We start from the raw sequence: 57,671 nt of genomic DNA, 5'->3' as shown, positions 1-57,671 counted from the left end.
TGGTAAAACGTATCGAACTTAAAAAAGGATCCATATGCGGATCCTCTTTTTATAGTAATGGATTGATTAATAGAGGAAACTTTAGATTAGTCACACTTCTAGGTAATCCAAGATCCCTTCTGCGGCTTTACGGCCCTCATCGATAGCGGTTACTACCAAGTCAGATCCTCGAACCGCATCGCCACCTGCAAAGATCTTGCTGTTGGTGGTTTGGTATTGAAACTCTTGTTTACCGGGAGCCTTGATACGACCCCACTGATCGAGTTCCACACCGAAGGGTTCTAGCCATTCCATCGCATGAGGTTGGAAACCAAATGCCATGATCACAGCATCGGCTTCAAGAACATGTTCACTGCCTTCGACAGGCTCTGGGCGACGACGGCCTGCTTCATCAGGTTCACCCAAAGCGGTTTTCACGAATTTAACGCCAACCACATGACCAGCGCTGTTAAGCTCTAAGCCAATAGGTTGGAGGTTGAACTTGAACTTCACACCCTCTTCACGCGCATTCTTCACCTCACGGCGAGAGCCCGGCATATTCGCTTCATCTCGGCGATAAGCACAAACAACATTAGCTGCATGCTGACGAATCGAAGTTCGGACACAGTCCATCGCGGTATCACCACCACCGAGCACAACCACTTTTTTGCCTTTCATGTCGATGAATGGTGTTGGGTTATCCAGTTCCATGACCTTGTAGGTATTGGAAACAAGGAATGGCAGTGCATCATAAACGCCCGGTGCGTCTTCGTTATCTAAGCCAGCACGCATGTTTTTATAGGTACCGACACCTAAGAAGACAGCATCGTAGTCATCGACCAGTTGTTGTAGTTGAACGTCTTTACCGACTTCGGTATTCATCTTAAATTCGATACCCATACCACTAAAGATACGGCGACGGTTTTCCATGATGCCTTTCTCTAGTTTGAACGATGGGATACCAAACGTGAGCAGGCCACCGATCTCCGGATAGCGGTCAAATACTACGGCCTTCACACCGTTTCGAACTAAGATATCAGCAGCAGCAAGACCTGCGGGGCCTGCACCGATGATTGCGACCTTTTTATCAGTCCATTCGACATGCGACATGTCTGGCTTCCAACCCATCTCAAACGCTTTGTCATTGATATATTTTTCAATGTTGCCGATGGTTACTGCGCCGAAATCGTCGTTGAGGGTACAAGAGCCTTCACACAAACGGTCTTGAGGACAAACTCGTCCGCAAACCTCAGGCAAGCTGTTGGTTTGGTGGGAAAGTTCAGCCGCTTCGATAATGCGCCCTTCATTGGCAAGCTTGAGCCATTGAGGGATGTAGTTGTGGACTGGGCACTTCCATTCACAGTAAGGATTACCACAGTCTAAACAGCGGTCAGCTTGCGCCTTAGCTTGTTGTTTAGTGAAAGGTTCGTAGATCTCTACAAACTCAATCTTACGAATTTTGATTGGTTTCTTCGCTGGATCTACGCGATTCACATCAATAAATTGGTATACATTCTGGCTCATTATTGGCTCCTTCCAATTATTGCGCTTGAACACGAAGTTCAGCAGAGCTGCGGCTTTGATGACCGAGCAAGGTATTAAGGTCCGCCGTCTTCGGCTTCACTAGGTAGAACTTCGGAATCCATTCATCAAAGTTCGCCAGAATAGCTTCAGCGTGTACTGAGCCAGTCTCTTCTAAGTGCTCTGCAATTAAGCCACGCAGATGTTCTTGGTGGATAAATAAGTCAGACAGAGAAAGTGCCTCGACCGACTCGTTATTTACTCGACCTTGGAAGTCTTCGTTCTTATCCATGACATAAGCGAAGCCACCTGTCATACCCGCACCGAAGTTGACGCCAGTTGCGCCAAGAATGGCAACAATACCGCCGGTCATGTATTCACAGGCGTTGTCACCAGCGCCTTCAATCACAGCGACGGTACCTGAGTTACGCACGCCAAATCGCTCGCCGGCAGTTCCTGCTGCAAATAGCTTGCCTCCGGTTGCACCATACAAACAGGTGTTACCGATGATGGTCGCTTCGTTACAAACAAATGCAGTGCCTTGGTGAGGCTTGATAACCACTTTGCCGCCAGCCATACCTTTGCCAACATAGTCATTGGCATCGCCCGTTAGGTATAACTCGACGCCACCGGCGTTCCAAACCGCAAAAGATTGGCCTGCTGTACCATCGAGGTACAACTTAATTGGTGAGCCCGCCATCCCTTGGTTACCGTAGCGTTTCGCGATTTCGCCAGAGATACGAGCGCCAACCGAGCGATCGGTGTTGATTACGTTGTAGTAAAGGCTGGTGGATTGACGTTTCTCAATCGCATCAATGGCATCATCAAGGATCTGCTGGTTGAGCTGAGCCTTATCAAATGGTGCGTTTGGCTCGGTCCAAAACAGAGGGTGACCTTCTGGAGATACCGGAGCTTCGAGTATTGAAGAGAGATCGAGCTTGTTCTGTTTCGCGGTGAGGCCTTGAACGGCTTCAAGTAAGTCAGTACGACCAATCAGGTCCGTGAGTTTTTCTACGCCGAGTTCTGCAAGGTATTGGCGAACTTCATCGGCTAGGCCTGTAAAGTAGTTCACCACCATGTCTGGCAGGCCTTTGAAGTATTCGCGGCGTAGTGTTTCATCTTGAGTCGCAACACCCGTCGCACAGTTGTTTAGGTGACAAATTCGTAAGAACTTACAACCCATAGCGACCATTGGCGCGGTACCAAAACCAAAGCTTTCTGCACCGAGAATCGCACCTTTAATCACATCAAGGCCAGTTTTTAAACCACCATCGACTTGCAGGCGGATCTTATGACGAAGCCCGTTAGCAACCAGTGCTTGTTGAGTTTCTGCTAAGCCAAGCTCCCAAGGGCAACCTGCGTATTTTACCGAGGTTAGAGGGCTTGCCGCGGTACCGCCATCGTAGCCAGAAATGGTGATCAGATCGGCATAGGCTTTCGCTACACCAGTTGCAATCGTGCCTACACCCGGTTCCGATACTAACTTTACTGAAACCAAGGCTTTAGGGTTCACTTGTTTAAGGTCGAAAATCAGCTGCGCTAGATCCTCGATAGAATAAATATCGTGATGTGGAGGAGGGGAGATCAGTGTCACCCCTTGAACTGAATATCTCAGCTTAGCGATTTCTGCGGTAACTTTATGGCCGGGCAGTTGACCACCTTCTCCAGGCTTCGCACCTTGCGCGACCTTGATCTGCAAAACATCCGCATTGGTTAAGTAATGTGGCGTCACACCAAAACGACCGGAAGCTATCTGCTTGATACGAGAGTTACGGTCAGTACCAAAGCGTCGAGGGTCTTCACCACCTTCACCAGAGTTTGAGTAACCACCCAAGCGGTTCATCGCCATTGCTAATGCTTCATGCGCTTCTGGGCTCAAAGCACCGATCGACATTGCCGCAGAGTCGAAGCGTTTAAACAGATCGCTGTTAGGCTCGACTTGCTCTAGTGGTAGAGGCTGATCGGCTTTTTTGAGGCTCATTAAGTCGCGTAACATCGCAGCTGGACGAGCATTTACTTGCTTAGCAAAAGAGAGATAATCCGATGTCTCACCTGTTTTTACTGCAGTTTGCAGAGTGCCAACCACATCAGGGTTATAGGCGTGATATTCGCCGCCGTGTACGTATTTGAGTAAACCACCGTGCTCGATTGGCTTACGCTTAGTCCAGGCTTTACGCGATAAGTTATAGATATCTTGTTGGAAATCGCTAAAGCTTGCGCCTTGGATTCGAGTGGTAACTCCGCGGAAACAGAGCTCAACAACATCGGAATGAAGGCCAACGGCTTCGAAAAGCTGTGAACAGCGATAAGAGGCAATGGTTGAAATTCCCATCTTCGACATGATCTTGTACAGACCTTTGTTGATGCCGTTTTGGTAATTTTGCATTGCGGCACGATAATCTTTATCTAAAGAGCCATCATCCAACATTTTACCTAACGCTTCATAAGCGAGGTATGGGTAAACCGCGGTTGCACCGAAGCCAAGCAGCACAGCAAATTGGTGTGGGTCGCGCGCAGTTGCTGTCTCAACAACGATGTTGGCATCACAACGCAGGTTGGTATCAGCAAGCCTTGTTTGCACCGCACCAACCAACATGGCTGCAGGGATCGGTAGTTTTCCTTTCTCTAAACCTTTGTCCGACAGCACAACTAAAACCGCACCTTCGCTGACTTCTTGTTCGGCGCTATCACATACTGCTTTGATTGCTTGTTCTAGATCTTGGTTATTCGGGTCGTAGTGCATGCTGAGAATGACATGACGATAATGTTTTTGACTCAACTGCAGAAGCTGCTGCATGTCTGAGTAAAGCAGTACTGGTGAATCAAACGTGACACGATAGGCGTGACCGTCTGTTTCAAAGAACACGTTCATCTCTTTCCCAATACTGGTCGCCAAAGACATCACGTGTTTTTCACGCAATGGATCAATCGGTGGGTTGGTGACTTGTGCAAACTTTTGACGGAAGTAATCAGTGACCAAGCGTTCTTTTGAAGAGAGCACAGCCATTGGCGTGTCGTCGCCCATTGAGCCTACTGCTTCTTGCCCCATATCACCAAGCACACGCAGCACTTGGTCGGACTCTTCGTTGCTCATCGCAAACTGTTTTTGGTAGGTCTTGAGCGTGTCATCGTCAAAGCTGCGCTTACCGACTTGCTCATCGGGCAGATCGGAAAACGGTGTGAGTTTGTGAACGTTCTTTTCCATCCACTCTTTATAAGGATGGCGACCTTTAAGGTCATTGTCGATCTCGTTAGATTGCCACAATTTACCGCGGCGCGTATCTATGACGAGCAATTCACCTGGGCCGACACGCCCTTTCTCTGCCACTTCATCTGGCGCGTAGTTCCAGATACCGACCTCAGATGCCAAGGTGATCAGGTTGTCTTTGGTGATGACATAACGCGCAGGACGCAGGCCATTTCTATCGAGGTTACACGCAGCGTAACGACCATCAGAAAGTACGATACCTGCAGGGCCATCCCACGGTTCCATGTGCTTGGAGTTGAAGTCGTAGAATGCACGTAGATCTGGGTCCATATCTGGGTGGTTTTGCCAAGCGGGCGGCACAAGCATGCGCATCGCTCGGAACACATCCATACCACCGGCAAGGAACAGGTCGAGCATGTTATCTAGGCTTGATGAATCTGAGCCTGTCTCATTCACAAAGGGTGCGGCGGTTTGTAAATCTGGCAGCAATGGCGAAGAGAATTTATAGGCACGAGCCTTAGCCCATTGTCGGTTACCTTCAATGGTATTGATCTCACCATTGTGCGCTAAATAGCGGAATGGTTGAGCCAGTGGCCAACGTGGCTGAGTATTGGTTGAGAAACGCTGGTGGAACAGACATATCGCCGATTCCATGCGTAAGTCTGCAAGATCGAGGTAAAATCGCGGAAGATCGGCTGGCATACACAGACCTTTGTAGACCATTACTTGTGTTGAAAGGCTACAAATATAGAAATCTTTGTCTTCGGTGATCTGCTTTTCAATTCTGCGACGAGCAATATATAGGCGGCGTTCGATGTCACGCTCACGCCAGCCTGCAGGTGCTGAGATAAAGACTTGTTGAATGTTTGGAACAGAATCTTTTGCGATTGGCCCCAAAACGTCGGTGTTAGTCGGCACGACACGCCAACCTGCAACCGTTAAGGTCTCTTGAGCGAGCTCTTTATTGACGATGTCTTGCGCGGATTGCGCTTTGATTGGATCTTGGCTGAAGAAAATCATGCCGACAGCGTATTGCTTGCCGAGCTTGAAGTTATTCTCTTCAGCAATAATTCTGAGATAAGAGTCAGGCTTCTGTAGTAATAAGCCACAGCCATCCCCGGTTTTACCATCCGCAGCGATACCACCACGGTGTGTCATGCGATCGAGGGCTGAAATAGCAGTTCTTACCAACTTATGACTAGGTTGGCCTTCCATTTGCGCTATTAAACCAAATCCACAGTTGTCTTTTTCAAGACTAGGATCATATAGAGCCATTACAATTCTCCCTTTTGCTTCTCTGTCATCCAGACAGTAAATGACTAACTATTCATATACTTGTTGTTTTTTATAAACTGATAGTTTGCTTTAGCCAGTTAAAACGTTATTGGTTGTGTTAACAAAACCGATTGATTTTATTTTCATCAGCTTTACAACGTATAGCTAATTGTGTTTAAGGTCAAGTTCATGGTTAATTATCATGCATAAACGCGATTAGCCACTTAATAATCTAAAATAGTCGATGGATATCAATGAGATATATAAAGTGAATGTTAACGAGATTTAACATATACAACAGGATAATTTTGAAAACGACAAATGCCAGATAGAAAAAAGGCTAGCATCGAGTGCTAGCCAAATATAAAAGTTAGGAAGGGTATTGCTTTTCCTCTAGGCTAACGTAATTGACGTTAGCCCGAGAAATATTATGCGGAAAGCATGAGTGAATCAGCTTTCGCTTCTAAGTTTGAGTTACCCATTAAGAAGTCATCAATGGCAATTGCACATTCACGACCTTCATTAATACAACGTACAACTAGAGATTGACCAGTACGCATATCACCAGCAGCGAAAACGCCTTTCTGGTTCGTTGCAAAACCTTCAGAAGCGACGTTACCGCGCTCGTCCAGTTTAATGTCTAGTTGAGCAAGCACGCCGGTTGGCTCCGGGTGTAAGAAGCCCATTGCTAGGAATGCCATGTCACAAGGAATAACACGTTCAGAGTTCGCGACTTCATCAAAGCCTGGACGCTCACCTGGTTTCGCATCTTGCCAAACGATGTCAGCAATACGTAGACCCGTCACTTGACCTTGCTCGTTACCGATGAACTCTTTGGTTAAGATGTTCCAGTGACGTTCACAACCTTCTTCGTGAGAAGTGGTGGTTTTCATGATCATTGGGTATTGAGGCCAAGGCATGTTTGCAGGGCGCTTCTCTGGTGGGATCGGCATGATCTCAACCTGAGTAATGCTCGCTGCCTTATGACGGTTTGATGTGCCCACACAGTCAGAACCAGTATCACCACCACCGATAACCACAACGTGCTTATCTTTAGCGTGAATCTCTTCTGTTTTAAGATCTAGGTTGTTAGCACGGCGGTTGTTTTGACCAAGGAATTCCATGGCAAAGTGAACGCCTTTCAACTCACGACCAGGGATTGGCAAGTCACGTGGAACCGTAGAACCACCCGTTAGCAATACCACATCAAACTCTTGGCGTAGCTGCTGAGCGTTAACATCAACACCGATGTGTTGGTTAACTTTAAACTCAACGCCCGCTTCAGCCATTAGGTTGATCTTACGATCAATCACGTCCATACCCAGTTTGAAATCTGGGATACCGAAGCGAAGTAGACCACCGACTTTCTCGTCACGTTCAAATACCGTTACCGAGTGACCAGCGCTGTTTAGCTGCTCAGCTGCGGCTAGGCCAGCAGGACCTGAACCGATAACTGCGACAGTTTTACCTGTGCGAGAGCGTGGTGTTTTAGGTTTTGCGTACCCTTCACGGTACGCAGTTTCGACAATCGTTTTCTCGATATTACAGATAGTGATTGGGTCTTGGTTGATACCAAGAACACAGGCACTTTCACAAGGAGCAGGACAAACACGACCGGTAAACTCAGGGAAGTTGTTGGTAGAGCTTAGGATGTTCCAAGCCTCTTCCCAGCTGTCACGGTAAACCGCATCATTGAATTCTGGGATGATGTTACCAATCGGACAACCGCTGTGACAGAAAGGTACGCCACAGTCCATACAACGAGATGCTTGAGTATTGATCTTGTCACCAAACTCTTCGTTAAGTACGAACTCTTTGTTGTCTTCGATACGAACCGATGGGTCGAGCTTCTTTGGAAGCTCGCGACCGTGTTCTAAAAATCCAGTAGGCTTACCCATTATACTGCCTCCACTTCTTCCGTTTGTGCCTGTTGTGCTTCAGCTTTACGCTTCTCAAGAACTGCTTTGTAGTCGCGTGGCATAACTTTAATCAGTGATGCAATACTTGCTTCAAAGTTGTCTAGGAAAGACTGAGCAACTTCACTTCCTGTGAATTCAACGTGCTTGGTTAGCATATCTAGTAGAAGATCTTTATCTTCTTGTTCAATTGGATCTAGGTCTACAAGTTCTGGGTTAAGCTTGGTTTCGAAGTCACCAGCTTTGTCCCAAACATAAGCGACACCGCCACTCATACCCGCAGCAAAGTTACGACCTGTTGAGCCAAGGATAACGGCAACACCGCCAGTCATGTATTCACAACCGTGGTCACCAACGCCCTCAACAACAACCTTCGCACCTGAGTTACGAACACAGAAACGTTCACCAGCCATACCGCGAATGAAAGATTCACCTGAGGTTGCACCGTAGAAACATACGTTACCAACCACGATGTTATCTTCAGCAACGATAGAAGACTTCGCATCTGGGTACAGTACCAAAGTACCGCCAGACAGACCTTTACCCCAGTAATCGTTCGCGTCGCCTTCTACTTCGAACTTAACGCCTTTCGCAAGGAACGCACCGAAAGATTGGCCAGCACTACCGTGGAACTTAACGTTCATTGGCTGTGGTAAACCTTGGTCTTTGTAAACCTTCGAGATTTCGTTCGACAGCATGGTACCCGCAGAGCGGTCTGTGTTGATGATAGGGAAGGTCGCATTCACGGTTTCACCTTTCTCAAGCGCTGGAATTGCCGCTTGAATCAACTTGCGGTCTAGAACGTCTTCTAGGTTGTGGTTTTGTTGTGTCTGGTTGTAGATACCATCTTCTTCACGAGCCTGCTCAATGTGCAGTACAGGTGTTAGATCTAGGTTCTTGTACTTCCAGTGGCCGATGTCGTCACGAACTTTAAGTTTGTGCGATTGACCTACCATCTCATCGATAGAGCGGAAGCCAAGTTCAGCCATTACTTCACGCAGACCTTCAGCCATGTATTGGAAGAAAGTCACTACGTCTTCTACGCGGCCGTCGAAACGCTCACGCAGAGTTTTGTTTTGTGTTGCGATACCAACAGGACAGGTATTCTTGTGACACTTACGCATCATGATACAGCCTTCAACAACCAATGCTGCTGTTGCTACGCCCCATTCTTCCGCGCCAAGTAACGTTGCTACTGCAAGGTCACGTGGTGTTTTCATCTGACCATCAGACTGAACAACGATACGGTTACGTAGGCCGTTTTTCAGTAGTGTTTGGTGCGTTTCTGCTAGACCTAGTTCCCAAGGCAGACCTGTGTGACGGATAGAAGACATCGGAGATGCACCCGTACCACCATCAAAACCTGCGATAAGTACCACGTCAGCTTTCGCTTTCGCTACACCCGATGCAATCGTACCTACGCCAGCTTCTGATACTAGCTTCACGTTGACACGACCGTTACGGTTCGCGTTTTTCAGATCGTAGATCAGCTGAGCCAAATCTTCGATTGAGTAGATATCGTGGTGTGGCGGTGGCGAGATAAGACCTACGCCCGGAGTCGAGTGACGCGTTGCGCCGATCCAGTCATCAACCTTATCACCAGGTAGTTGACCACCTTCGCCCGGTTTCGCACCTTGAGCCATCTTGATTTGTAGCTCATCAGCGTTAGATAGGTAGTAAGACGTTACACCAAAGCGACCAGAAGCCACCTGTTTGATTGCTGAACGTTCCCAGTCGCCGTTTTCTTTACGTTCGAAACGTGCTGGATCTTCACCACCTTCACCTGAGTTTGATTTCGCGCCAATGCGGTTCATCGCAACAGCCAGTGTTGAGTGAGCCTCATGCGAGATTGAACCAAAGCTCATTGCGCCGGTTGCGAAACGCTTAAGAATGTTCTCGATTGGTTCTACTTCTGCTAGAGGAATAGAGCCTGCAGGGTTCTTGATGAAGTCCAGTTGGCTACGTAGCGTTGCTGCGTTGTCGCCTTGGTCATCAACTGCTTTTGCGTACTTCTTGAACTGACCGTAATCTTTGTTACGCGTCGATTCTTGAAGTAGAGAAATCGTTTCTGGGTTGAATAAGTGTTTCTCACCACGTTGTTTCCACTGGTAAACACCACCAACATCAAGGATCTGAGCTGGAATTTCACGAGCTGGGTAACCAACACGGTGACGAACCAATACTTCTCGCGCGATATCGTCGATCGTTAGACCTTGGATACGAGAAACAGTACCTGTGAAGTATTTTTCAACCACTGATTTGCTAACACCAAGTGCTTCAAAGATTTGTGCACCGTGGTAAGACTGCAGCGTAGAGATCCCCATCTTAGAGAAGATCTTAAGTAGACCGCCGTTAACACCTTTACGGTAGTTATCGAATAACTCACGTGGGTGTACGTTTGGATCTAGCTTCTTAGTACGTTGCAGTTCAACAATCGTTTCAATAACTAGGTATGGGTTAACTGCGTTTGCACCATAACCGATAAGCGTTGCAAAGTGGTGTGTCTCACGAGCGTCGCCCGTTTCAACAACGATGTCACACTTAGCACGTAGACCTTTACGGATTAGGTGGTGGTGAACCGCGCCAACCGCCAGCATTGCTGGAATAGCGGCATGGTTAGAGTTAACCGCACGGTCTGTCAGTAGGATGATAGAGTAGCCATCAATCACTGCGTCTTCTGCGTATTGGCAGATACGCTTAAGTGCGCGCTCTAACTTACCTTGGTCGCCATTTGCTTGGAATACGATATCCAGCGTCTTCGCCTGAAGGTGCTCGTTATCGATTGCACGCAGTTTTTCTAACTCAGAGTTAGACAGTACTGGAGACTCAAGTTCTACTTTTTGACAGTGCTCAGGTGTTTCTGCAAGTAAGTTCTGGTCTTTACCTAGGTAAGTGTTCAGAGACATAACCATGCGCTCACGAATCGGGTCGATCGGCGGGTTAGTTACTTGTGCAAACAACTGTTTGAAGTAGTTTGAAAGGTGCTGCGATTGGTGAGAAAGAATCGCTAGCGGCCAGTCAGCACCCATTGCAGAAAGTGGCTCGTAGCCTGTTTTCGCAAGAGGTAGAATAATTTCGTTTACTTCTTCAGAGCTCACGCCAAACGATTGTTGTTTGTGTAGGAGTTTCTCTGGAGAAGGTTGGCTAAATTCGTTGCTCGCATCAGGTAGCTTTTTCAAGCTCAGAAGGTTCTCTTCAACCCACTTTTCGTAAGGTTGTGCTTTAGCAATGCTGTCTTTCACTTCTTCATCAGAAATGATGCGGCCTTGCTCAAGGTCAGCAACAAAAATACGACCTGGTTGCAGACGACCACGGTACTCAACGTTTTCAGGTGTAATCTCAACAACACCAGACTCAGACGCCATTACTAGGAAGTCGTCTTTAGTTACTGTGTAGCGAGAAGGACGCAGACCGTTACGGTCAAGTGTTGCACCTACTTGAACACCATCGGTGAAACATACTGATGCTGGGCCATCCCATGGTTCCATTACGTTCGCGTGGTACTGGTAGAACGCACGACGAGTTGGATCCATGTTTTTGTTTTCTTGCCATGCTTCCGGGATCATCATCATCAACGCGTGTGGCAGAGTACGACCTGAAAGAACAAGTAGTTCCAGTGCCATATCGAAGTTTGATGAATCCGAACTACCTTCCTGACAGATAGGAAGCAGCATGTCGATTTCAGCTTGTGTAAACAGATCCGATTCTAGGATTGCTTCACGTGCTTTCATCCAGTTCAGGTTGCCGCGAACCGTATTGATTTCGCCATTGTGCGCGATGTAACGGAAAGGCTGAGCTAGACGCCAACGTGGGAATGTATTGGTAGAGAAGCGAGAGTGTACTAGTGCTAGAGCTGTCACCATGGTTGGGTTTTGCAGATCTAGGAAGTACTGAGGAACTTGTTCAGTTGTTAGCTGACCTTTGTACACCAATGTCTTGTAAGACATAGAGTTGATGTAGAAGTCATCACCGATATTTGAAACGCTTTCTAGGCATACACGAACCGTGTAGTTACGTAGAACATACAGTTTACGCTCAAGCTCTTCTGGTGTGATACCAGGGCCGCCAGAAATAAATACGTGTTCAAATTGAGGTTCAGTGCTTAGTGGGTCAGCACCAATCATTGAATTGTCCGTTGGAAGTTCACGGTAACCGATAACTTCTAACTCAAGGCGTTGTGCATTGCGTTCTAGAATGTCACGACACTGTGCACGTTTGTGTTCATCTTTAGGGAAAAGTACAACACCAACACCATATTTTTCAAAAGATGGCAGCTTAATTCCAAGCTTTACGGCTTCTTCTAGTAAGAATTCGTGCGGCTTCTGTAGCAGGATACCTGCACCATCACCAGAACACGGATCGCAGCCTTGGCCGCCACGGTGTTCCATACGTGCAAGCATATCGAGTGCTTGAGTTACTACATCATGAGATTTGCGATTCTTTAGATGCGCAACAAAACCGATACCACAAGCGTCATGCTCCAATTCAGGAGTATACAGACCCTGTGAGTTCTGCTCTTGATCTACCATAGATACATCCTTCCAGTTAAATCTAGGCGCAACTTATTTGTATAAAGTCAGCCTTGTCCTTTTATATTTATGGGTCTAAACCTGCCTATGCTGGCGGTTTGAATCCTTTCCGTATCTCGCAGGAAAAGTATTGCGAGAAAAACAATCCTTAGTGATACCTGTTTATTTTTAACCACAAACTAGTGGTTTATATAGGTGGGAGTTAGATATCACCGACTTATTAGCAAGTTTTCGTTGTAAGTAAATACTCAAAAATAGCTAATATGTGTAAGTATCCTACAATTTTGTCTAGGCGAATTGCAATGAAAGTTGACCCATGTAGACCATTTTTTTCGTTTTATTTTGAATTTAATGCCTAACAAATGTGCAACATTAGGCAAATAGAGCCGATTTTTTGCATGTTTATTGATATTTGTTAGGTTGCTCGCAAAAAGCCTTGAGTAAACTAATTGGTCGAATTTTGCAGGGATGTAATTTTTTTTCAAAAAAGACTGATATTCATTCTTATTTACTTGAGTGCTTTGAAAATATGCAATTACACGAGTTGGTCAATACTATCGGCCAAGACCTTCAACGCCGTTATGGCGAGAAGGTTCACAAGCTGACGCTTCATGGTGGTTTCAGCTGCCCAAACCGAGACGGGACAATTGGCCGTGGAGGTTGCACGTTTTGTAACGTGGCTTCCTTTGCCGATGAACAAACTCAAATTCAAAGTATTGCTGACCAGCTAAAAGATCGTGCGGGTGAGATTGCTCGTGCCAAGAAGTACCTGGCTTACTTTCAGGCGTACACCAGCACTTATGCTGAGGTGCAAGTGCTCAAGAATATGTATGAAGAGGCGCTAAAAGCACCCGGTGCAGAGATCGTCGGCCTTTGTGTTGGTACGCGACCAGACTGTGTGCCTGATGCGGTGTTGGATCTGTTAGCGGGCTACGTTAAACAAGGCTATGAGATTTGGCTCGAGCTTGGCCTGCAAACCGCCAATGATAAAACCCTCAAGCGAATTAACCGCGGCCACGATTTTGCGGTGTATGAAACGATCACCCAACGCGCACGCGCTTTAGGTATCAAGGTGTGTACTCACCTGATTGTTGGTCTACCAAAAGAAACTAAAGCGGATAACCTTGAAACCTTAGACAAGGTATTAGCCGTTGGCACCGATGGTATTAAGCTGCACGGCCTTCATATAGTAGAGGGCAGTACCATGGCTAAGGCGTGGAAGGCAGGAAAGCTAGAAGCCCCAAGCCTTGAAGAGTACATCGATATCGCGAGTGAGATCATTCAACGCACGCCTGCGGACGTGGTTTATCACCGTGTTTCTTCAGCGGCGAGACGCCCAACCTTACTTTCTCCTTTATGGTGTGAGAACCGCTGGTTAGCGATGACTGAAATAGGTCGTTCGTTGGATAAAACCGGTGCTCAAGGCATCAAAACGGGCTCTGCATTCGAGTACACGTTGCCTGTTTTAAACGCGGCCAATTAATAGAAATGGGTGACTGTAGGTAGCAGCAGATAAAACCAATAAATAGTGGTAACATTTCCCTAACAGATTTTATGGTATAGATTGAGAGTAAATGGAACTGGTAATGACTTGGTTGTGGGACAGGGTGTATGGCTACGGTATTTATATCGTTGTTGTATTGCTGATTGCTCTCATCTGCTGGCATCTCTATTCTCGTTATCAGTCGCATATCGAAACGCTTCTACTTGCTACCCCGTCGCCACTCTACTTTGTTGATGTTCGAAGTGGCGAAATACTCTATGCCAATCGCGAAGCCATGCAGTTGCTTGGTATCCGCCAAATCGGTGTTAATTTTCGCTTTCCTACTGTGGAAAGCGAGAACAGCTTTCGTCACTACTTAACCAACCACATCAACTCTCGAGCCTTCGAGCAGGTCTCCCTGTGGGCGCTTTCTGAATTTGAGTCGTTCAAGATCAACTTGATCGGTCGTAAGATCCATTTTAGAAATAAGCAGGCTTGGATGATTCACGCCTCACCTTATAAAAACACTAACGAAGAACTGTCCCAAGAAGTTCGAGAACTGAATGTTGCTCGTACCGCTTTGGATTCTTTGTCTGAGCTGATCTACGTGAAAGATCAGAAAGGTCAGTTAGTGACGAGTAATCGCTCGTTTAAAAAGTTTTGGCATGGTCGTGCTGAAGAGGGCACCCTGAGTGTTTCTGGTGGAGTATTAAAAGGTCGTGTAAGTGAACGCTCTTGGACTACAGATCAAGATGGAAAAAGCTGCTTGCTTGAAACCTACCAAAGTGTGCTGCTTTCCCAAGATGGAGAAACCATCGGCACGCTCTCTATTAGTCATGATGTGACCGATTGGCATGACATGCAGCAGAAACTGCGTGGCGAGATGGAGAAGCGAAAAGATACCGAAGTGGCACTTGCGCAGCGTGACACCATCTTGCAAAACCTCCTGGAGGCCAGCCCAGACTCGATTGGTATCTTTAATGAAAACATGGTTTATCAAGCGTGTAATAAACCATTTGTGGCTGCGCTGGGTATCTCTGAAGTCAGTGACTTGATCGGTAAACGTTTACAAGATGTGGTGCCACATAGCATCTATACGCGAATATCAGAAACCGATCATCAAGTGCTTCATCAAAGTAAATCACTGCGTTATATCGACAAAGTGGTCTCAAGTGATGGAACATTTACTTGGTATGATGTAGTCAAATCACCGTTTAGAGATCCAGCATCGAGCACTAATGGTGTGTTGATCATGGCGCGTGATATTACAGAGCGTTATCTAGCAGAACAAAAGCTTGAAGAAGCCAACCTTGAACTTGAACGCCTCAGCTTTATGGATAGCCTGACTAAAGTGTCTAACCGACGTCGTTTCGATGAACAGCTCTCTACACTGTGGCATTATCATGTGCGTGAGAAGCTGCCACTGACGATCATGCTATGTGATATCGACTTCTTTAAAGGCTACAACGACTTTTACGGACACCAACAAGGCGATGATGCTTTGATTCAGGTTTCTCAGGCATTTAAGCAGGTGTTGAATCGTTCATCTGATTGTGTGGCTCGTTATGGTGGTGAAGAGTTCGGCTTTATTCTGCCAAATACAACGACCGAAGGTGCTCAGCTGGTGGCGCAGCGTATTCATGATGAAGTCCTAAAATTGGAACTTGCGCATGAGAAGTCGACAGTCTCTGAATTCATCACGGTGAGTATTGGTATTATCTCTTACATTCCTACACCTGATGATGAAATGGAATCGGCTGTTGCCTTGGCTGATAGTGCGTTGTATCAAGCGAAATCAGACGGTCGCAACCGTTCAATGGTGCATCCATACTCAATTCGCTAACGCTATAAAATTGGCAATTTGATTATCCCCGGCTATTTTTGCTTAGTTAGTATTTGTATTGGTTAATTAACCTTCGAAATTACCGCTGAACACTTGCTGCGTGTGATGTAGCTAGCTTACCTCCCATCTTCAAACAGGGTAGAATGTTGCTAGTCTTATCGCATGGAGCGCTAAATGAAACCCATGAAAAATCTTGCCCAGTATTACGTGGATCTACTCGTAAAACTGGGGATTGTCCGCTTTTCTATCTTACTCGCCCTAGCGCTTGTTGCCCTCGCTGTTGTTGTGCAAGTCGGTATCACCCTTGCACTCAAAGGCAATGTTGATGACATCGACATTGTCCGTTCAGTTTTCTTCGGTTTAGTGATCACGCCTTGGGCGGTTTATTTTCTGTCAGTGGTCGTGGACCAGTTGGAAGAATCACGTCAAAGGTTAGCGAAATTGGTCTCTAAACTTGGCGACATGCGTGAGCGAGACCAAGAACTCAACAATAAAATGCAGCTCAATATCGAGAAGCTTAATCAAGAAATTGAAGAGCGTGAAAAAGCGGAAGAAGCGCGCGCAGAAGCAATGCAAGATCTCGAAAACGAGGTGTTCCAGCGCGAGCGTACTCAGCTTGAACTCGCAGAACGTACTGCACTGTTACGCTCGTTTATCGATGCCTCGCCTGACCTTATTTACTACCGTAATGAAGATGGTGTGTTCTCTGGTTGTAACCGTGCGGTTGAAGAGCTCACTGGTAAAACAGAAAAAGAGCTAGTTGGTTTAACTCCTTGGGATGTTTACAGTAAAGAGGTCGCTCAGCAAGTTGTTGAAACCGATAAGAAAGTATTTGCTGACAACCAAGCACTGACTTATGACCAATGGCTTGAATACCCAGATGGCCGCAAGAGTTACTTCGAACTGCGTAAAGTGCCTTTCTACAGCAAAGATGGTCGTCACTTGGGCTTGGTTGGTTTTGGCCGCGATATTACTGAACGTAAAGAGCATCAAGAGTCGTTAGAAAAAGCCAGCCGCGATAAGACCACCTTTATCTCAACTATTAGCCACGAGTTAAGAACGCCGCTCAACGGCATCATTGGCTTGAGCCGCATGCTGCTTGATAGCCAACTGACCACCGAACAGCGCAAGCAGATGCAAACCATCAAGGTGAGCGCGGTGACACTGGGTAATATCTTCAACGATATTATTGATATGGATAAGTTCGACCGCCGTAAGCTTGAACTCTTCCCTACGCCTATTAACTTTGAAGATTTCGTTGTCGAGATCGAAAGTATCTCTGCGTTGATGGCTGAGCAGAAAGGGTTAAGGTTCGATCTAGAAAGATTGTCTGATCTTCCAGCTGCTGTTGAGGTGGATGGTACTCGTCTTAGACAGGTACTGTGGAACCTTGTTAGTAACGCGATGAAGTTCACCAAAGATGGTGGAGTGGTGATGACAGTCAGCGCCGACATTGATGGTGACTTTGCCAACATTACGATGGAAGTGGAAGATACTGGTATTGGTATCCCTGAAAGTGAAATCGAGAAGATCTTCGCGATGTACTATCAGGTGAAATCGGGCACGGACAACTTGCACGCTGTCGGCACGGGTATTGGTCTCGCTGTCTCTCAACAGCTAATTAATATGATGGATGGCCACATTGAAGTCATCAGTGAAGAGGGCTTTGGCAGTACCTTTACGGTTTCGATTCGAGTTCCAGTGAATCACGATACTCAGGCTCTGATCAAAACGCCAAGAAAACAGTCGAATCTTAAGATCTTTATGGTCGAAGACATTGAACTCAATATCACAGTGGCTCGCTCTCTACTTGAAAGCCTTGGCCATGAAGTGACAGTCGTGATGACGGGTAAAGAGGCGCAAATTGCTTTCAATCCTGAAGACTATGATTTGGTGTTGTTGGATATCCAACTGCCAGATATGACGGGTTTCGATATTGCTCAATACTACCGCGAGAAATACAGCCAGCTACCGCCTTTGGTGGCGTTAACTGCGAACGTATTAAACAACAAGCAAGAGTACTTCCAGAAAGGCATGGACGAAGCGATCAGTAAACCTTTGTCGGTTCGAGCTATCCAAGATGTCATCAGTGAACTTATCGAAGATGCACCAGAGGTAATTGAGAAGGTAGCGGGCACCGATAAGGTTGAGAGCATTGATAAAGTCGACGCGAGTAAGCCTTTTCTTTCAGAAATTGATACCACTTTGCTTGATATTGATATGCTAGAGTCTTATGTTGATATTGTTGGACCGAAACCGGTTTTGGATAACATCGCGATGTTCGAAGATATGATGCCGGAGTATATGGAAATATTGAACTCCAACATGGTCGCGAAAGATAAAGCCAGTATCGTTTCTGAGGCACATAAGATTAAAGGTGCTGCAGGTTCTATTGGTCTGAAACGCATCCAACAAGTTGCCCAGAAAGCTCAATCTCCAGATTTGCCTGCGTGGTGGGAGAACATTTCAGATTGGGTTGATGAGATAAATAACGAATACCAGAATGACATTGAAGTTTTAAAGAGTTGGTTAAATCAAAGGTAGAAGAATAATGAAAAAATTAGCATTCGCCGCATGTGTAGTGGCATTAGCGGGTTGTTCTGCGCCACAAGTAGAATGGCAGCAAGATAATCAAGTCGAAGTATCTGCAGCAACAGTTACCATGAAAAGCAACCTTTGGCACAACAAGATGCCAACGATTGGCGAGACTCAAGATAAGACCCTACATGGTGCTATCTACCTAGAGTCAGACTCACAACTGCCAGCAACGCTTGCGGTTGAAAGTGTTACGGTTAAACAGGGTGCAGACACCTTGTTGGTAACGGCTGACGATCTTGATTTAAGAACACACAGTGAAACTCAATGGGAAGTCGCGTTTGTATGGCAGCTAGAAATCGACAGTGACAAGCCTGTTGATGTGGCGGTGGAACTTAAAGATGGCGAAACCGTGAAGTGGTTAGTAGAGAAAGACGTTAAGGTGGATACGGTTTACTAAAATCTTATCCAATTAAGAACAATAAAAAAGGGAGAATGCGTTGGCATTCTCCCTTTTTAATAACTATTGATGACGCTTCTAGTGTTCAAAACACTTACTGGTGAGTAGTGCTAAATGGTAAGAGGCGCGAATCGAATTAGTCTTCTAGGTCACCACAAAAGCGGTAGCCTTCACCGTGAATCGTTGCGATGATTTCTGGCGTACCAGAAACAGATTCAAAGTGCTTACGAATACGACGGATTGTTACGTCTACAGTACGATCGTGTGGCTTAAGCTCACGGCCAGTCATCTTCTTAAGAAGGTCAGCACGTGTTTGGATCTTACCTGGGTTCTCACAGAAGTGAAGTAGAGCACGGAACTCTGAACGAGGTAGCTTGTAGCCTTCGCCATCTGGGCTAACCAGAGAACGACTGTTGATATCTAGTACCCAACCGTTGAACTCATACTTCTCAACGCTACGCTTCTCTTCTTGAACAGAGCTTGTGCTCATTGAACGGTTCAGAAGGTTGCGTGCACGGATAGTCAGTTCACGAGGGTTGAAAGGCTTAGTGATGTAGTCATCAGCGCCGATCTCTAGGCCAAGGATCTTATCAACTTCATTATCACGACCAGTTAAGAACATAAGCGCTACGTTTGCTTGCTCACGTAGTTCACGCGCAAGTAGTAGGCCATTCTTACCTGGAAGGTTGATGTCCATAATTACAAGGTTAACTTGGTTGTCAGATAGCACTTGGTGCATCTCTTCACCGTCGCTAGCCTCAAAAACAGCATATCCCTCTGCTTCAAAAATACTCTTTAGAGTGTTACGAGTTACTTGCTCATCTTCAACGATAAGAATCTGCGGGGTTTGCATTTGGCGGTACCTAAATTTGTGACGAAACTGTGCTAATAGAATAAATTCTAGGCAAAAACATAACATACAGGTAATGTATTTTTGATGATAACTTAAAGTTTTCAAAAAAACACTTACTTCCAGCTATCTGCCTTCCTTGAAGTATTGCCCAATAACGTAGATCCAGTACGCCTTTCAATCATTCTTTTAGTGATTGGAGTGGATTCTATAATGTTAACAGCATGCTAACAACGCGAGAATGTTAATTCCATTCACTTTGTTGATTTACATCAATTGCCGTATCGCAACAAACTTTAATAGTATGGCTACAACTTAACCAATGTTATGGTGACTATTTAGCACCAAAACAAGAATGATTATTCGAGATGCTTCGCACATCTTGCCTGCTAAAGACCGGATTATGAACCAAGGAAGCTGAAAGCTGTCTTAAGAGTCTAGTAGATAAATATGCTCAATCAACTTTTATTGAGTAATAAATTGAGCATAGAACAATGAAAACAAAGGATTAATTTTAATAACATATAAAAGCATAGAGGCTAGCCTGACATAACCGGTAACGCCTTACTCACGGAGGATATATGCACGATATAACACCCGACTTGTGTGATGAGTTTGAAAGCGAAGTCACCCTACTGAACATGCCATTGCAGAACTTCGGCCAACGTGGTGCGTTCTTTGGAAAAATTGTAACAGTTCGTTGTTATCACGATAATTCCAAGGTTCGCGAGGTTTTAGAGACCGACGGCTGTGGCAAAGTGCTTGTCGTTGACGGAAATGGCTCATGCCAGAAGGCGCTGCTTGGCGATCAACTCGCTATTCTCGCGATAGAAAACGGTTGGGAAGGCGTGATTGTAAACGGTGCGGTGCGTGATGTAGGCATGATGTCGCAAATGGACCTTGGCGTTCAGGCGTTAGGTGCATCGCCATTCAAAACAGAGAAACGCGGTGTCGGCCAAGTGAATGTGACACTCTCTATACATAATCAACTGATTCAGCCTGGTGACTATATTTATGCCGATTGGAATGGCGTGTTAATTTCACCTGAGCTGTTAATTGAATCGTAACTGACTCAAATTGAATGCCGTTGATAGATTAGAACGGGGAATGGTTTGTGATGTACTAAAAGTTTGGATCTCAATCCGCACTAATCTGTTAATAAAGAACAAGCTAAAGAGACTAAAAGCGAAACCCTAGTCCCACTTCAACACCTTGCTGCCACTCTTCATAATCAAGGGTGGCATGCAAATCTAGGTTATCTGTTAGTTGCACTCGGCTGGAAACCTCTGCGGCTACCGATTTCTCATTGTCTTCGGTCTCGTCTTTATAGGTGTGTAGAGAACTGTTAAAAGAGACTCTTTCTGAGAACTGATAACTGACACCACTCAAGAATCCACTTTCCTGTTTCAGTGCCGCACTATTGATACGTGTACCGACGTAAAGATCCACATCTGAAAACAAGCTATAAGAGTAGCCACTGTCTATCTTCCAAGTATCGAAGCTTTCACTCGACGCGTTTTGTGTGGAGATAAAGAATTTATGAGAAGAACTATCGATCTGGCTGGGTAGTAGAGGCAAGCTATTCGCTGAACAAACAACAGGCATAGCAAAAGCCAAAAGAATAAGTAATCTCTTCATTTCCCACTCCTGATGTCATTATTATTGTTCTTCGAACGTTATCGTTCAATTAAAGCACAGAACTTGTACGTTCGCTGCACAATCGATATAGCATTTTGTTATGACTATATATGCAATTGATCACTCTTGCCTGTTCAATGAGTAAATCCAGTATCTTAAGTGAAGGTTTATACAGGGTGTTTTATCCCTTAAATGACGGTTTGCTCTGAAAAACGGTGCGAATGTAAAAAAAACGCAACTTTTCATTGACGTCCAGTGGTAAAAATTGATACACGTAGAGTAAAGCACAAGCAGAGAATTTGATATGCAGCACGTAAGCCACCTAGTAATGACCACAACCATTATTATTACCGACATTCACATTGTTGGGGCAGGCTGCTAAGTAACGGATTTTAAAAAAAAGGCCTGTATCCAACAAGATACAGGCCTTTTTTTGTACCATTTTTATGACTTATGGAGAAAGGGATGCGCGTTTTAAAGTTTGGAGGTTCATCATTAGCTGATGCAGATCGTTTTTTACGAGCAGCAGATATCATCGCTAATAATGCCCAGCAAGAAGAGCTAGCCGTTGTACTATCGGCTCCAGGAAAAACAACCAATAAGCTGGTTGCTGTTATTGAAGCTGCACTAAAAAATGGTGAAGCAGACGTACAGATCACCGAGATCGAATCATCATTCGCAGCATTGTTTGCAGAGATTCAAGCTGTATTGCCGTCAGTCGATGGCTCTGCATTTCAAGAGCAGGTCGATACCTCTCTTGCTCAACTTAAGCAGTTCGTGAATGGTATTAACCTACTGGGTATGTGCCCAAATCACGTAAATGCTCGCATCATCAGTAAAGGTGAGCGAATTTCAATCCAGTTGATGAAAGCGGTACTTGAAGCGAAAGGCCAGCCAGCAAGCCTGATTGACCCAGTTCAATACCTATACGCTAAAGGTGACCACCTTGAAGCGATGGTCGATGTGGATGTTTCAACTCAGAACTTCCGTCAATCACCGCTTCCACAAGGTCACGTGAACATCATGCCGGGCTTTACGGCTGGTAATGAAAAAGGTGAGCTAGTAACGCTTGGTCGCAATGGCTCTGACTATTCAGCAGCGGTTCTAGCGGCATGTCTACGCGCTGATTGTTGTGAGATCTGGACAGATGTCGATGGTGTTTACAACTGTGACCCGCGTTTAGTGGATGATGCTCGTCTTCTTAAATCGCTAAGCTATCAAGAAGCGATGGAGCTTTCTTACTTCGGCGCTTCGGTTCTACATCCGAAGACTATCGCTCCTATCGCGCAATTCCATATTCCTTGTCTAATCAAAAACAGCTTCAACCCACAGGGTGCAGGTACTTTGATCGGCCAAGACACTGGCGAAGATAACCTAGCAATCAAAGGCATCACTACGCTAAGTGACCTAACCATGGTTAACGTATCAGGCCCAGGTATGAAGGGCATGGTAGGCATGGCGAGTCGTGTATTCGGCGCGATGTCTTCTGCCGGCGTTTCTATCGTCCTTATTACTCAATCCTCTTCAGAGTACAGCATCAGCTTCTGTATTGAATCTGCTGATAAAGTGAAAGCGAAGCAAGTGCTGTCAGATGCGTTTGAACTTGAGCTGAAAGATGGTCTGTTGGAGCCTGTTGAGTTCATGGACGATGTCGCGATTGTTACGCTAGTGGGTGACGGTATGCGCACTTCACGTGGCGTGGCGTCTCAATTTTTCTCCTCTTTAGCTGAAGTGAACGTCAACATCGTTGCTATCGCGCAAGGTTCTTCTGAACGTGCGATCTCTGCGGTTATCCCTGAAGACAAAATCTCTGAAGCGATCAAAGCGTGTCACGAAAACCTATTCAACTCTAAGCACTTCCTTGACGTATTCGTTGTTGGTGTTGGTGGTGTTGGTGGTGAGCTTGTTGACCAGATCCAACGTCAACAAGGCAAACTGGCTGAAAAAGGCATCGTGATTCGCGTATGTGGTTTAGCAAACAGCAAAGGCTTGTTGCTAGATAGCGATGGTCTACCGCTAGAGCAGTGGCGTGATCGCATGTCGAGCGCGACAGAAGAGTTTAGCTTAGCGCGCTTAAATGCACTTGTTCAACGTAACCACATTATCAATCCAGTATTGGTTGACTGTACGTCTAGCGAAGGCATTGCGGCGCAATACGCTGATTTCCTAGCGGCTGGTTTCCACGTGGTAACACCAAATAAGAAAGCAAATACAGCGAGCATGGCTTACTACCATCAACTTCGTGAAGTTGCACGTAACTCACGTCGTAAGTTGATGTACGAGACAACAGTAGGCGCAGGTCTACCGGTTATCGAAAACCTACAGAACCTAATTTCTGCGGGTGATGAGCTTGAGAAGTTCAACGGCATTCTTTCTGGTTCACTGTCTTACATATTCGGTAAGCTTGATGAAGGTATGACACTCAGTCAAGCAACTAATATTGCTAAAGATAACGGCTTCACTGAGCCGGATCCTCGTGATGATCTGTCTGGTATGGACGTTGCGCGTAAGCTGCTTATTCTTGCTCGTGAAGCAGGCATGGCACTTGAGCTTGAAGATGTTGAAGTTGACCAAGCATTGCCACCGGGTTTTGATGATTCAGGCACGGTTGAAGAGTTTATGGCTCGCTTGCCAGAAGCTGATGCTTACTTCCAAGAACAGTCAGCGATCGCAGCAGAAGAAGGCAAAGTACTTCGTTATGTTGGTGAAATCGCCGATGGTAAGTGTAAAGTTCGTATCGCAGCTGTTGATGGCGACGACCCAATGTTCAAGATTAAAGATGGCGAGAACGCATTAGCATTCTACAGCCGTTACTACCAACCGATCCCTCTAGTATTGCGTGGTTACGGTGCGGGTACTGAAGTTACAGCAGCAGGCGTATTCTCTGATGTGATGCGTACTCTTGGTTGGAAATTAGGAGTTTAGGAATGAGTTCAAGTGATATGGATGTTGTTGTTTATGCACCTGCATCAATCGGCAATGTCAGTGTAGGGTTTGATGTGCTGGGGGCCGCTGTGTCTCCAGTGGATGGCGCGCTGCTCGGTGACCGAGTAATGGTTAAAGCAGGTGATGAATCATTCTCACTAAAAACAGCAGGCAGTTTTGTTTCTAAGCTGCCAACTGAAACCAAAGAAAACATTGTCTACGACTGCTGGGTGGTATTCTCTCGAGAGCTTGATAAAAAAGGCGTTGCGGTTAAGCCTTTGGAAATGACACTAGAAAAGAACATGCCTATTGGTTCTGGTTTAGGTTCAAGTGCCTGTTCAATTGTCGCGGCACTGGATGCTTTAAACCGTTTTCATGGTCAGCCCCTGAATGAAACTGAACTGCTTGCTCTGATGGGCGAAATGGAAGGTAAAATTTCAGGCGGTATCCACTACGATAACGTTGCACCCTGTTACCTTGGTGGTGTGCAATTAATGCTGGAAGAGCTAGGTATCATTAGTCAAGAAGTACCATGTTTTGATGACTGGTACTGGGTAATGGCGTATCCGGGCATTAAGGTTTCAACGGCAGAAGCTCGCGAGATTCTACCTTCTCAATATCGTCGCCAGGATGTGATTGCTCATGGTCGCCATTTAGCGGGTTTCATCCACGCGTGTCATTCTGGTCAGCCAGAGCTAGCCGCTAAGATGATCAAAGACGTGATCGCTGAACCATATCGTGAGAAACTGCTTCCAGGGTTTGCTGATGCTCGTAAATACGCGCTGTCAGCTGGGGCACTGGCTACTGGTATTTCTGGTAGTGGTCCAACTCTATTTAGCATTTGCAAAGAACAAGATGTCGCCGAGCGTGTTGCACGCTGGTTAGAACAAAATTACGTACAAAATGAAGAAGGATTCGTTCACGTTTGTCGCCTAGATAAGCAGGGTTCGATCGTTACAGGAAGTGAGTTATGAAACTGTACAACATCAAAGAAAATGATGAACAAGTCTCTTTTGGCCAAGCCGTTCGTCAAGGCTTAGGCCGTAATCAAGGTCTATTTTTCCCATCTGAACTGCCAAAGTTTGATGATATCGATGCGCTGCTAGCAGAGGACTTTGTCCCTCGTAGCTCAAAGATTCTGTCAGCATTGATTGGTGATGAATTACCAAAAGAACAGATCGACCAAATGGTGGATGCAGCGTTCCAATTCCCTGCACCAATCAACCAAGTAAAAGACGGCGTTTACGCGCTTGAGCTTTTCCACGGTCCAACACTGGCGTTTAAAGATTTCGGTGGCCGCTTTATGGCTCAATCTTTAGCAGCTGTTTCTGATGGTGGTCAAATCACTATCTTAACGGCAACATCAGGTGATACTGGTGCTGCGGTTGCGCATGCTTTCTACGGCATGGAAAACATCAATGTTGTGATTCTTTACCCGAAAGGCAAGATCAGCCCACTGCAAGAGAAGCTGTTCTGTACGCTTGGCAAGAACATCCACACTGTGGCGATTGATGGTGACTTTGATGCGTGTCAGGCTCTAGTTAAAGACTCATTTGATGACGCTGAACTGCGTAAAGAGATCGGTCTTAACTCGGCAAACTCGATCAACATCAGCCGTTTAATGGCTCAGATCTGTTACTACTTTGAGGCGGCTTCTCAGCTGACTAAAGAGCAACGTGAAAACCTCGTTATCTCTGTACCAAGTGGTAACTTTGGTAACCTAACGGCTGGTCTATTGGCTAAAGCGCTAGGTCTACCTGTTAAGCGTTTTATCGCAGCAACTAACGAAAATGACACTGTTCCTCGTTACCTAGAAACAGGTCAGTGGGATCCAAAACCGACTGTTGCGACAACATCGAACGCGATGGACGTAAGCCAACCAAACAACTGGCCTCGTATCGAAGAGCTTTGCCAACTGAAAGGTTGGGGCTTAGATACACTAGGCAAAGGTAAAGTATCTGACGAGCAGAGCGCTGAGTCAGTTCGCGACCTAAAAGCACAAGGTTACCTATGTGAACCACATGGTGCGATTGCTTACCGTCTACTGGAAGAGCAACTGCAAGAGAACGAAACTGGCTTGTTCCTGTGTACAGCACACCCAGCGAAATTCAAAGAAGTGGTTGATGACATCCTAGGTTCTGATATCGAACTGCCTGGCCCGCTAGCAAAGCACGCGGCGATGGAATTGTTGTCTGAAGATCTTGATAACGATTTTGAAGCGCTAAAAGCTGTGCTTCGTCGAGTTCAACCGTAACGTCCATTTGTTTTTCGAACAAATAAAAACGGCGCTCAATGAGCGCCGTTTTTGTATTCTAATTTAAGCTCTAAAAATTATAGAGACTCAGTGAACGTACGTGCGATAACGTCACGTTGCTGTTCAGTTGTTAGAGAGTTGAAACGTACAGCGTAACCCGATACACGGATAGTTAGCTGTGGGTAGTTCTCTGGGTGAGCAACTGCGTCTTCTAGCGTTTCACGCTTAAGAACGTTAACGTTTAGGTGTTGACCACCTTCGATGCGTGGTGCTGCTTCGATTGCAACTTCACGGCTTTCGTACTCGCCTAGGTCTGCAGCTGAGATAACTTGGTCAGCTTCGAAACCTGCAGTAGCAACAACACAACGAGCTTCATTCTTCTCGCTATCTAGTAGCCAGATTGAGTTTAGTAGGTCATCGTTTGCTGCTTTAGTAATTTGAATACCTTGGATCATAACTATCTCCTAGTCCACTGAATGTGGTTTGATTATGGTGTTAACTTTCGATTTTTATTGAGCTGGGTAATGTATACCTAATATTAGTAAGGTTAACATTGATTTAAGTCAAAAAACAACCAAAAACCATATTTTTACAAAGGTGATTATATTGAGGTAAATCAATAAAACCTTTGAAAACAAAGTAATTACAAAATATTTTAAAGTATAAAAAATATTTAACAGTCATATTTGTTGTAAGTTTACTACATTTATTGTGTTTTTATTGAACTACAACCGATACGACCCTTTATTTATTAAGCATTCTGAAAGTGTAAAGTGATTTAATGACAAACAATAATTCATCCTCAAAACCGGAAACAAATATTAAGTTTATTGGCGCTCATGTCTCGGCTGCTGGTGGAGTTGATCAGGCGCCTATGCGTGCACGTGAAATTGGCGCCAATGCGTTTGCACTGTTTACCAAGAACCAGAGACAGTGGGCGGCAAAACCGCTAGAAGCGAAAACCATTAGTGCCTTTAAAGCTAATTGCAAAATGTTGGGCTTCGGTGCTGAGCACATTCTTCCTCATGACTCCTACCTTATTAACCTAGGAGCACCAGAAGAAGAGAAGCTAGAGAAATCACGCGCGGCTTTTATTGATGAAATGGAGCGTTGTAATCAACTTGGATTAACGCTTTTGAATTTTCATCCTGGGAGTCATTTAAAGAAAATCTCAGAAAGCGAATGTTTGGCGAAGATCGCTGAATCGATCAACCTAGCTCATCAAGCGGTACCTGACGTAATCGCAGTGATCGAGAATACGTCTGGGCAGGGCACTAATCTGGGTTGGAAGTTTGAACATCTAGCAGAGATTATCGAACAGGTAGAAGATAAGTCACGTGTTGGTGTGTGCTTAGACACCTGCCATACGTTTACTGCTGGCTATGACTTACGTACAAAAGAGGCGTGTGAGCATACTTTTGCTGAGTTCGACCGCATCGTGGGTATGCACTATCTAAGAGCAATGCACATCAATGATTCAAAAGCTGAGTTCGCGAGCCGAGTCGATCGACACCATTCTTTAGGAAAAGGCGAAATTGGCTGGGATTGTTTTGAGTATATTGCCTCTGATTCTCGCTTTAATGGTATCCCTCTTATCTTGGAAACCATTGATTCGACGATCTGGAAAGAGGAAATTCAACAACTTAGAATGTTTCATCGCTCAGCAACGCTAGCGAGCGAACAAGCGTAATAATAGAGGGGGAAATTTATTTCCGTCTATTTCTAAAAATTGGCACATTTCTTTCATAGTATTAAAGTGAATATGTAGTTCACGATGTCTTAGAGGAGGTGCCTTTATGTATTCAATCACCCAAACTTCAACTATTGCTGTCGCACGCCGTTTACCTACACCAAACCGTCACGTGCATAACCACGGCCACCATCGTACACAGCAGAAAAGTGGTTAATCGAGATAAGCACAACTTGAACTGATTATTATGATTCATCAACAAGTGAACCCTACACATCATGTTTATTGATAGCTGTATGAGGTATAACTAGAGCCTTATTTAGGACAGTTAGCCGATACAGCTATTTTTTTGTCTGGCGAAAGCCGCTAGAAACCTTGATGATTGGGAAGTAAAACGATGACCGCACCAAAGACTTGGGAATCCATTATTAATGATGAACGTGATAAAGAGTACTTTCAGAGTGTCCTCGCGTTTGTTGAACAGCAACGTAATAGTGGTAAAACCGTCTACCCGCCACAAGAACAGGTGTTCAGTGCCTTTGATATGACGCCTTTCGAATCCGTGCGAGTGGTTATCTTAGGGCAAGATCCTTATCACGGTGCTAACCAAGCTCACGGCTTAGCATTCTCAGTGCTTCCTGGTGTGAAAATCCCACCTTCTCTACGCAATATGTACAAAGAGCTTGCACAAGATATAGAGGGCTTTGAGATTCCTAGTCATGGTTATCTCGATTCTTGGGCATCGCAAGGGGTGTTGATGTTGAACACAGTCCTTACAGTCGAAGAGGCAAAAGCACACTCACATGCTAAGTGTGGCTGGGAAACCTTTACCGATGCCATTATTGCTGAGCTCAATCAGCGCTCTGAACCGATCATCTTTTTGTTGTGGGGCGCACACGCCCAGAAGAAAGGTCAAGCGATTGATGACGACAAGCATCATGTGTTGGTTGCACCTCACCCATCGCCATTATCGGCACGCCGTGGATTCTTCGGTTGTCAGCATTTCTCTACAACCAACAAGCTGCTTTCTTCTATGGATCAACAACCTATTGACTGGCGTTTACCAACAGAAGTGTAGGTTGGTGGTTTTCTGAGCAGGGTCAAATCATAAATCAGCATATTCGTATACACTTATAAATAGTAGGTGTAATGGAGTGCAATACTATGATGATTGAAAGGATAAGACGAGAGCATGGCTATATGGCTCGTTTACTCGCGATACTCAACAGTAAGTTAGAGTTTCTGAAACAGGAGCGAGAAATAAACTATAGCCTGATCGCAGAGGTGGTTCATTACCTTATGAACCATTCAGACAAAGTGCATCACCCTAAAGAAGACGTCATTTATCGCTACTATCTTAAGCAATATGGCAGCGAGCAAGCGATTGAAGACTTGGAGTTAGAGCATCAATTGCTTTCTGAGAAAACGGCGGACTTTTTAGGTTTGGTCGATATGATCCTTCAAGATGCGGTGGTTCCTCAGCAAGTCTTTATTGAGCAGCTTGAAGCGTTTGTTAAGGCTCAGCGAAAGCACATGGAATATGAAGAGAAGCATGTGCTACCCATGATTGTTGAGGCGTTCACGGTGAAAGATTGGCAAGAAGTGGAGTCTCAATGGCTTCAACCGGAAGATGACCCTGTTTTTGGAGAGACCATCGCCGATCAATATCGCCAACTCGCGGCTCGGGTTCGACAAAATGAACAAGAGTGTGTTTAGCCCGTTGTAATGTTGAGGTGCACCTATTTTAGGTGTCCTCTATATTAGAGGGTTGGTTTCCAAATGGCGCTTTGAGCGGATTAACTACCTCAAAAAATAAAAAAGGCACCTATATAGGTGCCTTTTGCTATCTGATTTCTTATCGTGCTGATTAAAGCTTTATATCGTCAAGGCTAAAATCAAGACCTAGGTTCATCTCTCTCAGCTCTTTCTCAAGCTGCCTACGATCGTTGATGGCTTCGATTTCACGCCACTTACGCTTGAGTGGTTTCGAGCGTGATTTTTGAGTTACACGAGGCATTTCTAGTTCTGATACTTCATCGAATTGAAAGCTATCCATAAGCCATATCTCCTTCCGTGGGACTAGTTCTTACGAACCAATAAATATCATATTTAGGTTCACAATAACTTTGATTTGTTTCTCATTTGTTTCAAATCCATGAAGCTTTTGTTCTATTTTCTTATGCATGCTCACACATTGTGAGAATTGTTATGTATAAAAAACAGGCAAACAAACCTAAGTAAACGATTAAATTGGGGGTTATTGAATGTTAATTCATTGTGCGAATGGAATAGCGTTTTGACTACAATGCATTGAAGTGCACATGGTACCGTGCGGTATAGGGATCTCATTGGCCTAGAAAAAAACGAAGATCTTCACTATACCTTGTAAAACCTAGGCTGACGTCATTTTTATAGGATGATGTTCTTGTTGGGGTAGTGCCGTGGCTGTTGTTGATATTATGTCCCGATAATGTGACTTTTATTGGGCTGCATTGTTGAAAGTTGTGTTAACAAAAGGTGTGTTATTAGTGAAATGTCATTTTAATATAAATGTCTTTGCATATTGATTTTTAGGCCGTCTCGCTGCATTATCCGCCCGTCAAAAAATACACTGATACGTAAAATGGATGCATGAAGCGACATTTACAGTCTCAATCGCCGCAAGAATATAACAAGAGTGCCGACACAACATTGACAGAGGCATAGGCGATTAAGAGGAAGGCTAGGAAGCATGATCGGTGCTTAAACTCAATTACGAGGTTCACGTGACAGACTTAATCAATTTGATGAACGATCTCCTTTGGGGATCTATCTTAGTTTACTTACTGGTTGGTGTGGGTATCTACTTCACTGTACGACTAGGCTTCATTCAATTCCGCCATTTCGGCCACATGTTCTCTGTTCTTAGAAACAGCCGTAAAGCAGACAGTGCTGGTATCTCTTCTTTCCAAGCTCTTTGTACTAGTCTCGCTGCTCGTGTAGGTACGGGTAACATGGCAGGTGTTGCTGTAGCACTAACCGCTGGTGGCCCTGGTGCTATCTTCTGGATGTGGCTAATCGCAATGCTAGGTATGGCAACATCGTTTGCAGAAAGCACACTGGCACAGCTATACAAAACGCGTGATAACGACGGTAACTACCGCGGCGGCCCTGCATACTACATGGAGAAAGGCCTAGGCATGCGTTGGATGGGGGTTCTATTCTCTATCTTCCTCATCATTGCATTTGGTCTTGTATTCAACGCGGTTCAAGCGAACGCGATTGCAAGCGCAATGAATACGGCATTCGACCTTGAGCGTAGCTACGTTGGTGTTGGTATCGTAATCATCTCTGCGTTCGTTATCTTCGGTGGTATCCGTAAGATTGCACGCACAGCAGAAATCATCGTTCCAATCATGGCATTGGCTTACCTAGCGATCGCTATGTACGTGATGTTCGCGAACATCGAGAAAGTGCCTGAAGTACTGGCTCTTATCTTCAAGAGTGCATTCGGTCTGCAAGAAGCAGCAGCGGGTGGCCTAGGTTACGCAATCGCACAAGCGATGATTAACGGCATCAAACGTGGTTTGTTCTCGAACGAAGCGGGTATGGGTTCTGCGCCAAACGCAGCAGCTTCTGCTACGCCTTACCCACCGCACCCAGCATCACAAGGTTACGTGCAAATGCTAGGCGTGTTCATGGATACCATTGTTATCTGTTCAGCAACAGTCGCAATCATCCTGATGTCTGGTGAGTATGTACCACACGGTGAAGTAACGGGTATCGAACTAACGCAACGTGCACTAACAGCACAAGTGGGCGAATGGGGCGGCATTTTTGTAGCGGTAGCGATTTTCTTCTTCGCTTTCACTTCAATCATTGCAAACTACTCGTACGCTGAAACGAACCTTATCTTCCTTGAGCACAACAACAAGAAGGGCCTAGTGCTGTTCCGTATCGTTGTTCTGGGTATGGTTATGTTCGGTTCTCTAGCGACGTTACCAACGGTATGGGCACTGGCTGACGTATCGATGGGCCTAATGGCGATTGTTAACTTGGTGGCGATTATCCTGCTATCAGGTATCGTGATTAAGCTAGCGAAAGACTACAACCGCCAACTAGACGCGGGTAAAGTACCAACATTCGATTCGAATGACTTCCCAGAGCTTAAGTCTCAGCTGGAAGACGGTATTTGGGACAACAACAAGAAGTAATCTTGTTGGAGCGATAAACGGCTCATCCTAAAGTGATTAGAAAGGCTAAGGTTTCGACCTTAGCCTTTTTGTTTGCCTGTCATTTGTCTCATTCTGTCTATCGAAGCTCATTCTCCCTATCGAAGTAATAGGAAGAGTCATAAAGACAAGTTGATGTTTTTTCTATACTCTAGCAGCATCCAGTTAGATAACCGATTAGGGTAAAGTTATGTTAGTTGTCGTTTCTCCAGCCAAAACACTTGATTACGAATCACCATTAGCGACGGAACGCTTTAGTCAGCCTGAGTTTGTTGAACACTCTGCTGAGCTGATTGAAGAGTGCCGCAAACTGACGCCAGTAGATATTTCTGCACTGATGAAAGTCAGCGATAAAATCGCAGGGTTGAACGTAGCGCGCTTTGAGCAGTGGAGCGAGACCTTTACCCAAGACAACGCACGCCAAGCAATCCTAGCCTTTAAAGGCGATGTATACACTGGCCTAGACGCTGAAACGCTATCGGATGAAGATTTTGACTACGCACAAGACCACCTGCGCATGCTTTCTGGGTTATATGGCTTGCTTAAGCCATTAGATTTGATGCAGCCATACCGCCTAGAGATGGGTACACGCTTAGCCAATGCTCGTGGTACTAACTTGTACCAGTTCTGGGGCAACATCATCACAGACAAGCTGAATGAAGCGTTGAATGCTCAAGGCGACAATGTGTTGATCAACTTGGCGTCTAACGAATACTTTAAAGCCGTGAAGCCGAAGAACTTGGATGGCCAAGTGATTACCCCTGTATTCAAAGACTGCAAGAACGGTCAGTACAAGGTGATCAGTTTCTACGCGAAGAAAGCGCGTGGCATGATGGCTCGCTACATCATCGAGAACAAGATCGACTCGGTTGAGGCGCTGACCCAGTTTGATACGGCGGGCTACTACTTCGTTGAAGAAGAGTCGAACGCGAAAGAGCTTGTCTTTAAGCGCGAAGAGCAAAACTAGTAGTCCTTGGCTAACGAGTAGCTCTCGGTTTTAGCCTGTAGTTAATATTAGAGACCGAGACAGGCCAGATAGAGAAAAGCCCCATGCAGCGAACTGCATGGGGCTTTTTTATTGAATCGTTGAAGCTGGTAGATTACTTCTTCTTTGCTGCTTTCTTTTTCTTCGCGATTTTTTTCTTCTTCGCGATTTTTTGTTTCTCTACCGCTTTCTTATCTTCTTTCTTCGGCTTCTTCTTCTTAGTCACGGCCGCTTTCTTATGCGTAGGGCGCATGCCTTCAATAAAGCGTTCTTTGATTGGTTCGTCTGTGTAACGAGCCACACGCTCAATCATTAGTTGATCGTGCGCTTCAATGATAGAAACCGCGTTACCTTTTTTACCAGCACGAGCAGTACGGCCAATACGGTGTAGGTATACGTCAGCAGTACGTGGCATGTCGTAGTTGATTACGTGGCTTACGTCTGGAAGGTCGATACCACGAGCAGCAACGTCAGTCGCTAGTAGTACGTTTACAGAGCCGTCACGGAAACGAGCAATCGCGTTGTTACGACGATCTTGAGGCATTTCACCTTGGATCCACGCACATGGAATTTGCGCGCTTTCAAGTTGAGCTCGTAGATCACCTAGACGATCACGCGTCTTCAAGAATACGATGCTGCGCTCAGCTTGCTCTGTGATGACGTGCTTTAGGATGTTCAGCTTGTGCTCTGCTGTGTCTGCACGGTGGTACCACTGAGTGATCTTCTTACGCTCACGAAGTGATGATTTCGCATCGATCTCCGCTGGGTTTTTCAGTAGATCTTCAGTGAAGCCTTCAATGCCTTTACCTTCTAGCGTTGCTGAGAACAGTAAAGTTTGTTTACGCCAGCGACACTCTGCAGACAGACGGTCAACAACAGGACCAAAGCCCATGTCTAGCATGCGGTCGGCTTCATCTAGAACCAGCCATTCAATCGCACGACAGTCAAAACGCTCGCCTTCAATGTATTCCATCAAACGGCCAGGTGTTGCTACTACGATATCTTGAGTGGTACTTAAGATATCTGCGTGCTCTTGGTACATCACACCGCCTGTGATCGTGAAGATATTTAGGCTGGTGTATTTAGCAAGCTCACGTGCTTGTTCGGTGATCTGCATTGCTAGCTCACGCGTTGGCGTCAGGATAAGCATACGTGCAGGGCCAGATTTCTTACGTGGGAAATCCAGTAGGTATTGCAGTGCTGGCAATACAAATGATGCTGTTTTACCAGTACCTGTTGGCGCAGAAGCCAAAACGTCTCTTCCATCTAACGCTTGTGGGATTGCTTCAGCTTGTATCTGTGTTGGACGTTCGTAGCCCATTTCGTCAATTGCTTTAAGCAGCTCTTGGTTTAGATCGAGTTCTGCAAAGGTTCTGATCACTGTTGTTTCTCCACAAGCAATAAATGTTTCTGCCTCAAAAAGCAGACGATAAAAAAGAGTAGTCGGACATTATAGAAGCATTAGTGATTAGGATCACATGGTATTTGCTACATCTTGAGATAAAAATCTTTAGTGAGCGCAATAAATGCTTCGCTATAACCACCTTGATGGTGAATTGTAAGCGATTCGCGCTGCAAATCTTGCTCGCAAGCAGGATCTTTAGATAACTCGAATAAAATTCGGCTAGCTGGCTTTTTATCTGTTGTTTTTACATCAAGGCGTTTTGCTAGATACCAACCACATTGCTCGGCAAGCTTGATAAAACCTTCCCCCTCAGGCGTCGGTAGGATGAAACTGGCAGTCGCGGCGTCGGTTGTTATCTCGAAACAACGCTGGGCAAGCGCTAAATGATCCAAGCTGTCGGTGTGCCTGGCGGTGGCTCTTTGGCTTTGCTGCGCCTGTTCTCCAGAGTTGAAGTAGGGCGGGTTACAGATGATCGCATCAAACCTTTGTGGAAAGTCGGCTGTTAACACGCTGCCGTGATCAAGGGAGATACGATTTTGCCAAGGCGACTGCTCAATATTGACAGTGGCAGCATCAATAGCGTGTTGATCAATATCTATCGCAGAGATTGAAGCATCTTCAAAACGCTGCGCAGCCATCAAAGCCAGCAGACCTGTCCCGGTTCCAATATCGAGTACACATGATCTTTGTGGCAGGCTTACCCACGCGCCAAGTAATACGCCATCGGTACTGACTGGCATACCGCTTTTCCCGCCGTAAATTGAGAATTGCTTAAAATTGAAGCTTTTAGTTTGCACTGTTTTGTCTTTCATTAATGTTCTGAGTATCGAGATATTTTAAGTGATTAGCTCTAATGTTAACCGCTTGTATGAATCAATGTTCTGTTTGGAAGAATATTGTTGTGCATTATGGTTAGTTTATAATTGTGGCTATTTTTCTATAGCTAGTGGAATCCACTGCTTTTTGTTCTCATATGCAAATTTATATGGTGTTTTTGTGTGGTGACTTGCAGCTAGCCAGTTGTTTCGTCATTATGCGCGACTATTTTATAGATTGATTGGCAGCTTTGAGCTGTAACATTCATGTAAGCACAACATAAATTCATAAATATAATTAAGGATTATCTGTGAAACAGAGTCTAAAACTAACAGATATAATGGCATTGGGCTTTATGCTTTTTGCGTTTTTCTTGGGTGCGGGTAACATCATCTTCCCACCTCTAGCTGGCCAATTAGCCGGTGATCACTTCCTTCCAGCGATGTCTGGTTTTCTGCTGACTGCCGTTGGTCTGCCGTTAATCACTATCGTCGCGGTTGCAGTGGCTGGTGGCTCTTGGGGTCACTTAACTAAAGATCTTCCTAAGAAAGCAGCAACCATCATGGCTGTACTGATCTTTATCATTATCGGTCCTGCATTTGCTGCACCGCGTACTGGCCTTGTTGCCTATGAGATGGCGGTGAAACCGTTCTTCATCGATGCCTCTCAAGCTCACCTAACTCTCTTTTCGATTGCATTTTTTGTAGTAGCGATGTTCTTCTCATGGTCGCAAGGTAAGCTTATTGACGTCATTGGTAAGGTACTAACACCTGCACTGTTCGTTGGTTTGGTTGTACTGGCGATCGCTGTATTCGTTAACCCTCAAGGCGACGTTCTTGCGGCTCACGGTGAGTACATCACTCAACCACTGACCAAAGGTTTCCTTGAAGGCTACAACACCATGGATACGTTTGCTTCTTTGATGTTTGGTATGCTGATTGTTGATGCGATTCGTAGCAAGGGCATTACGGACCGTGCAGCGACGACTAAGTACCTAATTAGCGCGGGTTGTATTGCCGCAGCGGGTCTGGCGTTTGTTTACATCTCTCTATTTTTCCTAGGCGCAACAAGTGCAACAGTCGCAGCTGGTGCAGACAATGGCGGTGCTATTTTAAGCCTATACGTTCAATCGTTGTTTGGTCCTTCTGGTCAGCTAGTGCTTTCTGTGATCGTACTATTAGCATGTCTAACTACGGCGATTGGCCTTGTGTCAGCATGTTCTGATTACTTCAGCTCGCTAACGCCTCTGTCTTACAAGACTTGGGTAATCATCAATGGTGTAGCTTGTGCAACCGTTGCGAACGTTGGTCTTTCTCAACTGATTTCTCTGTCTGTTCCAGTACTGTTTGCACTGTACCCAGTCGCTATCGCGTTGGTTGCTCTGACATTCTTGCGTAGCCGTTTCCCTAATCCAAAAGCGGCTTACCGCGTAGTGGTATTAGTGTCACTGCTGTTTGCTCTTATTGATGGCGCTAAAGTAGCGGGTGTAGACGTGTCTGCACTTAAGATGCTGCCACTGTTTGAGATCGGTATGGGTTGGTTGCTTCCAACAACGGCTGCAATCATCTGTATGTTCTTTGTTGGTAAATCAACAGAACAAGAGATGGCTGAAGAGACTGTTTAATCTTCCGTTGAGATTAGATTGTCCTTCGAGATGAAATAGAAAAGGCCTCATTACTTCGCAGTAATGAGGCCTTTTTATATCCAGCTAGTTACTTGGTTAGCTACTTAGCCGGGAGCACTTATGTTTGGTTATAGCTTTTCGCTGTACTCAACCAGTACTTGCTCAACCCAGCTTGCGATACGGTCGTCGCTTAGCTCGTATTGTGAATCTTCATCAAGCGCCAAACCAACGAATTGAGATTTGTCTTCCGTTAATGCTTTAGACGCTTCGAACTCGTAGCTGTCATCGTTTGGCCAGAAACCAACAAACTCTGCACCCGCGGTTTTCAGTTCATCATGCAATAGACCCATCGCATCTAGGAACCATTCGCCGTAGCCTTCTTGGTCACCCAAACCAAACAGAGCCACAACCTTGCCTTTCATAGGCGTGGTTGCGATGTCTTCCCACAGTTCATTCCAATCTTCTTGGATTTCACCGAAGTCCCAAGTCGAGATGCCCAGCAATAAAAGGTCGTAGTCCGCCATCAATGAAAGAGGGCTTTCTTTCACGTTATGGATATCAACTAGGTCTTCACCAATAATGCCGCGAATTTTCTCTGCTGCCATTTCTGTGTAGCAGGTGGTTGAGCCGTAAAATAATCCAATTTTCATAGCAAACGTTCGATTTTAATTTCAGATGGCGAATTCTAACCATAAATCGACTTCGATTGCAGCGATTATCCGCTCAAGTCGTAATTTTTATGGCATTCATATTTGCTCTGGCATACTCTCAAAACAGTTTCCAATATTGTGAGTAACACTATGCAGTCGCCTCAAGGGCAGAGCGCAGACCACGGTCTCGTTGAGCAGTTTTTAGATGCTATGTGGATGGAGCGAGGATTATCGGAGAATACGCTTGTCTCGTACCGTACCGATTTGTCCAAGTTATTAGCGTGGATGGAAAAGAACAATTACCGCCTCGACTTCATTAGCCTTTCAGGTTTACAGGATTATCAAGGCTGGTTAGCCGACGCCGATTTTAAGCAGACCTCTCGTGCCCGTATGTTGTCGGCGATTCGTCGCTTGTTCCAATATTTGCACCGCGAGAAAATCAGAGGCGATGATCCAAGTGCCTTGTTGATCAGCCCGAAGCTGCCGCAACGCTTGCCGAAAGATTTGAGCGAAGAACAGGTTGATGCTTTGCTCGATGCGCCAGATCCGAACGATCCGATTGAGCTTCGCGATAAGGCGATGCTTGAGTTACTCTATGCAACCGGTTTGCGTGTGACAGAACTGGTTAGCTTGACGATGGAAAACATCAGCCTAAGACAGGGCGTGGTGCGTGTTATTGGTAAGGGTGGCAAAGAGCGCTTAGTACCAATGGGCGAAAATGCGGTGGATTGGATAGAGACTTTTATTGAACAAGGTCGTCCACATCTACTTGGCGAAAACAGTTCTGATGTGGTTTTTCCGAGTAAACGCGCCAAGCAAATGACCCGTCAGACGTTCTGGTATCGTATTAAGCACTACTCGGTCGTCGCTGGTATCGACACAGAATTGTTGTCACCACACGTATTGAGACACGCTTTTGCGACGCATTTACTGAACTATGGCGCAGATCTCAGGGTCGTACAGATGTTACTTGGGCATAGTGACTTATCGACTACCCAAATTTATACTCACGTGGCGACTGAAAGGCTCAAGCAAATTCATGCGCAGCATCACCCACGTGCTTAAATCCATTTATTTTTAAGGTGAACTTAATGAGCGTATTACGCCGTCTTCCTCTACTAGCGCTTCCTCTTATGATTACTGCATGTAATGCATCAGAAGCGAAAGTAGAAACAACATCAACAGCCGTAGAAGCTGCTCCAGCTCAAGCTATTGATACAGCTGCGTTAACTAAGCGTTTTGAAAAAATCGGTATTAAGGTCGATAAGATTGTTCCTTCGGATATCGATGGTTTGTTAGAAGTTCAAACCAACAGCGGCATTATATTTTCTTCTCCAGAGGGCGATCACTTTCTAGCCGGTACACTTTACTCTTTAGATGAAAACGGTAAGTTCAGTGATGTTTTGGCTGAGCGTCAAGCTCCGCTGAATGCTGAAAAAGTCGCGGCGATGTCGGATACGGTTATTGAATACAAAGCCGATAACGAAAAGTATGTTGTGACGGTATTTACTGACATTACGTGTGGCTACTGTGTTCGTCTGCACAGCCAAATGCAGGGCTACAACGATCTGGGTATTACCGTTCGTTACATGGCTTACCCACGCCAAGGTGCGACAGGGCAAGTTGCCGATCAAATGGCAGCAATCTGGGCTTCAGATGATCCAAAAACAGCGATGCATGACGCTAAAGTAAATCGTCAAATGCCAGCGTCTGGTAAAGATCTAGCAGAGCAAAAGCAGATCATTGCTAAGCAGTACCAATTAGGTCGTGAGCTTGGCATCAATGGCACACCGGCTATCGTGCTAGCAAGTGGTGAGTTGGTGAGTGGTTACTTACCGCCAGCACAACTTCTTCAACGTTTAGAGCAATAATCTCGTTTTCTGTATTGCCAATTTATCCCCCATGTTTTTGATTTAAGGAGTGGCCTGATTGATATCGGGCCCATTTTTATATGATAGAGATCCAACGCCGTCCTGAGGTCGACATTTCAGTCTTACCTGCTCACTTACCTGACTTGTTAAAGCGCATTTATGTGAGTCGTGGAATCGACAGTGCCGACCAACTAGAGACAGCAGCGAAAGGCTTGCATTCTTATCAAAAACTGGGCGGCATTGATGCTGCGGTTGAGCTGTTGTTCAAAGCTATTCAGCAGCAAAAACGCATCATCATTGTTGGTGACTTTGATGCCGATGGCGCGACCAGCTCGGCGCTGTCTGTTTTAGCGTTACGTATGCTCGGCAGCTCTAACGTCGACTATCTGGTACCAAACCGTTTTGAAGATGGTTATGGCTTGAGCCCTGAGGTTGTTGAACAGGCAATCGAGCTTGGTGCTGAAGTGATCATGACGGTCGACAACGGTGTATCTTCAATTGAAGGTGTTCGCTTTGCTAAAGAGAAAGGGCTAGAGGTTCTGGTTACCGATCATCACTTGCCGGGCAATGAACTGCCAATGGTCGATGCTATGGTTAACCCAAACCTTGAAAGTTGTGCTTTTCCTTCGAAAGCCCTAGCGGGGGTTGGTGTCGCTTTTTACCTGATGATGGCATTGTGTGTTCACATGCGTAAATTGGGTTGGTTTGCAGAGCGCGGCATGACAGAACCTAAGTTGATGGAACTGATTGACCTTGTGGCGCTGGGTACGGTTGCCGACGTGGTTCCACTCGATGAAAACAACCGAATTTTAGTTCATCAAGGTTTGCAACGTATTCGTGCGGGTAAAGCTCGTCCGGGCATTCAAGCCTTGATCGAAATTGCTAAGCGAGACGCTAAGCGTTTGGTGGCGTCTGACTTTGGCTTTGCTCTTGGTCCTCGTATCAATGCAGCTGGTCGATTAGACGACATGTCTTTTGGTGTTGAGCTGCTAATGAGTAACAACATCCATGCGGCTCGTCGAATGGCGAGTGAGTTAGATGGCTTGAACCAAACACGTAAAGAGATCGAAGAGGGTATGAAGCAAGAAGCGATGGCTTTTTGTGAGCGCCTTGAATTTGGTAAAGACGACCTACCTTCTGGCTTGGCACTATTCCAACGTGATTGGCACCAAGGTGTGATTGGTATTTTGGCTTCGCGTATCAAAGACAAATACCACCGCCCAGTGATTGCGTTTGCAGATGGCGGCGAAGGCAGTATCAAAGGTTCATGTCGTTCAATTCCGGGTCTGCACATGCGTGATGCATTGGATCGAATTGATACTCGAAACCCTGGCTTGATTCTTAAATTTGGTGGCCACGCAATGGCGGCTGGTTTAACCATCATGGAAAAGGACTTTGAACGCTTCAGCAAGCTGTTCAATGATGTGGTGAAGAATGAACTTGGAGAAACAGCACTGAAGGGCATTATCTTGTCTGATGGTGAGCTGTTACCAGAAGAGTTCTCGATGCACACCGCTGAAACGCTGCGTTCAGGTGGCCCGTGGGGACAAGCTTTCCCTGAGCCAATCTTCGATGGTGAGTTTAAAGTGCTGCACCAAAAGCTGGTGGGTGAAAAGCACCTTAAGCTGATGCTTGAGCCGCTCTACAAAGGCCACCCAACCAATGTGATGATTGACGGTATTGCCTTTAACGTCGACCTACGTCGCTGGCCTGATGCATCAGTAAAAACCGTTCATCTTGCATTTAAGCTCGATATCAACGAATTTCGCGGCAACCAATCGTTGCAGCTGATGATTGATCATATCGAAGCCAAATAGTGATTTTGGGCTCAATAATGCTCATCATATAGTGCCAAATTCAACAAGCTCTGTTCAAAAACAGGGCTTGTTTTCCTTCCTGCCCTTACAAAATTTACGTGTTTTTTATGCCTGTCAATTTTATATCCCATTAAGTTGTTGAATCTTGGTTCACCACTCTAAAAAATTCTGTATCTCCGTCACACTTTTGAGTACAATTCTTCGGTTAAATTCTACTCATAAATGATGAGCTAAAATGTTTGAAATCAATCCTATAAAAAACCGTCTGCAGGATGTGTCTGAGCGCACAAATATCCTGAGGGGGTATCTTTGACTATGACGCTAAGAAAGAGCGTCTAGAAGAAGTAAACGCAGAATTAGAACAACCGGATGTATGGAACGAACCTGAGCGTGCTCAAGCGCTAGGTAAAGAACGTTCTGCATTGGAAGCGGTAGTAGAAACGATCGACCAACTTGACCAAGGTGTTGAGGATGTTGATGGCCTATTAGAGCTTGCGGTTGAAGAAGAAGATCAAGAAACGTTCGATGAAATTGAACCAGAACTGGCCGAGCTTGAAGCTAAGCTAGAGAAGCTGGAATTCCGTCGTATGTTCTCTGGTGATCACGATGCATCAGATTGCTACATCGATTTACAGTCAGGTTCGGGCGGTACAGAAGCTCAAGACTGGACTTCAATGATGTTGCGCATGTACTTACGTTGGGCAGATTCGAAAGGCTTCAAGACTGAAGTTATCGAAGTGTCGGATGGTGATGTTGCTGGCCTTAAAGGCGCAACGGTACGTATTTCTGGTGAGTATGCTTACGGTTGGTTACGCACAGAGACTGGTGTTCACCGTCTAGTTCGTAAGTCACCATTTGATTCAAGTGGTCGTCGTCATACTTCATTTGCATCTGCGTTTATCTATCCTGAGATTGATGACAACATTACGATCGACATTAATCCTTCTGACCTACGTATTGACGTATACCGTGCCTCTGGCGCTGGTGGTCAGCACGTAAACACCACGGAATCAGCGGTACGTATTACTCACGTTCCGACTAACACTGTGGTTCAGTGTCAGAATGACCGTTCGCAGCATAAGAACAAAGATCAAGCGATGAAGCAGCTACGTGCTAAGCTTTTTGAACTTGAGATTCAAAAACAAAATGCTGAAAAACAAGCGAGCGAAGAGACGAAATCAGACATCGGTTGGGGCAGTCAAATCCGCTCTTACGTGCTGGATGATTCTCGTATCAAAGATTTACGCACCGGCATCGAAAACCGTAATACTCAAGCGGTTCTTGACGGTGACTTAGACAAGTTTATTGAAGCTAGCCTGAAATCAGGTCTGTAAGCTTTATCAACTATTAAGCTTTACCAATAATATTGGTAAAAATGCCTATATTTGCAAAAATATAGCGGTCCAAATTTTAAAAGCAGGGTACATCTCTAATGACTGATGCTGTTCAAAACGAAAACGCACAAGAAGCTTCTTCACCTGAAGAGAACAAACTAATCGCTGAGCGCCGCAGCAAGCTGGATCACATCCGCCAAAACTGCAAAGCTAACGGTCACCCAAATGACTTCCGTCGTGAGCACCTAGCTGGCGATCTTCAAGCGGAATTCGGTGAGAAGACTAAGGAAGAGCTAGAAGAGCTTAACCACATCGTTGCGATCGCTGGTCGTGTTATGGCGAAGCGTGGTCCATTCCTTGCGATTCAAGAAACTTCTGGTCGTATCCAAGCATACGCAGCGAAAGACGTTCAAAAAGTACTGAAAGAGAAGTACCAAGGCCTAGATATCGGTGACATCATCGGTGTTAAAGGTGCGCTTCACAAATCAGGTAAAGGCGACCTTTACGTGAACATGGAAGAGTTTGAACTGCTGACTAAAGCACTTCGTCCTCTACCAGAGAAGTTCCACGGTCTAACTGATCAAGAAATGCGTTACCGTCAGCGTTACGTTGACCTAATCGTGAACGAAGATTCTCGCAATGCATTCATCGTGCGTTCTAAGCTTGTATCTTCAATCCGTAACTTCATGAGCGCGAAAGGCTACCTAGAAGTTGAAACGCCAATGATGCACGTGATCCCGGGTGGCGCAACTGCACGTCCGTTCATCACTCATCACAATGCACTAGACATCGACATGTACCTACGTGTTGCACCAGAGCTTTACCTTAAGCGTCTAGTGGTGGGTGGTTTTGACCGTGTATTCGAGATCAACCGTAACTTCCGTAACGAAGGTCTATCTCCACGTCACAACCCAGAATTCACAATGATGGAATTCTACCAAGCGTACTCTGACTACAAAGACCTTATGGATCTGACAGAAGAGATGCTAAGCACGGCAGCAATGGACGTTCTTGGTTCTACTTCTATGCCTTACGGTGACGAAACGGTTGAGTTCGGTGGCACTTACGCTCGCATGAGCATGTTCGATGCAATCAAACACTACAACCCTGAGCACGCTGAGATTCAAGCGCTAACAGAAGCAGACCTACAAGACCGTGAAAAGATGGTTGCTATCGCAAAATCTGTACACGTAGACGTAGAAACGTTCTGGACATGTGGTCAGCTTCTAGAAGAGATCTTTGGTGAAACGGCTGAGCCTCAGCTAATTCAACCAACGTTCATCACTGGCTACCCAGCGGACATCTCTCCTCTAGCTCGTCGTAGCGATGACAACCCGTTCTTCACAGACCGTTTTGAGTTCTTCATCGGTGGCCGTGAAGTTGCGAATGGTTTCTCTGAGCTTAACGATGCACAAGACCAAGACGAGCGTTTCAAAGCGCAAGTTAACGCGAAAGACGCGGGTGATGACGAAGCGATGTACTACGATGCAGACTACATTACTGCACTAGAGCACGGCCTACCGCCAACAGCGGGTCAAGGTATCGGTATCGACCGTCTAGCAATGCTATTTACAAACACGCACACAATCCGTGACGTGATCTTGTTCCCGGCAATGCGTCCACAGGCGTAATTCTCGCTTATAGGGCGTAACAGCCTATGTAATTAAAAAGCCACTGAAGAGTGGCTTTTTCTGTTTTGGGGCTTCAAAACCTAGTCTGTACCGCACTCTTGATTCGAAAAATCGTTATTTCTGACATAGTCTTACTATTGAGACATAAAATCTAAGATAGTCTCACTACTATACGTCTCTGCGCTGAATACGCTCTCGCGGCATTTTGTCGAACGATGAAGCAGTGACTCGTATTAGTCTGATTTAAATAAAAATAGAATAAGGAAGAAGGATGGGAACTCAATTTAAGATGGATTCCTTACCAGGTTCTCTTATCGTCGTTGGTGGTGCGTACGAACCCTGGTTATCAGTGTTAGAACAAGTGGGTTGGCAGTGTACCCAGTGTGCAGATTTACGAAAAGCCGATGCCTTGATTGCTGATATTGGCCCATGTATTGGTATTGTCGATCTTAGTCATGATGAGTTCAGTCTCAACGGTATTGCTAACCTTGTGAGCAATAACAAGCAGGTGAGATGGCTCGCCTTTATCCGTGAATCTCAATTAAGCTCTGATACGATCTGCCAGTTTATCGTCAACTTCTGTATCGACTTTTTCACGGCACCAATCCCAGATGCTCAATTGCTGAGTACCATTGGTCACCAACTGGGTATGCTTAAGCTTGAGCAGAAGGTATGGCCAAACTACGGCATCAATAACAACATGGGACTGCTAGGCGATTCTGTGGCCGTGAAGCGCTTGAGAGACCAAGTAAAGCGTATTGGGCCGACTGATGTCAGTATCTTGATTTATGGCGAGAGTGGAGCTGGTAAAGAGACGATTGCACGCTCGATTCATCAAAATTCGTCGCGAGCACAGAAACCATTTTTAACGGTTAACTGTCGTGCCTTGTCTGAAATGAGAATAGAGGCCGAGGTGTTTGGCATATCAGCACAGTCAGCGACTGCGCCTTGTATGTTGGAAGAAGCCGATGGCGGAACCATCTTGCTTAATGATGTTTTAGCGATGCCACGCAATCAACAACTGAACCTGTTGCGCTTTCTACAAGAAGGTAAGATTGAAACTGCGAATGGACCTAAATCTGTCGATGTGCGTATTCTGGCCGCGAACTCCTCTGATATCGAGAAGGCGTTGATCGAGGGCGACTTCAATGAAGAGCTTTATCACTATATCAATGTTCTGCGTATTCATGTTCCAAGCTTAAAAGAACGTGTGAGCGATATTTCAGTACTGGCGAATCATTTTCTGCGTGAGTACTCGAAAGAGTTTAATGCTCAAGCGAAGAGCTTCTCAGACGATGCTATCCGTTCGATGAATCGATACCATTGGCCTGGAAATGTGCGTGAGCTGATGAATCAGATTAAGCGTGTTGTGTTGATGTCTGATGCTGTGATCATTGAGGATCACCAACTGGATTTACCAAAACAGAATGATGAACGCCGAAGCTTGAAGAGTATTCGAGAGCGCTCAGAGCGCGATGCGTTACTGATTGTATTGGAATCTTACGGTGGTCAGGTTTCATTGGCGGCTAAGGAGCTCGGTGTATCACGAGCGACGATGTACCGCTTGCTGAATAAACACAGCCTAATCTCTGAAGGTGTTGTTTAGACTCTTCTCTACATGACTTTATTCAGTCACCGTAAATTAAAGGCCATGTATCTACGTGGCTTTTTTGTTTCTGAAGGGTAGTCCGTTGTTTTCTAGTTAGACCCTAAGAGAGATATGCTGTGATTTTATATAATCATAGTGAATATGTTATATGTAAATGAATATGCAACTAATATTTCAGGCGAATGCATTGTTTTAAAAATGTTAATCAATTGGCGGTTGAATAATATACTCACTTGGTTAGACTTTAACCGTTAAAGCAACGATTTAACAAAGACTTGTCTGCTTTTACTTCCCCATTTTTTTTGGATTTTTTAGTTAGCTTGGAGGCGCAAATGAAACATTTCGATTTTATACAGCATATTTGCGCGTCGTTTGATCCGTGTACTGACATGGTGACTGATATGTCACTCACATCAGCCATAGCCGATCGAAACACCCAAGATAAACCTAACTAATAGATCCGTATCCTTATTTGGCTGCGGAAAAATAGCAGCTAAGTGAGAAGCCCTCATACTATCTAACACGCTATTTTTCCTCAGTTGACTCAACAACTGGAGAGTTATTATGCGTCACTCAGTATATTTAAAATTAGCAACAGTCCTTATCCGTGCCGATCTTCGTCGTGAAGAGCGGGAATGGCAGCGAAAAGTACGTCGTAGTTCACTAGACCTACCTTGGCACAACACTCATTTGCTAAGAGATATTGGCCTTGAAGCCGATGGTCGTCCAATTGGTTTCTCTGAGCCTGAAGTTGTCACCATTGAACGTCGCGTTCGTCATCTTCGTCGTGTTCTTAGCGCGCGAATACCGACGTAATCTTTCGGGGTTGATCGCACCTTTCAACCCCCTAAATCATTGACGGTGATAGTTAGGTGTCAAAAGTGAGCGCTTTTGAACTAGAACTGGACAAAAAAGAGAAGCATTGGCTTCTCTTTTTTGTTTTTTTAATCGAGAAAAATCAACGTGCCCTAGTAAAGAAATAGAGTTCTACTAAGCTATAGAGAGCAAGGGAGGCCGGTTATGCAAAAGCATCAGTTAGACATGTGGTTACATGGAGAGCACAAAGACTCTTATCAAACACCCAAAGTGTACGTTATTGGCTGTTCTGATATTTCAGAATATCTATTGGCGGTGGAGTACAAACATAAGCTAGAACCGGTAAAGCAAGACGGCGAGCCGCTTCACTTTGGATCCTTGGATCAAGTGAAAGAGGAGTTACTCCGGCTCGGCTTTGAAAAGGCGTATCTTCGCTTACACAACGCCTATGATGAGTTTGGTAATGAGCCAAACCAAAGCTACTGTGATATTGAACTGGCGCTCAAACCTCATTAAGAGGCGTTGGTAGCGAGATATTGATTCTAATTCCAGACTGTTTTTTAACGCACTGATAGTTTTGGCTATCGAGGCTCGATTAAACGATCTATGCGTAATGTGTTGTCAGTAATTTATGGGTGAATTGAGTTCGCAGATAGAAACCACGTGGTTTAGTTTTGATAGGTTTTCCGCTTGCACCGTAAGCTTCCGTTAACACACGACTGTTAGCAGCCTTCGGACGTAAATGCAGTGCTTCACCGTGTCTTGCTGTTATCTGTTCAACATTGCCTAAAACGATCAACTCCATCAGCTCTTCCCAATCTCGCTTCAAGAGTTCGTCTTCAGCTTGGCTAGGTGTCCATAATAATGGGGATCCTACATGCCTCTCTGCTAGCGGGATCTCTCTTTCTCCCTCGACAGGGATCCACAACACCTTAGACAGCTTGTTTCGAACGTGGCTGGTTTCCCAAGTTATGCCTTGCACACCCATCAAAGGAGCAACACACACAAAGGTGGTTTCGAGTGGCTTGCCAGAGTAGCCAATCGGAATGCTTTTTAGCTCGATGCCTAGTTTGGCAAAATCTTGTTCTGGCTTACTGCCTGCAGGTGCACCCAAGTGCCATTCCAATAGCTGCCCAACCCAGCCTTTATCACGCTTAAGGTCGTTTGGCATCACCATCTCAGCTTCGTCAGCGAGCTCTTTAAAGGTCATTCCGGCGATGGCATACGCGCGCTCTAACAGCTCTTGTTGTGTTTGTGGTTCTGGTTTCATAATAAAAGGCATGATCAAAAAAATGATTTTATCAGAAGTTATCACCAAATGACGACTGGTTAAGAAATGATCTCCTTGCGAGAAAAGGGATCAAACACAGGGTTATCCACAGGACATAAAGGTAATTAATTGAAATATTAATTTAGTGGATAAATAAACAGGGGTTTGTGGTGGATAAAATGCTTGCCAAATGGGGTTCAAAATGAATCTTTCACTTAGTAGTGTGGATAAACATCGGAGTGGTTGATCTTTAACCATGGCAGGTTTCTGAAAGATCTTTTACACTTCTAATGTTTTTTAAAACTAGAATGTTATTTTAATTTACTGATTTATATAATAATAAAATTATTTTGACTGATTTGTTGTTTTTGGTGTTGATGAATCTATGGATTAAAAAAAACGATTGCGGGTAATTCTTCACATAGTTATTCACAGAAAAGGTGAATAAATGTGGTCTATGTCTCACTATTGTGTGGGTAACTAGAATTTGAGCAAAACTTATCCATATTCCTAGTTATTATTCATAAATATAGCGCTTATCACGTCACTAAGTTTGCTCCGATTGGGGATATGTGGAAAAATCAGAGTAATTAAAAATTTAGATAGAGGTTGGCCAGTGATAGATGGCGATGGTTACCGATTAAATGTTGGTATTGTAATCTGTAACAACCATGGTCAGGTCTTCTGGGCTAAACGATACGGGCAACATTCATGGCAATTCCCTCAAGGGGGAATAGATGAAGGTGAGACTCCGGAACAGGCAATGTACCGCGAGTTGTATGAAGAGGTTGGCCTTACTAAAAAGGATGTAAAGATCGTCGCGACAAGTCGTCATTGGTTACGCTACAAGCTACCCAAACGACTGGTTCGGTGGGATTCTAAACCTGTCTGTATTGGACAAAAACAGAAGTGGTTCCTTTTGCGCTTAGATTGCGATGAATCGCATATCAATATGCAGCGTGGAAGTACACCTGAGTTTGATGGTTGGCGTTGGGTGAGTTACTGGTACCCAGTTCGACAAGTTGTTTCTTTCAAGCGAGATGTTTACCGTCGAGCGATGAAAGAGTTCGCATCTTTAGCAATGCCGTTTAAAGAGCGAAAAATAAAAGGAAAGCGCAAATTGCGTAGAGGTTAAGCATGCTCAGTCAACTAAGGGAAATAGTTGAACACGTATCAAGAGTTGAAGATGTGTCGACGGCTCTTGATATTTTGGTTAAAGAGACATGCAGTGCGATGCAGACGGAATGTTGCACCGTGTATTTGGCAAATAATGATATGCAGCGCCTTGAGTTGATGGCAACTCAAGGCCTGATCTTCAAAGGCAATAGCATTCACATTGGTTTTGACGAAGGTCTGGTTGGCCTTGTTAAAAGAAGTGCTGAACCTATCAACCTTGCACAAGCGTCTGCTCACCCTGCTTATAAGTTTTTTCCAGAGCTTGGAGAAAACGTCTATCACTCTTTTCTCGGTACTCCGATTATCCACCGCAAGCAAGTGCTCGGTGTATTGGTCATTCAACAGAAGACCCCACGTTTATTTAGTGAGATGGAAGAATCCTTCCTTGTCACGCTCTCTGCACAACTTGCCGTTATTGTGGCGCACGCCCAAACTCAAGGCCATTGGCTGTTAGAGCAACAGAAGCTACCGGCTACTAAAGGTATTGCAGCTTCATCGGGCGTGGCGATTGGTGACTTATGGTGGGACAACACTCAGCCTGAACTCACCGATGTTTATCCTGCTTCGACGCTCAATATAGAGAGAGAGCATGAGTTGTTGGCGGTAGCGGTTGAAAACGCCCTCAATGACTTTAAGCGCATGCGAAAGCGCTTAGATAGTGAAATCAATAAAGACGCGCTGGCGATCTTTGATCTGTTTACTCACTTACTCAACGATCCAATGTTGCGTAAGGATCTAAAAAGCCAAATCCAGAAAGGCGATAAAGCCGATTGGGCATTAAGACAGGTTGTTGAGAGCTATTCGAACCGCTTTGCTCGTATGTCGGACGTGTATCTTCGTGAGAGAGCACAAGACATCCGAGAGCTCGGACAAAGGCTGCTCTATTTCCTCCACAACTCTGAACATGAACTTCGCACGTTAGATAAGCCGATTATCCTAGTGGTTCGTGAGTTAACCGCTTCGGTATTAGCGTCTATTCCCAAAGAAAAGCTCTTAGCGGTGATTTCCTTGGAAGGGGCGGCGAACTCGCACGCAGCGATTTTATCTCGAGCGCTTGGCATACCTTCCGTCATGGGGGTAAACCTCAACCTAGCTCAAGCTAATGGCAAGCGAGCGATTGTTGATGGGTATAGCGGTGAGATCTTTATTGAGCCGACTAAAAGCCTGCTCAAAGAGTATCGAGGGCTGATTCTAGAAGAGAGTGAGCTCTCCTCTATGGTCAATCGCGAGCTGTACCTACCGGCAAAAACGCAAGACAACAAGCAGGTCGAGATTCTGCTTAATGCGGGTTTAAGTGCAGACACTAACATCGCTATCAACCAAGGCGTTGATGGCGTAGGGCTGTATCGAACTGAAATTTCTTTCTTGTTGCAGCAAAGATTCCCGTCAGAGGATGAACAATTCAAGCAGTATCGTTCTGTACTGGCAAGCTACCCAGAGAAACAAGTGGTGATGCGTACACTCGATATCGGTGGTGATAAGGCCTTACCGTATTTTCCTATCGAAGAGGACAATCCATTCCTTGGTTGGCGTGGTATTCGGTTTACGCTCGATCATCCTGACATCTTTATTATTCAGTTACGTGCCATGCTACGTGCGAGCTGTGAAAGCCATAACTTGAGTATTTTGCTGCCGATGATCTCTGGTGCACAGGAGTTGGATGACGCGCTACAGTTGATTGAACAAGCGTATGATGAAGTGCATGAGCTTGATAACCGAGTGCGTATGCCTCGCGTTGGTATCATGATTGAAGTGCCATCCATGCTGTACATACTGCCGCTGATTGCGCATAAGGTCGACTTTGTTTCAGTCGGTACCAACGACTTAACCCAATATTTATTAGCGGTTGATCGGAACAATTCACGAGTATCCGATGTCTATGAATCAATGCACCCTGCGGTGATCATGGCATTAAAACAAATTCATGATACTTGTAAGCAATATCAATTACCTGTTTGTATTTGTGGCGAGTTAGCCGGTGACCCGATGGGCGCGCTGTTATTGATTGGATTGGGGTATGAGACGTTAAGTATGAATACCTCGAATGTCGCAAGAACCAAATATTTGATTCGTCAATCGAACTTGGCTGAATTACAGGATTTGGCAAATAAGGCACTTTCAAAACCGTATGGTAGTGACATCTATAGTATGATGCTGAACTATTTCGAAGAGCGTGAATTTACAGGCTTCATTCGAGCAGGTAAAAAATAGGATTTAACGTGTCATATGAACTGATAGGCTTGTTAGCGGGCCTTGGTGCTATTGTTGGTGTTTTAGCAGGCTTGCTAGGCATTGGTGGTGGTTTGCTGGTTGTTCCTGCCTTACTGTTTTTGCTTCCTAAAGCGGGTATCCCCCAAGAGTTTGCGATGCAAATGGCATTGGCTACTTCGCTATCAACCATCATCGTTACGTCGGGATCGTCTGCGATTAACCATCTAAAGTTGGGTAACGTAGAGATGTTTGTCGTTAAATGGTTGATGCCAGGTGTGGTGATAGGTGGCTTCCTCGGCTCTTTCGTGGCCGATGTAATTCCAGCTCAATACTTACCAAAAGTCTTTGGTGTGATTGTTTTGGTGTTGGCGTTGCAAATGCTATTGTCGATTCGCTCCAAGAGCCAAAAATCGATGCCGGGTTCAGCTAAAACCGTGTTGTGTGGCGGCGGGATTGGTTTGGTATCAAGCTTAGCGGGCATTGGCGGTGGGTCTTTATCGGTACCTTTCCTTAACCATCACGGTGTGGAAATGCGTAAAGCCGTCGGCTCATCTTCGGTATGCGGTTGTGTTATCGCGATTTCGGGAATGCTAGGTTTCATTTGGCATGGATCTTCTGTCGATGCTCTTCCTGCGTATAGCTTGGGTTATGTTTATCTACCGGCTTTGATCGCGATATCTTGTACCTCAGTTTTGACCACTCGAGTGGGTGCGAAACTGGCCACTCAATTGCCAACCCCTGTGCTGAAGAAATTCTTTGCGGTATTTTTAATGTTTATAGCAGCCACAATGCTGCTGTAGCGTCTTTTCTGTTAGTCATTGAGCTAACCGTTAATCAATTTAGATAGAGAGCCAAGTATGTCTCAGGGTTTTATCGAATTCCCAAATATCGATCCTGTTCTTATTGAACTAGGACCAATCTCAGTTCGTTGGTACGGCCTAATGTACCTTGTCGGTTTTATGTTTGCTCTTTGGTTAGCAAATCGCCGAGCTGATCAACCGGGTAGTGGTTGGACTCGAGAGCAAGTATCAGACTTACTGTTTGCTGGCTTTCTAGGTGTGGTGTTGGGTGGTCGTATTGGCTACGTACTTTTCTACAACTTTGACCTTTTCCTAGCAGACCCACTGTACCTATTTAAGGTATGGACTGGCGGTATGTCTTTCCACGGTGGCTTGCTGGGTGTTATCACCGCAATGTTCTGGTATGCGAAAAAGAATGGTCGCACCTTCTTTGGCGTGGCAGACATGATTGCACCACTCGTCCCATTTGGTTTAGGTATGGGCCGTCTAGGTAACTTCATGAACAGCGAGCTTTGGGGCCGTGTGACTGATGTGCCATGGGCGATTGTGTTCCCTAACGGTGGTCCACTTCCTCGTCACCCATCTCAACTTTACGAGATGGCGCTTGAAGGTATCGTGCTGTTCTTCATCTTGAACTGGTTTATCAAAAAGCCGCGTCCTCTTGGTTCTGTATCAGGGTTATTCCTAGCTGGATATGGTACATTCCGCTTCTTAGTAGAATACGTACGTGAACCTGATGCTCACCTAGGTTTGTTCGGTGGATTTATCTCTATGGGACAAATTTTGTCACTGCCAATGGTTATCATCGGTGTGCTGATGATGGTGTGGGCATACAAGCGTGGTCACTACAAAGACGAATTACCACAACAAACGAAGTAAGGAATTGGTGTGAAACAGTATTTAGATCTCTGTCAGCGTATCGTTGATGACGGTACTTGGATTGAAAATGAACGCACGGGCAAGCGTTGCCTAACCGTGATCAATGCTGACCTTGAATATGATGTTGGTAATAACCAATTCCCACTGGTAACAACGCGTAAGAGTTTTTGGAAAGCCGCAGTTGCTGAGCTGCTTGGCTATATCCGTGGTTACGACAATGCTGAAGATTTTCGTAAGCTAGGGACTAAAACTTGGGATGCGAATTCTAACCTGAATGAAGCATGGCTGAATAACCCTTACCGCAAGGGTGAAGATGACATGGGCCGTGTTTATGGCGTTCAAGGACGTGCATGGGCAAAACCTGACGGCGGTCATATCGACCAACTGAAGAAGATTGTTGATGATCTAACTAACGGTATTGATGACCGCGGCGAGATCTTAAACTTCTACAACCCAGGTGAGTTCCACATGGGATGTTTGCGTCCGTGTATGTACAGCCATCACTTCTCACTACTTGGTGATACTCTGTACCTAAACAGCACTCAGCGCTCTTGCGATGTACCCCTAGGCCTGAACTTCAACATGGTTCAAGTGTATGTCTTCCTAGCTATCATGGCGCAAATCACGGGTAAGAAAGCTGGCGTGGCTTACCATAAGCTAGTAAATGCTCATATTTACGAAGATCAACTTGCACCTATGCGTGATATCCAGTTAAAGCGTGAGCCGTTAGCTGGCCCAACATTCCATATCAATCCTCAGATTAAGTCTCTAGAAGATTTGGAAACATGGGTAACGATGGATGACTTCTGGGTTGAAGGTTACGAATGCCACGAAGCGATTAAGTACCCATTCTCGGTTTAATCTCACTCGCTTTGTTTGATTGAAAGGCTGCCTCTGTGCAGCCTTTTTTGTATCTAAGTTACAGTGACGAGTAATCGAGATTCGAAGAGCAGAGAAATCATATGCTGTGTGATGCTTTATGTTACTCGTATACTCTCAACGCGCATTGGCTCTTTCTCTTCGATACTCGCTTACACGCATCTCGAATCTTTTTTCGATTCATCATTCCCTAGACTGACGAAGGAAGGAGTTGGGAGTCTCTTTCGTGGTGTGTTTGTGGGATTCCCTATCACGCTCGTTCCTCGCTGTAGGGAATGACGGAAATATATAGATGCGGGTAAACGAGATGCGGGATACGAAGAGCTAGAACGGACTTCTTTGGTGAGTAATGCTTACCTTACCGATTTACTCTTATATCGTATCAGTTTCAGCTCTTGTCACAAGCTTACTCATATCTCGAATTTGATTTTAGCTCTTCGTTACTCGTTTACCCGAATCCCGTATCTGCTCTTAAAAAGAAAAAGCCCGCAACCTAGGAGGTAGCGGGCTTTGCTATAAGCGATGTTTATTTTGCTATTAAGCGGTAAGAGCTAACACGCTACCAGGCAGTACAAGGAATACCGCAACAAGGTAACCAGCCACTACAGCTTTGTTCTTCACAGCCATGTCTGAAATCATGTCTGCCGCTTTAACTGGAAGTTCACGTAGGAACGGGATACCGAAGATGAATACCGTTGACATGATGTTGAACACCAAGTGTACTAGAGCAATTTGTAGTGCGAATACTGCGAACTCACCAGACACTGCTGTAGCTGCAAGTAGAGCCGTAATACATGTACCGATGTTTGCACCCAGAGTGAATGGGTAAACGTCACGTACTTTAAGAACACCTGAACCTACTAGTGGAACCATCAAGCTTGTTGTCGTAGAAGAAGACTGAACAAGGATAGTCACGATAGAGCCAGAAGCGATACCGTGGATTGGACCACGACCGATTGCGTTCTTTAGAATCTCACGAGCACGACCAACCATTAGGCTCTTCATCAGCTTACCCATTACAGTAATAGCTACGAAGATAGTTGCGATACCTAGAGCGATAAGCATGATGCCGCCAACAGTGTCGCCAAACGTTGATAGTGGTTCTTTAATCGCACTTACAACAGGCTTAGTGATTGGCTTGATGAAGTTAAGACCACCCATGCTCATATCACCTGTTGCTAGCATCGGTGATACTAACCAGTGAGAAATTTTCTCTAGAATTCCAAACGCCATCTCTAGTGGTAGGAAGATAGCAACGGCTAATAGGTTAAAGAAGTCGTGGATTGTCGCACTTGCGAATGCACGTTTGAACTCTTCTTTACAACGAACGTGACCAAGGCTAACTAGCGTATTGGTTACCGTAGTACCAATGTTAGCACCCATGATCATAGGAATTGCTAGCTCAACAGGTAAACCACCTGCCACAAGGCCAACGATAATTGAAGTAACTGTACTTGATGATTGAATAAGCGCTGTTGCTACTAAACCAATCATTAAGCCTGCAACTGGGTGTGAAGCAAATTCGAAAAGAACCTTTGCTTGCTCGCCTGTTGCCCATTTGAAGCCTGTACCAACCATTGAAACTGAAAGTAATAGTAGGTAAAGCATGAATGCCAAGTTAGCCCAGCGTAGCCAACGAGTAGTGCTCGAGATAGGCGCTGCTGCAGTAGTAGCTTGGTTCATAATGTTTTCTCCATTGGACCGTTTAAGTCTGTGTTTGGTCTGTTTGTTTAATCTGAGCGTGATGTTAGAGGGTAAATATTTCAGTAATATTACATTTTGGTTTAGGTGCGACTTTTTTGTGATGATTTACTCTTTAAATATTCCAATTGCTAATGTGGTTGTTTTAAGTTGTTGTTTTAAATTGTTTTTTAATGGAAATTCTATAGGTGATATAGATCTTAAAAGTTAGAAAAAAATTGAAAATAATCGATGAAATATTACATTATGAAATCATACACTTCGAAAAAATAAGTGGTAAATCTATGTTTGGTTAGGTTTTTCCGAGTTTGTTGAGTGGCGGTGTCATATTTGATATAAAAGGGTATCTACTCTTTTATTTCGGCACATCTATGTCGCATCTCAACTACAACCATCTGTATTACTTCTGGATGGTTTGCAAGCAAGGCTCTGTTACTAAAGCTGCAGAAGCCCTATTCCTAACACCACAAACGGTAACGGGGCAGATAAAAGCCTTAGAAGAACGCATGGATGGCAAGTTGACCAAGCGTAATGGCCGAAGTGTTGAGCCTACAGAGCTTGGGCAACTGGTCTTTAAATATGCCGATCGTATGTTTGGCCTGAGTTACGAGATGCTGGACATCGTGAATTACAGCCAGCACTCCAATATTCTGTTTGATGTTGGCGTCGCGGATGCGCTCTCTAAAAGACTCGTCAGTAAGATACTGATGTCGACCATCCCTCCAGATAACAGCATTCACTTGCGCTGTTTTGAATCGACCCATGAAATGCTACTTGAGCAACTCTCTCAACATAAGCTCGATATGATTTTGTCTGACTGTCCGGTGGACTCTAGTCAAAGCCCGGGCCTGTTCAGTAAAAAGCTGGGTGAGAGTGGAATGAGCTTTTTTAGTTCAGGTCAGGTTGAAGGGGTTAATTTCCCTGCTGTATTGGAGCAAAGAAAGCTTTTGATCCCTGGCAGCCGAACCTCAATGGGTCGTAAAGTGCTGCAATGGTTTGATAGACAAGGGCTTAAGCCAGATATTTTAGGTGAGTTTGATGATGCCGCATTGATGAAGGCTTTTGCTCGTTACCATCATGACGTAATATTTTTAGCACCGACGATTTATATGTCTGAAGTGGAAGACGACACATCACTGCAACTATTAGGCGGTATTGAAGAGTTAAAAGAGGAGTACTACGTCATATTTGCTGAGAGGATGATCCAACATCCAGCAGTAAAAAACGTATGTGACGCAGATTTTAGCAAATTGTTCGAGTGAGATAGTTTGTTAATGAATTGATATCGATTATCATAACTCCGCAATATGCCGGAAATACTGATAGCCCGTAGTTGGCGTAAAGGTTGTAGGGAGCCAAACTATGAACTTAAAAGAGATGGAGAAGAACTCAGCACAAGCTGTGATTCTACTCAAAGCCATGGCTAACGAGCGTCGCTTACAGATTTTGTGCCTATTACATGGCACTGAACTGTCGGTTGGGGAGTTGTGCGGCAAGTTGGAACTGAGTCAGTCTGCTTTATCTCAACATCTTGCTTGGTTGAGAAGAGATGGTTTGGTCGAAACTCGCAAAGAAGCTCAAACTGTGTATTACACATTGAGTAGTGAAGAAGTAAAAGCGATGATTAACCTACTGCATGGTATTTACTGCAAGTAGCTTATTGCTGGTGGGAGGGGGATTTCTTATCAGCGATAGAATGACACAAGGAAGTGTTAGCATTTCACATTGAACGTTAGTGTTTACCTATCTATCTACCTATCTACGTACCAATTTGCTTCTCTATTTATTTTTCTGATTGTTTGTTTTATCTATCTGCTTAAATTGTTTATCGGTCAGAAAAACGGCTGTTAGCACGTAAAATAAAAGGTTCATCGCGGATT

The 57,671-nt window shown here is 45.2% G+C and carries 42 protein-coding genes, 1 pseudogene and 1 other annotated feature; of the genes and pseudogenes, 29 read left to right on the top strand and 14 right to left on the bottom strand.

Annotated features, from left to right (window positions below):
• Positions 1-90: 90 nt before the first annotated feature.
• The 4 genes from AB4138_RS00215 to gltB (AB4138_RS00200) form a co-directional block, all read right to left on the bottom strand.
• Positions 91-1,503, bottom strand: coding sequence for an FAD-dependent oxidoreductase (locus AB4138_RS00215; RefSeq protein WP_372304635.1), 1,413 nt, complete (start codon positions 1,501-1,503; stop codon positions 91-93).
• A 16-nt stretch (positions 1,504-1,519) separates the two neighbouring features.
• Positions 1,520-5,983, bottom strand: a complete 4,464-nt coding sequence (gene gltB / locus AB4138_RS00210) for a glutamate synthase large subunit (protein WP_372304633.1) — start codon at positions 5,981-5,983, stop codon at positions 1,520-1,522.
• A gap of 428 nt (positions 5,984-6,411) precedes the next feature.
• Positions 6,412-7,881, bottom strand: coding sequence for a glutamate synthase subunit beta (locus AB4138_RS00205; RefSeq protein ID WP_017070082.1), 1,470 nt, complete (start codon positions 7,879-7,881; stop codon positions 6,412-6,414).
• Entirely contained in the window at positions 7,881-12,428 is a 4,548-nt protein-coding gene (gene gltB, locus AB4138_RS00200; RefSeq protein ID WP_372304631.1) for a glutamate synthase large subunit, read from the bottom strand. The genes AB4138_RS00205 and gltB (AB4138_RS00200) overlap by 1 nt, the downstream gene beginning before the upstream one ends.
• A gap of 529 nt (positions 12,429-12,957) precedes the next feature.
• On the opposite strand from gltB (AB4138_RS00200), the gene AB4138_RS00195 reads away from it, so the two are divergent.
• From AB4138_RS00195 to AB4138_RS00180, 4 genes are all read left to right on the top strand, one after another.
• Positions 12,958-13,911, top strand: coding sequence for a TIGR01212 family radical SAM protein (locus AB4138_RS00195; RefSeq protein ID WP_017059306.1), 954 nt, complete (start codon positions 12,958-12,960; stop codon positions 13,909-13,911).
• Positions 13,912-14,002: 91 nt separating this feature from the next.
• On the top strand, positions 14,003-15,754 hold the full coding sequence (locus tag AB4138_RS00190) for a diguanylate cyclase domain-containing protein (RefSeq protein ID WP_372304629.1): 1,752 nt from the start codon (positions 14,003-14,005) through the stop codon (positions 15,752-15,754).
• A 174-nt stretch (positions 15,755-15,928) separates the two neighbouring features.
• Positions 15,929-18,298 carry an aerobic respiration two-component sensor histidine kinase ArcB gene (gene arcB / locus AB4138_RS00185; protein WP_372123292.1) on the top strand — a complete coding sequence of 790 codons (2,370 nt, stop codon included), beginning with the start codon at positions 15,929-15,931 and terminating at the stop codon, positions 18,296-18,298.
• 7 nt (positions 18,299-18,305) lie between these two features.
• Positions 18,306-18,749 (top strand): hypothetical protein, encoded by a 444-nt coding sequence (locus AB4138_RS00180; RefSeq protein WP_017062884.1) that lies wholly within the window; start codon positions 18,306-18,308, stop codon positions 18,747-18,749.
• 136 nt (positions 18,750-18,885) lie between these two features.
• On the opposite strand, the gene arcA is transcribed toward AB4138_RS00180, so the two are convergent.
• Both arcA and AB4138_RS00170 read right to left on the bottom strand, forming a co-directional pair.
• Complete coding sequence (arcA, locus tag AB4138_RS00175; protein WP_004741534.1) at positions 18,886-19,602, bottom strand: two-component system response regulator ArcA; 717 nt, start codon at positions 19,600-19,602, stop codon at positions 18,886-18,888.
• A 429-nt stretch (positions 19,603-20,031) separates the two neighbouring features.
• Positions 20,032-20,133 (bottom strand): annotated as a pseudogene (locus tag AB4138_RS00170) (ribonuclease activity regulator protein RraA); the annotation flags it as partial.
• Between the two features lie 47 nt (positions 20,134-20,180).
• On the opposite strand from AB4138_RS00170, the gene AB4138_RS00165 reads away from it, so the two are divergent.
• Complete coding sequence (locus AB4138_RS00165) at positions 20,181-20,666, top strand: putative 4-hydroxy-4-methyl-2-oxoglutarate aldolase (protein WP_372304626.1); 486 nt, start codon at positions 20,181-20,183, stop codon at positions 20,664-20,666.
• Between the two features lie 112 nt (positions 20,667-20,778).
• On the opposite strand, the gene AB4138_RS00160 is transcribed toward AB4138_RS00165, so the two are convergent.
• Positions 20,779-21,237 carry a hypothetical protein gene (locus AB4138_RS00160; protein WP_017070076.1) on the bottom strand — a complete coding sequence of 153 codons (459 nt, stop codon included), beginning with the start codon at positions 21,235-21,237 and terminating at the stop codon, positions 20,779-20,781.
• Between the two features lie 317 nt (positions 21,238-21,554).
• Positions 21,555-21,673 (top strand) — a sequence feature (Thr leader region).
• A 29-nt stretch (positions 21,674-21,702) separates the two neighbouring features.
• Here AB4138_RS00160 and thrA point away from each other — a divergent pair.
• Genes thrA through thrC form a run of 3 tightly spaced genes read left to right on the top strand, consistent with a single transcriptional unit; the run spans position 21,703 to position 26,416 of the window.
• The gene (gene thrA, locus AB4138_RS00155; protein ID WP_017087520.1) at positions 21,703-24,162 is read left to right on the top strand and encodes a bifunctional aspartate kinase/homoserine dehydrogenase I; all 2,460 of its coding nucleotides are present in this window, start codon (positions 21,703-21,705) and stop codon (positions 24,160-24,162) included.
• A gap of 17 nt (positions 24,163-24,179) precedes the next feature.
• Positions 24,180-25,136 (top strand): homoserine kinase, encoded by a 957-nt coding sequence (gene thrB, locus AB4138_RS00150; protein WP_372138495.1) that lies wholly within the window; start codon positions 24,180-24,182, stop codon positions 25,134-25,136.
• Positions 25,133-26,416, top strand: a complete 1,284-nt coding sequence (gene thrC / locus AB4138_RS00145; RefSeq protein ID WP_102394353.1) for a threonine synthase — start codon at positions 25,133-25,135, stop codon at positions 26,414-26,416. The genes thrB and thrC overlap by 4 nt, the downstream gene beginning before the upstream one ends.
• A gap of 77 nt (positions 26,417-26,493) precedes the next feature.
• Here the strand turns inward: thrC and grcA are convergent, their stop codons facing one another.
• Positions 26,494-26,871, bottom strand: a complete 378-nt coding sequence (gene grcA / locus AB4138_RS00140) for an autonomous glycyl radical cofactor GrcA (RefSeq protein ID WP_017059315.1) — start codon at positions 26,869-26,871, stop codon at positions 26,494-26,496.
• A gap of 326 nt (positions 26,872-27,197) precedes the next feature.
• Here grcA and nfo point away from each other — a divergent pair, with 326 nt between their 5' ends.
• From nfo to AB4138_RS00125, 3 genes are all read left to right on the top strand, one after another.
• Positions 27,198-28,106, top strand: a complete 909-nt coding sequence (nfo, locus tag AB4138_RS00135; protein ID WP_017062881.1) for a deoxyribonuclease IV — start codon at positions 27,198-27,200, stop codon at positions 28,104-28,106.
• A gap of 397 nt (positions 28,107-28,503) precedes the next feature.
• Complete coding sequence (ung, locus tag AB4138_RS00130) at positions 28,504-29,184, top strand: uracil-DNA glycosylase (RefSeq protein WP_017059317.1); 681 nt, start codon at positions 28,504-28,506, stop codon at positions 29,182-29,184.
• Positions 29,185-29,270: 86 nt separating this feature from the next.
• Positions 29,271-29,822, top strand: a complete 552-nt coding sequence (locus AB4138_RS00125; protein WP_017070073.1) for a hemerythrin domain-containing protein — start codon at positions 29,271-29,273, stop codon at positions 29,820-29,822.
• A 151-nt stretch (positions 29,823-29,973) separates the two neighbouring features.
• Here AB4138_RS00125 and AB4138_RS00120 read toward each other — a convergent pair whose 3' ends face one another.
• Complete coding sequence (locus tag AB4138_RS00120; protein WP_017059319.1) at positions 29,974-30,162, bottom strand: DUF3545 family protein; 189 nt, start codon at positions 30,160-30,162, stop codon at positions 29,974-29,976.
• A 709-nt stretch (positions 30,163-30,871) separates the two neighbouring features.
• On the opposite strand from AB4138_RS00120, the gene AB4138_RS00115 reads away from it, so the two are divergent.
• Together AB4138_RS00115 and yaaA are read left to right on the top strand one after the other, a co-directional pair.
• A complete protein-coding gene (locus tag AB4138_RS00115) occupies positions 30,872-32,299 on the top strand; it encodes a sodium:alanine symporter family protein (RefSeq protein ID WP_032545312.1) in 1,428 nt (475 codons plus the stop codon).
• A 208-nt stretch (positions 32,300-32,507) separates the two neighbouring features.
• Positions 32,508-33,284 carry a peroxide stress protein YaaA gene (gene yaaA / locus AB4138_RS00110; protein ID WP_017059322.1) on the top strand — a complete coding sequence of 259 codons (777 nt, stop codon included), beginning with the start codon at positions 32,508-32,510 and terminating at the stop codon, positions 33,282-33,284.
• A gap of 133 nt (positions 33,285-33,417) precedes the next feature.
• On the opposite strand, the gene srmB is transcribed toward yaaA, so the two are convergent.
• Together srmB and AB4138_RS00100 are read right to left on the bottom strand one after the other, a co-directional pair.
• The gene (gene srmB, locus AB4138_RS00105; protein ID WP_017059323.1) at positions 33,418-34,683 is read right to left on the bottom strand and encodes an ATP-dependent RNA helicase SrmB; all 1,266 of its coding nucleotides are present in this window, start codon (positions 34,681-34,683) and stop codon (positions 33,418-33,420) included.
• 107 nt (positions 34,684-34,790) lie between these two features.
• Positions 34,791-35,519, bottom strand: coding sequence for a tRNA1(Val) (adenine(37)-N6)-methyltransferase (locus AB4138_RS00100; protein ID WP_017059324.1), 729 nt, complete (start codon positions 35,517-35,519; stop codon positions 34,791-34,793).
• 314 nt (positions 35,520-35,833) lie between these two features.
• Between AB4138_RS00100 and brnQ the strand changes: the two genes are divergently transcribed.
• Entirely contained in the window at positions 35,834-37,147 is a 1,314-nt protein-coding gene (brnQ, locus tag AB4138_RS00095) for a branched-chain amino acid transport system II carrier protein (protein WP_136973918.1), read from the top strand.
• A gap of 128 nt (positions 37,148-37,275) precedes the next feature.
• Here the strand turns inward: brnQ and fldB are convergent, their stop codons facing one another.
• Entirely contained in the window at positions 37,276-37,797 is a 522-nt protein-coding gene (gene fldB / locus AB4138_RS00090; protein ID WP_017062875.1) for a flavodoxin FldB, read from the bottom strand.
• A gap of 150 nt (positions 37,798-37,947) precedes the next feature.
• On the opposite strand from fldB, the gene xerD reads away from it, so the two are divergent.
• The 8 genes from xerD to AB4138_RS00050 all read left to right on the top strand — a co-directional run bounded on the left by xerD (position 37,948) and on the right by AB4138_RS00050 (position 47,391).
• The gene (xerD, locus tag AB4138_RS00085) at positions 37,948-38,862 is read left to right on the top strand and encodes a site-specific tyrosine recombinase XerD (RefSeq protein WP_017059327.1); all 915 of its coding nucleotides are present in this window, start codon (positions 37,948-37,950) and stop codon (positions 38,860-38,862) included.
• A gap of 26 nt (positions 38,863-38,888) precedes the next feature.
• The gene (locus AB4138_RS00080; protein ID WP_017062874.1) at positions 38,889-39,668 is read left to right on the top strand and encodes a thioredoxin fold domain-containing protein; all 780 of its coding nucleotides are present in this window, start codon (positions 38,889-38,891) and stop codon (positions 39,666-39,668) included.
• Positions 39,669-39,748: 80 nt separating this feature from the next.
• On the top strand, positions 39,749-41,485 hold the full coding sequence (recJ, locus tag AB4138_RS00075) for a single-stranded-DNA-specific exonuclease RecJ (RefSeq protein WP_136978412.1): 1,737 nt from the start codon (positions 39,749-39,751) through the stop codon (positions 41,483-41,485).
• 235 nt (positions 41,486-41,720) lie between these two features.
• Positions 41,721-42,819, top strand: a protein-coding gene (gene prfB, locus AB4138_RS00070) for a peptide chain release factor 2 (RefSeq protein WP_100208942.1) whose coding sequence is annotated in 2 segments (ribosomal slippage) — positions 41,721-41,795 and positions 41,797-42,819 — 1,098 coding nt in all. Because the reading frame shifts where the segments join, the coding sequence is not laid out codon by codon here.
• A gap of 98 nt (positions 42,820-42,917) precedes the next feature.
• Positions 42,918-44,450, top strand: coding sequence for a lysine--tRNA ligase (lysS, locus tag AB4138_RS00065; protein ID WP_017059330.1), 1,533 nt, complete (start codon positions 42,918-42,920; stop codon positions 44,448-44,450).
• 271 nt (positions 44,451-44,721) lie between these two features.
• A complete protein-coding gene (gene vpsR, locus AB4138_RS00060) occupies positions 44,722-46,056 on the top strand; it encodes a cyclic-di-GMP-binding transcriptional regulator VpsR (RefSeq protein ID WP_017062873.1) in 1,335 nt (444 codons plus the stop codon).
• A 567-nt stretch (positions 46,057-46,623) separates the two neighbouring features.
• The gene (locus AB4138_RS00055) at positions 46,624-46,875 is read left to right on the top strand and encodes a hypothetical protein (RefSeq protein WP_008224444.1); all 252 of its coding nucleotides are present in this window, start codon (positions 46,624-46,626) and stop codon (positions 46,873-46,875) included.
• A 204-nt stretch (positions 46,876-47,079) separates the two neighbouring features.
• Entirely contained in the window at positions 47,080-47,391 is a 312-nt protein-coding gene (locus AB4138_RS00050; RefSeq protein WP_009848433.1) for a DUF6482 family protein, read from the top strand.
• Between the two features lie 88 nt (positions 47,392-47,479).
• On the opposite strand, the gene mutH is transcribed toward AB4138_RS00050, so the two are convergent.
• Positions 47,480-48,145 (bottom strand): DNA mismatch repair endonuclease MutH, encoded by a 666-nt coding sequence (gene mutH / locus AB4138_RS00045; protein ID WP_048606845.1) that lies wholly within the window; start codon positions 48,143-48,145, stop codon positions 47,480-47,482.
• 616 nt (positions 48,146-48,761) lie between these two features.
• Between mutH and rppH the strand changes: the two genes are divergently transcribed.
• Genes rppH through AB4138_RS00020 form a run of 5 tightly spaced genes read left to right on the top strand, consistent with a single transcriptional unit; the run spans position 48,762 to position 54,072 of the window.
• A complete protein-coding gene (rppH, locus tag AB4138_RS00040) occupies positions 48,762-49,280 on the top strand; it encodes an RNA pyrophosphohydrolase (protein ID WP_017059335.1) in 519 nt (172 codons plus the stop codon).
• Between the two features lie 2 nt (positions 49,281-49,282).
• The gene (gene ptsP / locus AB4138_RS00035; protein ID WP_017059336.1) at positions 49,283-51,532 is read left to right on the top strand and encodes a phosphoenolpyruvate--protein phosphotransferase; all 2,250 of its coding nucleotides are present in this window, start codon (positions 49,283-49,285) and stop codon (positions 51,530-51,532) included.
• Positions 51,533-51,540: 8 nt separating this feature from the next.
• Positions 51,541-52,332, top strand: a complete 792-nt coding sequence (locus tag AB4138_RS00030; RefSeq protein WP_372112594.1) for a sulfite exporter TauE/SafE family protein — start codon at positions 51,541-51,543, stop codon at positions 52,330-52,332.
• A gap of 57 nt (positions 52,333-52,389) precedes the next feature.
• Complete coding sequence (gene lgt / locus AB4138_RS00025; protein WP_017059338.1) at positions 52,390-53,211, top strand: prolipoprotein diacylglyceryl transferase; 822 nt, start codon at positions 52,390-52,392, stop codon at positions 53,209-53,211.
• A gap of 9 nt (positions 53,212-53,220) precedes the next feature.
• Positions 53,221-54,072: a thymidylate synthase gene (locus tag AB4138_RS00020; protein WP_017059339.1), complete on the top strand. Its 852-nt coding sequence runs from the start codon at positions 53,221-53,223 to the stop codon at positions 54,070-54,072.
• Between the two features lie 555 nt (positions 54,073-54,627).
• Here the strand turns inward: AB4138_RS00020 and AB4138_RS00015 are convergent.
• Entirely contained in the window at positions 54,628-55,773 is a 1,146-nt protein-coding gene (locus AB4138_RS00015) for a Na/Pi symporter (protein ID WP_017059340.1), read from the bottom strand.
• A gap of 389 nt (positions 55,774-56,162) precedes the next feature.
• On the opposite strand from AB4138_RS00015, the gene nhaR reads away from it, so the two are divergent.
• Both nhaR and AB4138_RS00005 read left to right on the top strand, forming a co-directional pair.
• Positions 56,163-57,053 (top strand): transcriptional activator NhaR, encoded by an 891-nt coding sequence (gene nhaR, locus AB4138_RS00010; RefSeq protein WP_017059341.1) that lies wholly within the window; start codon positions 56,163-56,165, stop codon positions 57,051-57,053.
• 100 nt (positions 57,054-57,153) lie between these two features.
• Positions 57,154-57,447: a metalloregulator ArsR/SmtB family transcription factor gene (locus tag AB4138_RS00005; protein ID WP_004735028.1), complete on the top strand. Its 294-nt coding sequence runs from the start codon at positions 57,154-57,156 to the stop codon at positions 57,445-57,447.
• Positions 57,448-57,671 lie beyond the last annotated feature (224 nt).

It is taken from the genome of Vibrio sp. 10N.286.52.C3 (genome assembly GCF_041468865.1).
GTDB lineage: Bacteria > Pseudomonadota > Gammaproteobacteria > Enterobacterales > Vibrionaceae > Vibrio > Vibrio crassostreae_C.
Note: the sequence above shows the minus strand (reverse complement) of the source record. Positions and strands in the feature narration are given on the sequence as shown.

Excerpts from the sequence above, each read along its gene's own strand:
- yaaA (WP_017059322.1), top strand. The coding sequence starts at position 32,508 with ATGTTAGTTGTCGTTTCTCCAGCCAAAACACTTGATTACGAATCACCA.
- AB4138_RS00205 (WP_017070082.1), bottom strand. The coding sequence starts at position 7,881 with ATGGGTAAGCCTACTGGATTTTTAGAACACGGTCGCGAGCTTCCAAAG.
- AB4138_RS00195 (WP_017059306.1), top strand. The coding sequence starts at position 12,958 with ATGCAATTACACGAGTTGGTCAATACTATCGGCCAAGACCTTCAACGC.
- thrC (WP_102394353.1), top strand. The coding sequence starts at position 25,133 with ATGAAACTGTACAACATCAAAGAAAATGATGAACAAGTCTCTTTTGGC.
- AB4138_RS00015 (WP_017059340.1), bottom strand. The coding sequence starts at position 55,773 with ATGAACCAAGCTACTACTGCAGCAGCGCCTATCTCGAGCACTACTCGT.
- gltB (WP_372304631.1), bottom strand. The coding sequence starts at position 12,428 with ATGGTAGATCAAGAGCAGAACTCACAGGGTCTGTATACTCCTGAATTG.
- AB4138_RS00180 (WP_017062884.1), top strand. The coding sequence starts at position 18,306 with ATGAAAAAATTAGCATTCGCCGCATGTGTAGTGGCATTAGCGGGTTGT.
- AB4138_RS00215 (WP_372304635.1), bottom strand. The coding sequence starts at position 1,503 with ATGAGCCAGAATGTATACCAATTTATTGATGTGAATCGCGTAGATCCA.
- arcA (WP_004741534.1), bottom strand. The coding sequence starts at position 19,602 with ATGCAAACCCCGCAGATTCTTATCGTTGAAGATGAGCAAGTAACTCGT.
- AB4138_RS00125 (WP_017070073.1), top strand. The coding sequence starts at position 29,271 with ATGATGATTGAAAGGATAAGACGAGAGCATGGCTATATGGCTCGTTTA.
- ptsP (WP_017059336.1), top strand. The coding sequence starts at position 49,283 with ATGCTCAGTCAACTAAGGGAAATAGTTGAACACGTATCAAGAGTTGAA.
- AB4138_RS00190 (WP_372304629.1), top strand. The coding sequence starts at position 14,003 with ATGGAACTGGTAATGACTTGGTTGTGGGACAGGGTGTATGGCTACGGT.
- grcA (WP_017059315.1), bottom strand. The coding sequence starts at position 26,871 with ATGATCCAAGGTATTCAAATTACTAAAGCAGCAAACGATGACCTACTA.
- AB4138_RS00055 (WP_008224444.1), top strand. The coding sequence starts at position 46,624 with ATGCGTCACTCAGTATATTTAAAATTAGCAACAGTCCTTATCCGTGCC.
- arcB (WP_372123292.1), top strand. The coding sequence starts at position 15,929 with ATGAAACCCATGAAAAATCTTGCCCAGTATTACGTGGATCTACTCGTA.
- ung (WP_017059317.1), top strand. The coding sequence starts at position 28,504 with ATGACCGCACCAAAGACTTGGGAATCCATTATTAATGATGAACGTGAT.
- xerD (WP_017059327.1), top strand. The coding sequence starts at position 37,948 with ATGCAGTCGCCTCAAGGGCAGAGCGCAGACCACGGTCTCGTTGAGCAG.
- AB4138_RS00080 (WP_017062874.1), top strand. The coding sequence starts at position 38,889 with ATGAGCGTATTACGCCGTCTTCCTCTACTAGCGCTTCCTCTTATGATT.
- AB4138_RS00165 (WP_372304626.1), top strand. The coding sequence starts at position 20,181 with ATGCACGATATAACACCCGACTTGTGTGATGAGTTTGAAAGCGAAGTC.
- AB4138_RS00160 (WP_017070076.1), bottom strand. The coding sequence starts at position 21,237 with ATGAAGAGATTACTTATTCTTTTGGCTTTTGCTATGCCTGTTGTTTGT.
- lgt (WP_017059338.1), top strand. The coding sequence starts at position 52,390 with ATGTCTCAGGGTTTTATCGAATTCCCAAATATCGATCCTGTTCTTATT.
- AB4138_RS00005 (WP_004735028.1), top strand. The coding sequence starts at position 57,154 with ATGAACTTAAAAGAGATGGAGAAGAACTCAGCACAAGCTGTGATTCTA.
- recJ (WP_136978412.1), top strand. The coding sequence starts at position 39,749 with ATGATAGAGATCCAACGCCGTCCTGAGGTCGACATTTCAGTCTTACCT.
- mutH (WP_048606845.1), bottom strand. The coding sequence starts at position 48,145 with ATGAAACCAGAACCACAAACACAACAAGAGCTGTTAGAGCGCGCGTAT.
- AB4138_RS00050 (WP_009848433.1), top strand. The coding sequence starts at position 47,080 with ATGCAAAAGCATCAGTTAGACATGTGGTTACATGGAGAGCACAAAGAC.
- fldB (WP_017062875.1), bottom strand. The coding sequence starts at position 37,797 with ATGAAAATTGGATTATTTTACGGCTCAACCACCTGCTACACAGAAATG.
- gltB (WP_372304633.1), bottom strand. The coding sequence starts at position 5,983 with ATGGCTCTATATGATCCTAGTCTTGAAAAAGACAACTGTGGATTTGGT.
- nfo (WP_017062881.1), top strand. The coding sequence starts at position 27,198 with ATGACAAACAATAATTCATCCTCAAAACCGGAAACAAATATTAAGTTT.
- thrB (WP_372138495.1), top strand. The coding sequence starts at position 24,180 with ATGGATGTTGTTGTTTATGCACCTGCATCAATCGGCAATGTCAGTGTA.
- nhaR (WP_017059341.1), top strand. The coding sequence starts at position 56,163 with ATGTCGCATCTCAACTACAACCATCTGTATTACTTCTGGATGGTTTGC.
- AB4138_RS00120 (WP_017059319.1), bottom strand. The coding sequence starts at position 30,162 with ATGGATAGCTTTCAATTCGATGAAGTATCAGAACTAGAAATGCCTCGT.
- thrA (WP_017087520.1), top strand. The coding sequence starts at position 21,703 with ATGCGCGTTTTAAAGTTTGGAGGTTCATCATTAGCTGATGCAGATCGT.
- vpsR (WP_017062873.1), top strand. The coding sequence starts at position 44,722 with ATGGGAACTCAATTTAAGATGGATTCCTTACCAGGTTCTCTTATCGTC.
- AB4138_RS00100 (WP_017059324.1), bottom strand. The coding sequence starts at position 35,519 with ATGAAAGACAAAACAGTGCAAACTAAAAGCTTCAATTTTAAGCAATTC.
- lysS (WP_017059330.1), top strand. The coding sequence starts at position 42,918 with ATGACTGATGCTGTTCAAAACGAAAACGCACAAGAAGCTTCTTCACCT.